At 37.3% G+C, this 57,671-nt stretch carries 48 protein-coding genes and 2 tRNA genes (2 of these 50 cut by a window edge); 19 read left to right on the top strand and 31 right to left on the bottom strand.

All coding sequences use genetic code 11. The features are described from left to right. Positions 1–574, top strand: the 3' portion of a protein-coding gene (locus AC13EX_RS08055) for a hypothetical protein (RefSeq protein WP_048640212.1). Its footprint begins 236 nt before the window's first position; only the last 574 of its 810 coding nucleotides appear in the window; its start codon lies beyond the left edge, outside the window; the stop codon is at positions 572–574. Positions 575–665: 91 nt separating this feature from the next. On the opposite strand, the gene AC13EX_RS08060 is transcribed toward AC13EX_RS08055, so the two are convergent. Then, the gene (locus tag AC13EX_RS08060; protein ID WP_048640213.1) at positions 666–1,616 is read right to left on the bottom strand and encodes a succinylglutamate desuccinylase/aspartoacylase family protein; all 951 of its coding nucleotides are present in this window, start codon (positions 1,614–1,616) and stop codon (positions 666–668) included. A 157-nt stretch (positions 1,617–1,773) separates the two neighbouring features. Here AC13EX_RS08060 and murB point away from each other — a divergent pair, with 157 nt between their 5' ends. Continuing rightward, positions 1,774–2,811 (top strand): UDP-N-acetylmuramate dehydrogenase, encoded by a 1,038-nt coding sequence (gene murB, locus AC13EX_RS08065; RefSeq protein WP_482892264.1) that lies wholly within the window; start codon positions 1,774–1,776, stop codon positions 2,809–2,811. On the opposite strand, the gene AC13EX_RS08070 is transcribed toward murB, so the two are convergent. Then, entirely contained in the window at positions 2,808–3,290 is a 483-nt protein-coding gene (locus AC13EX_RS08070) for a deoxycytidylate deaminase (protein ID WP_048640215.1), read from the bottom strand. The two genes, murB and AC13EX_RS08070, sit on opposite strands and share 4 nt — an antisense overlap. A gap of 670 nt (positions 3,291–3,960) precedes the next feature. On the opposite strand from AC13EX_RS08070, the gene AC13EX_RS08075 reads away from it, so the two are divergent. The 3 genes from AC13EX_RS08075 (at position 3,961) to AC13EX_RS08085 (ending at position 5,338) form a co-directional block, all read left to right on the top strand. Continuing rightward, positions 3,961–4,347 carry a response regulator gene (locus AC13EX_RS08075; RefSeq protein WP_339717301.1) on the top strand — a complete coding sequence of 129 codons (387 nt, stop codon included), beginning with the start codon at positions 3,961–3,963 and terminating at the stop codon, positions 4,345–4,347. A gap of 346 nt (positions 4,348–4,693) precedes the next feature. Next, a complete protein-coding gene (locus tag AC13EX_RS08080) occupies positions 4,694–4,879 on the top strand; it encodes a hypothetical protein (RefSeq protein WP_048640217.1) in 186 nt (61 codons plus the stop codon). A 312-nt stretch (positions 4,880–5,191) separates the two neighbouring features. Then, a complete protein-coding gene (locus AC13EX_RS08085; RefSeq protein ID WP_169786454.1) occupies positions 5,192–5,338 on the top strand; it encodes a hypothetical protein in 147 nt (48 codons plus the stop codon). A 160-nt stretch (positions 5,339–5,498) separates the two neighbouring features. Here the strand turns inward: AC13EX_RS08085 and AC13EX_RS08090 are convergent, their stop codons facing one another. After that, positions 5,499–7,094 (bottom strand): peptide MFS transporter, encoded by a 1,596-nt coding sequence (locus tag AC13EX_RS08090; RefSeq protein WP_482892265.1) that lies wholly within the window; start codon positions 7,092–7,094, stop codon positions 5,499–5,501. A 116-nt stretch (positions 7,095–7,210) separates the two neighbouring features. Here AC13EX_RS08090 and AC13EX_RS08095 point away from each other — a divergent pair, with 116 nt between their 5' ends. After that, positions 7,211–7,645 (top strand): peptidylprolyl isomerase, encoded by a 435-nt coding sequence (locus AC13EX_RS08095; protein ID WP_048640219.1) that lies wholly within the window; start codon positions 7,211–7,213, stop codon positions 7,643–7,645. A 39-nt stretch (positions 7,646–7,684) separates the two neighbouring features. Here the strand turns inward: AC13EX_RS08095 and AC13EX_RS08100 are convergent, their stop codons facing one another. From AC13EX_RS08100 to AC13EX_RS08115, 4 genes are all read right to left on the bottom strand, one after another. Continuing rightward, positions 7,685–8,968, bottom strand: a complete 1,284-nt coding sequence (locus AC13EX_RS08100) for a NupC/NupG family nucleoside CNT transporter (protein ID WP_482892266.1) — start codon at positions 8,966–8,968, stop codon at positions 7,685–7,687. Between the two features lie 204 nt (positions 8,969–9,172). Continuing rightward, complete coding sequence (locus AC13EX_RS08105) at positions 9,173–9,787, bottom strand: bifunctional nuclease family protein (RefSeq protein ID WP_048640221.1); 615 nt, start codon at positions 9,785–9,787, stop codon at positions 9,173–9,175. Between the two features lie 6 nt (positions 9,788–9,793). After that, the gene (locus AC13EX_RS08110; RefSeq protein WP_482892268.1) at positions 9,794–10,759 is read right to left on the bottom strand and encodes an electron transfer flavoprotein subunit alpha/FixB family protein; all 966 of its coding nucleotides are present in this window, start codon (positions 10,757–10,759) and stop codon (positions 9,794–9,796) included. Positions 10,760–10,770: 11 nt separating this feature from the next. Continuing rightward, the gene (locus tag AC13EX_RS08115; protein ID WP_048640223.1) at positions 10,771–11,502 is read right to left on the bottom strand and encodes an electron transfer flavoprotein subunit beta/FixA family protein; all 732 of its coding nucleotides are present in this window, start codon (positions 11,500–11,502) and stop codon (positions 10,771–10,773) included. A 59-nt stretch (positions 11,503–11,561) separates the two neighbouring features. Here AC13EX_RS08115 and AC13EX_RS08120 point away from each other — a divergent pair, with 59 nt between their 5' ends. Beyond that, positions 11,562–11,888 carry a hypothetical protein gene (locus AC13EX_RS08120; RefSeq protein ID WP_048640224.1) on the top strand — a complete coding sequence of 109 codons (327 nt, stop codon included), beginning with the start codon at positions 11,562–11,564 and terminating at the stop codon, positions 11,886–11,888. A gap of 60 nt (positions 11,889–11,948) precedes the next feature. On the opposite strand, the gene dnaB is transcribed toward AC13EX_RS08120, so the two are convergent. Next, positions 11,949–13,532, bottom strand: coding sequence for a replicative DNA helicase (dnaB, locus tag AC13EX_RS08125; protein ID WP_048640225.1), 1,584 nt, complete (start codon positions 13,530–13,532; stop codon positions 11,949–11,951). Between the two features lie 779 nt (positions 13,533–14,311). Between dnaB and AC13EX_RS08130 the strand changes: the two genes are divergently transcribed. After that, the gene (locus AC13EX_RS08130) at positions 14,312–15,115 is read left to right on the top strand and encodes a 3'-5' exonuclease (RefSeq protein ID WP_048640226.1); all 804 of its coding nucleotides are present in this window, start codon (positions 14,312–14,314) and stop codon (positions 15,113–15,115) included. A gap of 254 nt (positions 15,116–15,369) precedes the next feature. Continuing rightward, complete coding sequence (locus AC13EX_RS08135) at positions 15,370–15,882, top strand: GNAT family N-acetyltransferase (protein WP_482892269.1); 513 nt, start codon at positions 15,370–15,372, stop codon at positions 15,880–15,882. Between the two features lie 210 nt (positions 15,883–16,092). Here AC13EX_RS08135 and AC13EX_RS08140 read toward each other — a convergent pair whose 3' ends face one another. Both AC13EX_RS08140 and AC13EX_RS08145 read right to left on the bottom strand, forming a co-directional pair. Further along, complete coding sequence (locus AC13EX_RS08140; RefSeq protein ID WP_048640228.1) at positions 16,093–16,524, bottom strand: response regulator; 432 nt, start codon at positions 16,522–16,524, stop codon at positions 16,093–16,095. A gap of 331 nt (positions 16,525–16,855) precedes the next feature. Further along, positions 16,856–17,815, bottom strand: a complete 960-nt coding sequence (locus AC13EX_RS08145) for a sensor histidine kinase (RefSeq protein ID WP_048640229.1) — start codon at positions 17,813–17,815, stop codon at positions 16,856–16,858. Between the two features lie 355 nt (positions 17,816–18,170). Between AC13EX_RS08145 and AC13EX_RS08150 the strand changes: the two genes are divergently transcribed. Next, on the top strand, positions 18,171–19,067 hold the full coding sequence (locus tag AC13EX_RS08150) for an endonuclease/exonuclease/phosphatase family protein (RefSeq protein ID WP_482892270.1): 897 nt from the start codon (positions 18,171–18,173) through the stop codon (positions 19,065–19,067). Between the two features lie 414 nt (positions 19,068–19,481). Here AC13EX_RS08150 and AC13EX_RS08155 read toward each other — a convergent pair whose 3' ends face one another. Together AC13EX_RS08155 and AC13EX_RS08160 are read right to left on the bottom strand one after the other, a co-directional pair. Continuing rightward, entirely contained in the window at positions 19,482–20,813 is a 1,332-nt protein-coding gene (locus tag AC13EX_RS08155) for an MATE family efflux transporter (RefSeq protein WP_482892271.1), read from the bottom strand. A 202-nt stretch (positions 20,814–21,015) separates the two neighbouring features. Next, positions 21,016–22,488: a DUF294 nucleotidyltransferase-like domain-containing protein gene (locus tag AC13EX_RS08160; RefSeq protein WP_482892272.1), complete on the bottom strand. Its 1,473-nt coding sequence runs from the start codon at positions 22,486–22,488 to the stop codon at positions 21,016–21,018. Positions 22,489–22,629: 141 nt separating this feature from the next. Between AC13EX_RS08160 and AC13EX_RS08165 the strand changes: the two genes are divergently transcribed. After that, a tRNA-Arg gene (locus AC13EX_RS08165) sits at positions 22,630–22,703 on the top strand. A 56-nt stretch (positions 22,704–22,759) separates the two neighbouring features. Then, a tRNA-Lys gene (locus tag AC13EX_RS08170) sits at positions 22,760–22,835 on the top strand. A gap of 46 nt (positions 22,836–22,881) precedes the next feature. Here AC13EX_RS08170 and acnA read toward each other — a convergent pair. From acnA to AC13EX_RS08205, 7 genes are all read right to left on the bottom strand, one after another. Beyond that, complete coding sequence (acnA, locus tag AC13EX_RS08175; RefSeq protein WP_482892273.1) at positions 22,882–25,662, bottom strand: aconitate hydratase AcnA; 2,781 nt, start codon at positions 25,660–25,662, stop codon at positions 22,882–22,884. A 139-nt stretch (positions 25,663–25,801) separates the two neighbouring features. Continuing rightward, the gene (locus AC13EX_RS08180) at positions 25,802–26,776 is read right to left on the bottom strand and encodes an MlaD family protein (protein ID WP_048640234.1); all 975 of its coding nucleotides are present in this window, start codon (positions 26,774–26,776) and stop codon (positions 25,802–25,804) included. After that, a complete protein-coding gene (locus AC13EX_RS08185; RefSeq protein WP_482892274.1) occupies positions 26,773–27,525 on the bottom strand; it encodes an ABC transporter ATP-binding protein in 753 nt (250 codons plus the stop codon). The genes AC13EX_RS08180 and AC13EX_RS08185 overlap by 4 nt, the downstream gene beginning before the upstream one ends. A gap of 1 nt (position 27,526) precedes the next feature. Further along, positions 27,527–28,324, bottom strand: a complete 798-nt coding sequence (locus AC13EX_RS08190; protein WP_048640236.1) for an MlaE family ABC transporter permease — start codon at positions 28,322–28,324, stop codon at positions 27,527–27,529. A gap of 58 nt (positions 28,325–28,382) precedes the next feature. Next, positions 28,383–28,751 carry a response regulator gene (locus AC13EX_RS08195; protein ID WP_084011589.1) on the bottom strand — a complete coding sequence of 123 codons (369 nt, stop codon included), beginning with the start codon at positions 28,749–28,751 and terminating at the stop codon, positions 28,383–28,385. A gap of 444 nt (positions 28,752–29,195) precedes the next feature. After that, positions 29,196–32,072: a PD-(D/E)XK nuclease family protein gene (locus AC13EX_RS08200; RefSeq protein ID WP_482892276.1), complete on the bottom strand. Its 2,877-nt coding sequence runs from the start codon at positions 32,070–32,072 to the stop codon at positions 29,196–29,198. Then, on the bottom strand, positions 32,073–35,285 hold the full coding sequence (locus tag AC13EX_RS08205; RefSeq protein ID WP_482892277.1) for a UvrD-helicase domain-containing protein: 3,213 nt from the start codon (positions 35,283–35,285) through the stop codon (positions 32,073–32,075). Positions 35,286–35,487: 202 nt separating this feature from the next. Between AC13EX_RS08205 and AC13EX_RS08210 the strand changes: the two genes are divergently transcribed. Beyond that, a complete protein-coding gene (locus AC13EX_RS08210; protein WP_482892278.1) occupies positions 35,488–36,225 on the top strand; it encodes a YdcF family protein in 738 nt (245 codons plus the stop codon). Positions 36,226–36,257: 32 nt separating this feature from the next. On the opposite strand, the gene AC13EX_RS08215 is transcribed toward AC13EX_RS08210, so the two are convergent. From AC13EX_RS08215 to AC13EX_RS08225, 3 genes are all read right to left on the bottom strand, one after another. After that, positions 36,258–36,716 (bottom strand): CBS domain-containing protein, encoded by a 459-nt coding sequence (locus tag AC13EX_RS08215; RefSeq protein ID WP_482892279.1) that lies wholly within the window; start codon positions 36,714–36,716, stop codon positions 36,258–36,260. A 251-nt stretch (positions 36,717–36,967) separates the two neighbouring features. Beyond that, positions 36,968–37,714 carry a copper homeostasis protein CutC gene (locus tag AC13EX_RS08220; protein WP_482892280.1) on the bottom strand — a complete coding sequence of 249 codons (747 nt, stop codon included), beginning with the start codon at positions 37,712–37,714 and terminating at the stop codon, positions 36,968–36,970. An 11-nt stretch (positions 37,715–37,725) separates the two neighbouring features. After that, the gene (locus AC13EX_RS08225; RefSeq protein ID WP_482892281.1) at positions 37,726–38,718 is read right to left on the bottom strand and encodes an isoaspartyl peptidase/L-asparaginase family protein; all 993 of its coding nucleotides are present in this window, start codon (positions 38,716–38,718) and stop codon (positions 37,726–37,728) included. A 279-nt stretch (positions 38,719–38,997) separates the two neighbouring features. Between AC13EX_RS08225 and AC13EX_RS08230 the strand changes: the two genes are divergently transcribed. From AC13EX_RS08230 to AC13EX_RS08245, 4 genes are all read left to right on the top strand, one after another. Then, entirely contained in the window at positions 38,998–40,242 is a 1,245-nt protein-coding gene (locus AC13EX_RS08230; RefSeq protein WP_048640243.1) for an ROK family protein, read from the top strand. A 24-nt stretch (positions 40,243–40,266) separates the two neighbouring features. Further along, complete coding sequence (locus tag AC13EX_RS08235; protein WP_482892282.1) at positions 40,267–42,594, top strand: glucosamine-6-phosphate isomerase; 2,328 nt, start codon at positions 40,267–40,269, stop codon at positions 42,592–42,594. Positions 42,595–42,749: 155 nt separating this feature from the next. Further along, positions 42,750–43,649: an ROK family protein gene (locus AC13EX_RS08240; RefSeq protein ID WP_482892283.1), complete on the top strand. Its 900-nt coding sequence runs from the start codon at positions 42,750–42,752 to the stop codon at positions 43,647–43,649. Positions 43,650–43,938: 289 nt separating this feature from the next. Beyond that, positions 43,939–45,327: a vanadium-dependent haloperoxidase gene (locus AC13EX_RS08245; RefSeq protein ID WP_482892284.1), complete on the top strand. Its 1,389-nt coding sequence runs from the start codon at positions 43,939–43,941 to the stop codon at positions 45,325–45,327. Position 45,328: 1 nt separating this feature from the next. Here AC13EX_RS08245 and AC13EX_RS08250 read toward each other — a convergent pair whose 3' ends face one another. Beyond that, on the bottom strand, positions 45,329–45,898 hold the full coding sequence (locus tag AC13EX_RS08250) for a DUF1349 domain-containing protein (RefSeq protein ID WP_482892285.1): 570 nt from the start codon (positions 45,896–45,898) through the stop codon (positions 45,329–45,331). A gap of 237 nt (positions 45,899–46,135) precedes the next feature. Here AC13EX_RS08250 and AC13EX_RS08255 point away from each other — a divergent pair, with 237 nt between their 5' ends. Further along, entirely contained in the window at positions 46,136–46,333 is a 198-nt protein-coding gene (locus tag AC13EX_RS08255) for a hypothetical protein (protein ID WP_482892286.1), read from the top strand. Between the two features lie 80 nt (positions 46,334–46,413). Here the strand turns inward: AC13EX_RS08255 and AC13EX_RS08260 are convergent, their stop codons facing one another. The 4 genes from AC13EX_RS08260 to AC13EX_RS08275 form a co-directional block, all read right to left on the bottom strand. After that, a complete protein-coding gene (locus AC13EX_RS08260) occupies positions 46,414–47,460 on the bottom strand; it encodes a hypothetical protein (protein ID WP_482892287.1) in 1,047 nt (348 codons plus the stop codon). Between the two features lie 444 nt (positions 47,461–47,904). Then, positions 47,905–48,633 (bottom strand): sulfotransferase-like domain-containing protein, encoded by a 729-nt coding sequence (locus AC13EX_RS08265; RefSeq protein WP_482892288.1) that lies wholly within the window; start codon positions 48,631–48,633, stop codon positions 47,905–47,907. A gap of 2 nt (positions 48,634–48,635) precedes the next feature. Continuing rightward, positions 48,636–49,547 (bottom strand): aminotransferase class IV, encoded by a 912-nt coding sequence (locus AC13EX_RS08270; RefSeq protein WP_482892289.1) that lies wholly within the window; start codon positions 49,545–49,547, stop codon positions 48,636–48,638. Positions 49,548–49,604: 57 nt separating this feature from the next. Then, positions 49,605–50,570, bottom strand: coding sequence for a Kelch repeat-containing protein (locus tag AC13EX_RS08275; RefSeq protein WP_482892290.1), 966 nt, complete (start codon positions 50,568–50,570; stop codon positions 49,605–49,607). A 276-nt stretch (positions 50,571–50,846) separates the two neighbouring features. Here AC13EX_RS08275 and AC13EX_RS08280 point away from each other — a divergent pair, with 276 nt between their 5' ends. Then, on the top strand, positions 50,847–51,521 hold the full coding sequence (locus AC13EX_RS08280) for a carboxypeptidase-like regulatory domain-containing protein (RefSeq protein WP_482892291.1): 675 nt from the start codon (positions 50,847–50,849) through the stop codon (positions 51,519–51,521). A 22-nt stretch (positions 51,522–51,543) separates the two neighbouring features. Here the strand turns inward: AC13EX_RS08280 and thrC are convergent, their stop codons facing one another. From thrC to AC13EX_RS08300, 4 genes are all read right to left on the bottom strand, one after another. Beyond that, entirely contained in the window at positions 51,544–52,836 is a 1,293-nt protein-coding gene (gene thrC / locus AC13EX_RS08285) for a threonine synthase (RefSeq protein WP_482892292.1), read from the bottom strand. Positions 52,837–52,862: 26 nt separating this feature from the next. Continuing rightward, the gene (locus AC13EX_RS08290) at positions 52,863–53,807 is read right to left on the bottom strand and encodes a homoserine kinase (protein ID WP_339718109.1); all 945 of its coding nucleotides are present in this window, start codon (positions 53,805–53,807) and stop codon (positions 52,863–52,865) included. Position 53,808: 1 nt separating this feature from the next. Next, positions 53,809–56,256, bottom strand: coding sequence for a bifunctional aspartate kinase/homoserine dehydrogenase I (gene thrA / locus AC13EX_RS08295; protein WP_339718110.1), 2,448 nt, complete (start codon positions 56,254–56,256; stop codon positions 53,809–53,811). 874 nt (positions 56,257–57,130) lie between these two features. After that, a protein-coding gene (locus AC13EX_RS08300; RefSeq protein ID WP_482892293.1) for a GIN domain-containing protein crosses the window boundary here: on the bottom strand, positions 57,131–57,671 show its 3' portion. It continues 140 nt past the right edge of the window; 541 of the gene's 681 nt are visible here — the last part of the coding sequence; its start codon lies off the right edge, out of view — the gene reads right to left on this strand; the stop codon is at positions 57,131–57,133.

Here is a 57,671-nt window from a genome sequence, read left to right on the forward strand (position 1 = left end):
AGTAACTTTAGATTATGACAATCCTATATGTGAAGAGGCATCAGGAGACCATAAGGGGAAACTAATATTAAAATACAGTAGCCGTTTTAGTAACACCAATGATTCCATAAAAATAATTTATGACGGCTACCAATACGATAAAAGTAAACTTGAAGGATATCGGCTTTTTAAAGTACTGCAAAAGCAAAATACCAAAGTGATGCTTGCTGAGACTTCAGATACCCTACTCCTAAAAGATGAGCATGAATCGAGTACGAGGCTTATACTTGACCTTGAACACGAAGCCAAGTTTCAGTCCCAAAAAATAATAGAAATAAAAAGCAATGGTACGATGACAGGTAGAAACTGGGGAGGCAACCAATTGGAAGCAGTGATTTCGGCACCTAAAATAATAAGCACTTCCTGTCTTTCCTCTTTAAAATTCAGGCCTGTTTCAGGTGAAGAAAACTGGACAATTCAAAGAAGCGGTGAATCACCTGTAACTCATAAGTTGACCTACTCAACTGCTGAAGGCTGCGACACGAAAACCACCATAAAACTGGCCGAAGGTGTAATAATGATAAAGCAACCTTAACCTTTAGAACACATAATGGTCTTCCCTTGTATTATTAATTAAAAGGGAAGACCATAAAGTCCTAAAGAAAAAACAAAGTATTTTTTTCTTTTTAACCTTCACTTTGAGACTTGCCTATATGTACAAGTGCATCACCTGCATTGACTACGGGGAGGTTATTTACACCTATTATGTATCCAGAAGCAGAGGCTTTAACCGGCACCTTCACCTGTCCGTAAGGATCGGAAATTTTGGCCAGCATCTGACCTTTTTTCACTTCTTCACCCAAGGAAACAGAAGAATTAAAAATACCTGAAACCCTTGCACGCACCCAACTGCTTTCTTCTATTTTCTTTGTCTTAGTCGATGGGTAATCCCCATCTATCATCTCCAAATGTTTAAGTAACCTACCCGTACCATCGATCCCCTCCTGAATCACCTTATCATCCAAGCGCATGGATTCACCCCCTTCAAAAACCAAAATGTGCTTGTCATTTTTAAAGGCTTCTTTCCTAAAAGATTTGTCGATATGAGCAGAATTTACCGTAAAGTTAGCCCCAAATACCTCCGCCAGTTTCAGTCCTTTTGTATCTTTGAAATCAACTCTGATCTGAGGATGATTGGATAACATTCTACCTCCAGTATGAAAATCTATACCATAATCTATTTGAGGTATAATTTCCCGAGTAAGGATTTGAGCTATTTGCGATGCCAATGAACCTTTATTATTGCCTGGAAAACTTCGATTCAGGTCTCTCCCATCTGGAAATGTCCGGGAATTACTCAAAAAGCCATATACATTTACCAGAGGGATAAAAATCAAGGTTCCCTTTTTAGGTTCAAAGATATTTTCCTCCAACATCCTTTTGACAGTGACTATCCCATTAATTTCATCCCCATGAACACCACCACTAATAAGCACCGTAGGACCGGGGATACTAGAACTCCTGATAAATACTGGCAAATCAATCAATGTATGCGTGGGAAGCCTGGCAATAGCAATTTCTATATTCAGGGACTGCCCGGGCCTAACCCTGATCCCGTTGATGACCATTTCTTTCATGACAACCTATTTTTAGTCAATTTCAACTCATTATCAATGGCTTCAATCATTTGATTTACCTATCTACTTTTGAAGCTAATGATTTATAAAGCGCAAATTTGATATAATCTTTCGAAATTGGTTAAATAATCTTTTAATTCGTGATTTAAATATGACAATGAAGATACAGGAAAATATTTCTTTAAAGGCCTATAACACTTTTGGAATTGATGTGATGGCAAGTTTCTTTGCCGAGGTAGAAAGTAAGGAAGACATTCTTGAGGCCTTAAATTTCGCCAAAAGCAAAATGAAACCCATACTTATTTTGGGAGGAGGAAGCAATGTGCTTTTTACAGAAAACCTGGATGCCTTGGTTTTAAAGGTGAATATTCTTGGCATTAAAGAAATAAAAACAAATGACAAAACTGTACTAATTGAGGCTGGATCTGGAGTAATATGGCATGAACTTGTTTTATATAGCCTTGATAAAGGGCTAAGTGGCATTGAAAACCTCTCCTTAATACCAGGAACAGTAGGCGCAGCGCCTATGCAAAACATTGGTGCCTATGGTGTTGAAATAAAAGCCGTTTTCCATAGCCTTGAAGCTATTGAAATCAGTACAGGACTTATTAAAACTTTCCTTCCCTCCGAAGTGAGATTTGGCTATAGGGAGAGCGTATTTAAAACTTCCCTGAAAGGAAAATACATCATTTGTAAAGTATCTTTCAATCTGTCTAAAATCCATACACCTAATATAAGCTATGGAGACATACAAACAGTCTTGGATCAAATGGGACATACCACAGCTACAGCCCAAAACATCAGTAAGGCTATAATCAGTATTCGTCAATCCAAACTCCCTGACCCCAAAGAAATAGGGAATGCCGGAAGTTTTTTCAAAAACCCAGTAATCCCTGCCAGTGACTTTGATAATTTAAAACTCAAGTTCCCTGCTTTACCTGGCTACCCTAATGCTAGTCAAGTGAAGGTTCCCGCAGCATGGTTAATCGAAAATACTGGCTGGAAAGGCAAACAAATAGGAGAAGTAGGGGTGCATAAAAAACAGCCCCTAGTTTTAGTGAATTATGGGAATGGAAAAGGTGAAGAAATCCTGGACTTAAGCCATCAAATCCAAATGGATGTGCTAAGTAAATTTGGCATTTCACTTGAGAGGGAAGTGAATGTAGTTAATTCTGAAAATCTAATCAACGTTTAAATTAAATCGTCTCCACTTTTTATCGGTTTGGTGTATTTTGAAACTTTTACGCCAAATTTTTTCAAAAACTCAAGCCCTTCATCCATTCCAATCCCCTTATATTCGGCATAAGAATTTAGAAAAATCACTTTTGTTATGCCCATGGAGTAAATAATCCTTGCACATGGAAGACAAGGCGCCAAGGTCACAAACAAGGTAGACCCATCAACCGTTGCTTTATTTTTTACGGCGTATAAAATGGCATTTTGCTCTGCATGCAATGCCAAAGAACAACTTCCCTTACTGTCTCTTCTACAACCCTCCACCGGAAACTCCTCATCACAATTATGGGTACCTGGAGGAGGCCCATTATAACCTATTGAAATTATTCGGGTGTCCTTGGTTAGTACAGCACCCACATGTTTTTTGATACAATGGGAACGTTGGGCCAAGTTTACGGCCAACTCCATGAAAATATCATCAAAATCTGGTTTGTTCATTTTAAGTCAATTAGGCTTCTTTTAATACAATCTTATAACAAAAAACAGGCATTTACAACTCTATTCAATTATGGGGTCAATCCTGTATCAACCTATCATTCTTCTCCATAGCGGGGACAACAATTCGATCTGTCAGCGGAATCACTTAAAAATCAATGCCTTATTGTAATTTTTAGCTTGATCCTGAGTGTTTCATTGAGAAACTCAAAAAAAATCTGATTTTCATTCACTTACAACATTTCTTAACCACCTCATAAACCCCATCTGTATAATTTCAATTAACAATTGAATAATAGATAAATAGGAATTAATTAAAAATGATTAAGGACTGTATATAAAACTTATTAGAAAACGCTCTCAAAAATAAAAGGAATTGCATTAGTATAAATTACTATCTCAAAACATGCTTGAAAAATCCTATAGAAAAACTTCTGCAAAGCACAAACAACATGATAAAACCTTATAAAACAGAATACATTATGGACACAATTAGACCAAACAGAATATTATTTCAACTTACAAAAATTAAAAAGAATTACAAAAGAAGTCTAAAAAGTTAATTTATTGAAAACAAACACATTAAAAACACGATTTTATTCTATTAATGAAATAATTTTTACTATTTTTATAATATAATAAATGCGTTTTACCATCTGTTTTTTGTAATTAAATGATAAAGATAGTTTTAATAGATGATGACCCAGTAAGCATTTTCGTTACCGAAAAACTGATTTCAAAAAATATTTTGGAACCATTCAAGGTTTTTTCATTCAATAATGCTACTGATGCGCTAAAGGACATTAATAATATCAGGCCTGATTATTTATTTCTAGACATCAATATGCCTGAGATAAATGGATGGGACTTTTTAGAAATGTTTAAGCCTGTCAAGAAAAATCCAGAAATATACATTCTAAGTAGCTCCATTGATGAAACAGACATTTCAAAGGCCAAACAATACGATAAGGTAAAAAACTATCTTACTAAACCTTTAATAAAACAATATATCAAGCTTATCTTCGGTGGTGGAAAATTTGATCGTAAAATCCAACATTAAGAGTATTAAAGAGAAGCACTTTACATCAATTACACATTATTTTTAGTAAAATCAAGCCCTACTTCACCAATAGATCTTACAGAGCCAGTTATATTTAAAAGTAATTCAAATGCTTACAAAACCAAATATCACTTAATTTAGCTGCTCAGCGGAGCCACAGATCACGATTTGGACCTTTACCCCACATATATTCAACTGACCAAGATCAAAATAAATAATATTGTTCAATGAGTTAAAACCAAGCCAATTTAAAATCTAAAATTTATTTTTTTAAGTGTATTGAGAATTGGTTATTTTTTCATTATTTAGCATCGTTTTTATTGTTTTATTTCAATCACATACACCTATGAATGAGGATTTTGAAGACGAATTTGAAAATGAGTTTTCGGACGATTACGATGATGAAAAATACAACAGAGAAGATGATGTATTTTTAGACGAAGACGAGGAAGATTTTGCAATGGATTTAAAAGACTTCGACGAGGACGAAAGTTTCGACGATGTCTTTGATGAAGATGACGATTTTGATTAATTCACTTGCCCTATTTTACCTAACCAAGCATGTAAAGAGAAATGCTTTAACGCAAACTAGAAAATCTATCAACTAATGAAATGGCTTCGCAGCAAGCCACTTCATTACTTCGAAAAAAGAAATCACAATAGTACCTAACTAAAACCTACTGTCAGCCTGAATTTATTGGTATTTCCGCCCTTTCTCCTAAAGTCAAGAAAGGCTATAATGTAATCCATATTTAAGATATTGGTGCTTTTTAAAAATATGCTTTGTATTCCCCCTTATGAATGCTAAATTGCAAGCAAATTTGACATTTAAAACCACTTTATCATGTTATTAGATATATTTAGCGCTCCTATAGCATCAGGGGCTCAGACTTTCTGGTTGATCGTTGCCATTTTGGTTGGTTTAGGAGCAGGTATTACTGCTGTTGACTTCAGAAGTACTGTATTTAAAAAAGACAGCAAAAAAGACTAATAAAAAATGCCGGTAAAAATTTACCGGCATTTTTTATTTTCTCTTTTGTCATTATATTTTTTTTATTTCGCTAGCGCTAAATCCCTTATTCATTAACTTTCGCTCTTGTCTTTTTTGCGAAACAAGAACTCCAAATGGTACTAAGGTGTATTCATATAGGTCAATGTACATTCCCCATTAATCTTCGTATTGGTTTAGCCACTAGCATCAATACTATGCCTGCACCTACTGCAGTATAAACTATAAGCATATATTGGCTCGGCATTTGGGCCAAAGCCTCCTCTGTACCCCCACTGGCTCCTCCAGCAATCCTCCCCGCAATAAGACTACCCATAGCTATAGACAAAAACCACATTCCCATCATTTGACCTACAAACTTCTTTGGTGCCAACTTGGTAGTCAAACTTAAGCCCACAGGACTAAGGCTAAGCTCTCCAAAAGTATGAAACAAATAAGTAATCACCAGCCAAGAAGGAGCAGCCATATCCCCTGAAGCAGCAATCTTTGCAGCAAAATACATAACTAAAAACCCTATACCCAAAAGGACCAAACCAAAAGCAAATTTAAGTGGTGAACTAGGCTCCAAATTTCTCTTAGCAAGTGCTACCCACATGGCACCAAAAAAAGGCGCAAACATTATAATAAAAATACTATTTATAGATTGAAAGTAACCTGCTGGCACTTCCCATCCTAAAATGACTCTATCCGTAAATCTTTCAGCAAATAGGTTCAATGAGGATCCTGCTTGTTCAAATCCTGACCAGAAAATGGATGAAAATACAAATAAAATCATCACTACCAATACTTTTTTCTTTTCGTCTCTGTTTAACCCACCAAGGAACAGAACATACAAGAAGAACAATAAAGCCACTATTGCTATCACCGTATTTGATACAGCTGCAATCGCAACTGGATCAATCGATAAAATCTCTAGAAAAAATAACGCAAGGACTATGGCTATAAGCAGCATTGCAACCCATACCCCTTTAACCAAATTATTCCTCTCGCCTTTTTCCTTTTTATTTGTTGGCACTATTGGATTTCCTACCCCTGATAAGTATTTCCCAGTTAACTTGTATTGGATTAAGCCCATCAGCATCCCAAATCCAGCCAATCCAAAACCCAAATGCCAATCATATATAGCCAATGTACTGCAGGCAATTGGAGCAATAAAAGCACCTACATTAATTCCCATATAAAAGATAGAAAAGCCAGCATCTCTCTTTGAACTGTTTTCTGGATACAATTGCCCTACAATAGAACTAATATTTGGCTTTAATAAGCCGGTACCTATCACTATTAGGATCAATCCCATAAAAAAAGAATACAGATCTACCCCTGTCAGCGCCCCTTTAGCACCATGATCTCCTGTTATTAAGGCCAACAAGCCTGGTAGGGCCATAGTAAAATGACCTAGGGTAATGATAATCCCACCATACCAGACAGATTTTTTAAGCCCTATAATCCGATCTGCGATCCATCCACCTGGAAGTGCAAGAAGGTAAACCGCCATTGAGTACAAACCATAAATTGCTCCTGAAGTTTGGTCATTAAAACCAAGCCCTCCGGTGGCTATAGGGGCAGTCATAAATAAAATAAGCAAAGCCCGCATCCCGTAGTAGCTAAATCTTTCCCACATCTCGGTAAAGAAAAGGGTCATTAAACCTTTAGGGTGCCCAAACAACTGTGACCCTTCATTTTCCAAAATCTTATTAGGGGCATTGTGCTTACCTAAAAATTGATCATCTTTTTCCAAAAGCGAATTATTTAAAAACGTTTTAAAATTTTGTTCCTTTAATGCTAAAGGCCTTAAATATTGCTTGATACTACCATAATTTCTGTATTATTGCAAAAAAAACAAACTATAGCTTCATGAAAACAGGAGAAATTCATACCGACAAGGGCATAATGAAAGTTGATTTTTACGATCAAGATGCACCAAAGGCAGTGGCAAATTTTATTGATTTAGCTAATAAGGGATTTTACGATGGCCTTAGCTTTCACCGTGTTATACCTAATTTTATGATACAAGGTGGTTGTCCAAAAGGAAATGGAACTGGTGGACCTGGATATACAATTGACTGTGAACTAGATGGTGAGCTACAATACCATGACAAAGGTGTTCTTTCCATGGCACATGCTGGTAGAAATACTGGTGGTTCCCAATTTTTCATCTGCCACAACAGAGACAATACCCAACACTTGGATAGAAATCATACATGTTTTGGAAAAGTGACTGAAGGATTAGAAATTATTGACCAAATCAAACAAGGAGATAAAATCCTTAAAATTGTAATCGCCGAATAGGCTTTTCAATTGACTTATTAATTGAGTTTGGTCGCAAGACTAAAAAAGTGCCCCGGCAATGGTGGCGGTCATTAAACAAGCTATGGTAGCGGCCAACAAGGCCCGCATCCCTAATCTTGATAGATTCCCCTGTTGCCCGGGTGCTATACTCCCTATTCCTCCCACTTGAATCGCTATGGAACTGAAGTTAGAAAACCCACAAAGGGCATAAGTAGCGATAACAATTGATTTTGGAGAAAGTGTGCCTGCCTCTTTCATATCTGCCAAGCCTAAATAAGCTACAAATTCATTGATTACAGTTTTTTGACCTAACAAAGATCCTACCGCAAGGGTATCTTTCCACTCGACACCTATTATCCAGGCAAAAAGCCTAAAAACCTGCCCTAACAAATACTCCAATGAAAAACCCGAAAAGGTACCATTGGTACTATTAACAACAAGTGTGTTTAAGCCAAGAAACTCGCCAATTATTCCTGATAACAAATAATTCAAAGCTGCGATTACAGCTATAAAAGCAAGCAGCATTGCACCTACATTAAGGGCTAGCCTTAGACCTTCAGAAGCCCCTCTAGACATGGCGTCTATTAGGTTTACGTCAGGAACCTCACTGCTTATATCCAAATGTTCATCTAATTTCCTGTTTTTCTCTTCTGGAATTATAATCTTTGAAATGACAATTGCTGCAGGAGCATTCATTATACTCGCTCCCAACAAGTAGGTAGCAAAGCGAGTTTTTTCAACAGGATCATCTCCTCCAAGGAAAGCCACATACCCTGCCAATACCCCTCCAGCTATAGTAGCCATGCCTCCTGTCATCAGACACATCAATTCTGACCTAGACATGGTGGGAATAAAAGGTTTAACAAGCAAGGGTGCTTCTGTCTGACCAAGAAAGATATTGCCAGCTGCTGACAAACTTTCAGGGCCTGAAAGCCTCATGGTTCGGGACATTATCCAAGCAATACCAAAAACAACTTTTTGCAAAACCCCTAGGTAATACAAGCCTGCGGAAACTGTTGAGAAGAAGATGATGGTTGGTAAAACTTGAAAAGCAAAAATAAAGCCGAAGGAGTTGGTTGCAAGTTCCCCAAATATAAACTGTGCCCCTTCTTCAGAGAAACTTAAAAACTTAACAAAACCTGCACTAACATTAGAGAAAATAGTAGCTACAAATCCGACTTTAGTAATCAACACACCGAAAACTACCTGTAACAATATCCCTATACTGACCAATCTCCAGTCAATAAGTTTTCTGTTTGAAGAAAAAATACTGGCAAAAATAACCAGAACTAAAATCCCTAAAAATCCTCTTATATAGTCCATTCAAGCATGTGTTTTTTATATCCTGGATTTCGTTATAGGATTCAAAATGGCTCTTATAAGCATACGATCAAAATAGCTTTAGAAAATTTGATGTTTTATGCACCTTTTATGAATGGATATCTCTCTAATTTAATACTAAGACCTTCAAAAGCTGGTAGGCCTAAAATTAAATATTACAAAGTTGTCTAAAATATAGTGATGAGATCAATTCCTTCGATTGATCTCATCTCTTAACCTGGCAGCTTTTTCATAATCTTCATTTCCAATAGCTTTTTCAAGCATTTGGTTAAGTTTGTCTAAACTAAAATCCTTAAGTGAGGCTTCCTGAGATTTACCACGTTCACCAGGTTTACCTTTACCTGATTTGGTAACCCCTGAAGCTTCCTGTTCTCTTTTTTCATCCTCCTCAGTAAACTCAATGGCGGCTTCAGACATAACTGAATTGGCACAATAAATAGGTGCATCAAACCTTACCGCTATTGCGATAGCATCAGATGGTCTGGCGTCAATTTCTACTTTCTTGAATGAATTTTGGCACATGATCTTGGCATAAAATACGCCTTCTCTCATATCCGAAATCAGAATATGATCTATTGAAAATTGAAAATTGGAAGAAAATGACTTGAACAGATCATGGGTCATTGGTCTGTTGGGTATTATTTTCTCTATTTCAATAGCAATGGCCTGGGCTTCAAACATTCCAATAACGATAGGCAACTTACGTTTACCTTCTGATTCCCCCAGAACCAAGGTAAAGGAACCAGATTGTGTGCTATTGGAAGATAGCCCCAGGATTTCTAACTCAACTGTATTGTCCACGATTAATTATTTTAATGCTTTAATTGCTTGTGTCAATTTTGGAACCACATCAAAAGCATCACCTACAATTCCATAATCAGCAGCCTTAAAGAAAGGTGCTTCCGGATCATTATTTATGACTACAATATACTTTGAAGCATTTACTCCTGCAAGGTGTTGAATTGCTCCTGATATCCCAATGGCAATATACAAGGTAGGAGCCACTTTTACACCGGTTTGGCCAACATGTTCATGATGTGGTCGCCATCCTAAGTCAGAGACTGGCTTGGAACAGCCTTTTGCAGCATGCAAACTATCTGCAAGTTCCTCTATCATGCCCCAATTTTCAGGTCCTTTCAGTCCTCTTCCACCAGATACTACTATGTCTGCTTCCGGTAATAAGATTTCTCCTTCTGCCTTTTCTGCGCCAGTAATTTTGGCCGAAAAATTCTCATCTCCAATGGTTAAATCCAATGGCTCTACTTTCACCTCTGCTCCATCTGTCTTTATGGTGTAGCTATTCTTTTTGATGGCAAGAATCTTCTTTTCCGCACTTATAGCAGTTTCAGCAAAAGCCTTACCAGTAAAAATGCTCCTCTTAACAACAAATCCATTGGTCAAGTTGGGCAATTCAACCACATTGGTAACGAGGCCAGCTTCTAGCTTAACCGCCAATCTTGCAGCTACAGCATCTCCCAATGAAGATTTAGCCAATACCAATGTAGCAGCGCCAACCTTATTAAAAACTTGGGCAATTGCATCTGCCTGAGCTAAAATCACACCTTGATTCAAACGTTCGTCTTGCAAATGAAAAATCTCATTAGCTCCGGCGGAACAAACCTGATTCCATTCTTCGCTATCAATCGTTCCTACGCCTAAAACGCTAACTTTTGCTCCTTGCATTTCGGCAAGACCAGCAGCATAAGAAACCGCTTCCAAAGAAGAACTTTTTATTTTGCCCTGATCTTGTTCTATATATACTAATATTGACATGCTAATTTTGTTTAAAGAATTTTGGCATCATTTTTCAATAGATCAACCAATTGATCCACGTTATCAACGAGTTTAACAGCTCCTTTGGCCGGTGGCATTTCATAAGAATTTACTGCTGTTCGGGATTCATCGCCAACGGGTTCACTTACTGTAAGTGGCTTAGTTCTCGCAGACATGATTCCACGCATATTAGGTATTTTCCACTCAGCAATAGGCTCCTGGCATCCAGCAATAAAAGGCAAGTCTACCTCAATAAATTCTTTACCACCTTCTATTTCTCTTGACAATTTACCTTTACCGCCTTCAACTTCCAATTTCATTACTGGAGAAAGGGAAGGCATGCCTAGTAATTCGCCAACCATTCCATGAACCATTCCTCCATTAAAATCAATGGATTCTCTACCCATAAGAATTAAATCAAAACCTTTGTCCTTTGAGAAATTTGCAATCTGTTTGGCTACAAAGAAGGCATCTTTAGGAAATGCATTAATCCTTACAGCCTCATCCGCACCTATTGCCAAGGCCTTGCGAAGAGTAGGCTCGGTCTCTGCTTCTCCAACATTGAGAACTGTAATGCTCCCATTGCTTTCAGCTTTTAACTCCACTGCCCGCGCCAATGCGTAGTCATCATAAGGACCTATAATAAATTGTACTCCACTTTTGTCCAATTGGGTATTGTTGTCTGTAAATTGAATCTTTGAAGTGGTATCAGGTACATGCGTGATACAAACCAATATTTTCATGAATTTTTATTTAAATTTGTCATTAAAATAAAACGATTAAGCAACTTAATTCCATTAGCATGAAACATCTTGACAGGGTAACAGAACTCCTGAATTACATAGAAAAAGAACCCAAAAACCCTTTTAACCTTTATGCTTTGGCTTTGGAATACCAAAATCAAGACAAAGAAAAGGCTTCTTTTTATTTTAACAAACTATTAATAGAACATAAAGACTATCTACCTACTTATTATCACGCTGCTTTGTTTTTTGCAAACGAGGAAGATTTGCAAAAAGCGGATAAAATCTTTTCTGAAGGTATAGAATTAGCTAAAACTCAAAACAATTTACATGCTAAAAAGGAATTAGAAAATGCTTATTTAAATTTTCAATTTGAAAATGATTAAAAGCATTGTATTACCTCAAACCCAATTTAAGCACTATCATCTCCTACTAAGGCCTAATGCTTAAAATGGAGCCGGTTCATTCCCACCTGGGAATGGATTTTCTCCACTTTGATCACCGTTAGCCTTGCTCCCCATCCTTACCATTCCTTCCTCATCAAAACCTTTTCCACCAGCACCGCTAGGAAAACGGCTACCATAAAGCGCTTCCTGAGGCTGTTGGTATGGTACATTGATTTCCAAATCTGTAAATTTCGTGTATTTACCGATAAACCTTAGCTTGACATTTTCGAGCGACCCATTTCTATGTTTGGCAATAATCACCTCTCCTACACCTGCGGTATTATTACCATCTTCGTCTTCGGTAATGCCATAATACTCGGGACGATACAAGAACATTACAATATCAGCATCTTGTTCTATGGCTCCAGACTCTCTTAAATCCGACAATTGAGGTCTTTTATCTCCCCCACGTGTTTCCACTGCCCTTGACAACTGCGAAAGTGCAATTACTGGCACACTCAATTCTTTGGCGATTTTTTTCAAAGCCCTGGAGATACTTGATATTTCTTGCTCACGGTTACCTCCATTGCCGCCCTTACTATCACCGGACATCAATTGAAGGTAATCAATAACTATCATTTGGATATCATTCTGAGCTTTTAGCCTTCGACATTTGGCTCTCAATTCCAATATAGATAAGGCCGGAGTATCATCTACGAAAAAAGGTGCAGAAGTTAACTTTCCTGTTTTATGAATTAATTGCTGCCATTCGTAATCAGCTAGATTCCCCTTCTTTATTTTCTCAGAATCCAATTCAGCCTCTGAACTAATCAATCGATTGACCAGCTGAATTGAAGACATTTCAAGGGAGAAGATAGCAACCGGTCTATCATGATCTACGGCAGCATTACGAAGCACAGAAAGAACGAAGGCCGTTTTACCCATGGCAGGTCTTGCCGCAATAATTACAAGGTCAGACTTTTGCCACCCGGAAGTCACCCTATCGAGGGCCGTAAACCCAGAAGGAACACCTGTAAGCCCATCCTTCTGACCTTTTTTCCCTTCAAGTTCAGTGATGGCTTCCCGCATAATTGAACGCATGTCCACGTAATTTTTCTTGATATTGTTTTCAGAAATTTCAAATAAGGACTGTTCCATTTTGTCCAATAATTCGAAAACATCTGTAGTATCTTCAAATGCCTCCCTTTGAATTTCTGAAGAGATCTTAATCATATCACGTTTCATCGCCTGCTCGGTGATAATCCTAGCATGGTATTCAATATTAGAAGCGGAGGAAACCTTAGAAGTAAGCTCTGTAATAAAAATCACTCCTCCTGCCAATTCCAGACTTCCATTTTTCCTAAGTTGATTAACAACCGTAAGTAAGTCTATAGGTTCACCTGCATTAAAAAGATCAAGAATCGCCTCATATATCAAGCTATGGGCATCTTTATAAAAACTTTGTGGTGACAAAATGTCTACAACAGCTGTCAAAGCGTCCTTTTCAAGCATTAAAGCACCTAAAACCGCTTCCTCAATTTCAATGGCTTGAGGAGGCAATTTCCCCAAGGCAGAAATGGATTCATTAGGCCGCCTCCTGATATTTACCTTGCGTTCTGATCTATTGCTATTGTTGTCTGACATATTAACAAAAGTACCCTATTAAAATCAAAGGTTTTAAACATTTTATGCACTATCTTATCCACAATTTTATAACAGCTACTTAAACAACCAATTAAGTATTATAACAATTCTTAATGTGTTAATTTCTCCATAAAAACCTGTCCCACTTTTATCACCAGGAGTGCTACTAGTTACCTTTTTATACGCATGGGCTCATCCTAAAATCAAATAATCTTCAAAGCTGTAATAAACTTATCCACATTCGCAGGTTTTTAGTTCCATCCCAACTTGAGAAAGTAACGGTTAAGGATTTATCAATCTCATAAATCGTACCATTCTAAAATCACAACTTAAATAGCAAATTATTGCTGATTCAAGTTTCACAATAAAAAAGATAGCATCTGTACAAGGGATAAATAATGAACACCACTTATAAAAACACCAAAACTGATAATATGGCTTAGCGCACTGAATTAATGGTTAAAAACGGGCAAGCATCGGATGATTTTTTTTCAACCAAGAAACCTCCAATAAAACCCTGGAGAATTTGTAGATCAAAGCTTTAGACAAATTATAATTTCCCATCCTTACTCATTATCAAAGAAATAAATAGAAGTTAAAGCCAAACGCAATCAAAAAAGAACGAAACTTTTTTCTTAAGAAAATCACTATATTTGTATCAAATTACCCAGAAAAGTATCACCTATCAAAATCATTTGATTCACTGTATTGTGCAGTGGCTTTCCATTAACGTTTTTAATATTATTAATTTTTCACTTTACTTAAATTTTACGAATAAAATGGATTTGAATATCAAAACTCCCATTGCATTTTTTGATCTTGAAGCAACAGGAATCAACATCTCTTCTGATCGGATTGTTGAAATTTCAATATTGAAAATTTTCCCTGATTCAACTCAGGAATTAAAGACATTAAAAATCAACCCAACCGTTCCAATCCCTCTAGAGACCTCATTAATTCATGGGATCTATGACAAGGACGTCGTTGATGCCCCAACTTTCAAAGATGTTGCAAAAGAATTGCATCGCTTTTTTGAGGGCGCCGATTTGGCTGGATTCAATGTATTGAAATATGACATTCCCTTACTCGTAGAGGAATTCTTGAGAGCAGGTATTGATTTTGACATTGAAAAAAGGAACCTTTTGGATGCCCAAAAGATCTTTTTTATGATGGAAAAAAGAAACCTATCTTCTGCCTACAAATTTTATTGTGGCAAGACTTTAGAAAATGCACACAGTGCAGAGGCAGACACCATCGCTACCTACGAAGTCTTCAAATCCCAAGTTGAAAGATACCTGGGAGAAGAGCTTGAAGACCTTCAGGGCAATAAGATCGGGATCATGGAAAATGACATGAAGAAGATCCATAACCTGATCAATGAAAAAATGGTTGATCTGGCTGGCCGTTTTGTGTTTAATGACAAAGGAGAAGAATGTTTCAATTTTGGAAAACAAAAAGGTAAGCCAATAGCTCAAGTGCTAAAAGAGGAACCTGGTTATTATGACTGGATGATGAAAGGAGACTTTCCTCTAGATACTAAAAGAAAGTTAACCCAAGTAAAATTAAGAGGCTTCAATTTATAGAAGAATTGTAAGCCTACTGATTTTAACACAAAGCCTCCTATATTTTTTAGGGGGCTTTGTCTTTTTTCTTTAAAAAATAATTTCATCACTTATTCAAAATCAAATACCTTTGCCATTATTTCGGCTAAATTTCTTCTATGGAATAAAGGCAGTATCAATTCTTTCATGGTTTTTCCATACATTCCTTGCACTCAAAGAGTTTATAATAATAAAAGTTAAGTTTAAACAAGATTTTTATTCAAGCTAAACCTATCATGTCTAAAATATACAAAGCGGAAGTCAAAGACATACCAAAGATCCAAAACTTAGCAAAAATCACCTGGCCCATAACTTTTAAGGACATATTAAGCCCTCCACAGCTGGAATACATGGTAAATAAAATGTATAGCACCAAGGAACTATGGCATCAAATAGAAGGTGGTAAAATATTTTTTTGGATTGTTGAAATAGAGAAGGCTTTTTCAGGATTCATGTCTTATGAACTACATTCTCCAAATCAATCACATATTAAAATTCATAAACTATACATCCATCCCACGGCCCAAGGCAAAGGACTTGGGAAAGAATTACTTAAAAAACTGGAAGAATTCGGAAAAGCTCAAGGTTTTGAAAACCTTACATTAAATGTAAACAAATACAATCTCCCAGCCATAAACTTCTACAAAAAGCAAGGTTTTATTAAGGTAAAAGAGGAAATCATACCAATAGGCAATGGTTATATCATGGACGATTATGTGTATTCGAAAAAAATATCGGCCAAAGATTAATAATCAATATCTCTAGTCTTATTGTTGATGTTTAAAATCACATTATCCAACTCTAAAGTAGATTTGTTTATATATGCTAAAATCTCGCTTTGATCGTCCGGAAAAGCCCCAATCATCAACTCAAGAAGGTGAAAAAAAAATAAGTCTAGGGAGTAGTTCTATAACTACTTGATATTGTATACAATAAATTATTTTTAATCTATCATTCAGTTATATTTTGGAAGGCAATTCAACAAGTGACAACCAAAATAATTGAACCTTTCGTAAAATTTCTTGGTATCCCCCAGCTCCAAATGGCTTAACAATATAGCTATTGGCATGGTTGGTATAGGATTCGTTAATGTCTTTTTGATTTGAAGAAGTGGTAAGCATGATCACAGGTAAGCGCCTTAATTCATCCGAATTTTTAATGAATTTCAAGACTTCCTGACCATTTTTGAAAGGAAGGTTTATATCCAACAGCACCAAATCTGGAGTAGGATTAACTCCATGTTTCTTACAAGAGTTTAAAAATTCAACCGCCTCTCTTCCGTCTTTTGCAAAACTAATTTGTAAAGGTAAGTTTAAATCCTCCAGTGCTTCTGAAATTAAGAAGACATCGCCTTCATTGTCCTCGACTAAAAGTATGTTCAACTTATCCATAGAAAATCATTAATGGTATACCTAGAAAAATAATAAGACCATTTCAAGCCTGACTTGAATATATAGAAATCACCATTACTCGTTAGCAAAAATACACTATTTTTATTTCATTACACAGAACAATCAAATATTTATAGATATTATTACTTTCTTTATATCAACAAAATACAGGCTTTTTCTTAACCTAAAAACCCCGCGCACACCGAAGGTCATGTTTAAAATGTATAAAGGATTTCAGTCAATTGTATCAATAGGGCCATGAATCAGTTGCGCCAGCGGCAAAAAGAAAAAGGCTTAACCAAATAATTAATCTTCCTTGAGCTAAAATAGACTAAAAAGAATCTGAGCCGCTTTTCAGCTTAACACAAAACACGCTTCCTTTCCCAAAAGTTGATTTAGCCCAAATCTCACCCCCAAAACTTTCTGCTATTCTTTTACATATAGCCAAACCCATTCCTGAACCTCGCTTGATAAATCCATAATCGTATCTTTTTAGGATATAAAATACGCTCTCAAGATTTTCTTCTAGAATCCCTCTACCATTGTCCCTAACTTCTACAGTACAAAAGTCATCGGATACTGAGGAAGCAATTTCAATACTTAGAGGTCTTGAAACATCCTTGAACTTAATGGCGTTAGCAATCAGCTGATCAAAGAGTTGAATAAGTTGCTTGTAATCTCCAATCACATTAGGCAATGGTTCGATTTTCAATTCAATATTGCCATCCTTCAGTTTTTTGGAATTTAAGTTAATAACCTTAACAAATACTTCATCCAAACTTACTATTTCTGGTTTTCTCTTATTTTGGGAGAGTTGAGAAAATGTAACCAGATCGGATATCACCTCCTTAATTTTTAAAAAATTATCTAATGTGAGCTGTAAAAAATCTATTGAATTTTGCGGCAATTTCCCTTTATTTTTGCGGATAAACAATTCTAAAAATCCATGACTTTGCCTGACAGGGTCGGAAAGGTCATACGAAGCAACGATTATAAAATGGTCCAATTGTTTTATGGCATGTTCAGATTTTAAGCGCTCTTCTTCCAGCTTTCGATTTACCTTTTCAAGCTCTTTAACCTTATCCCCCAGATGCTTGTATTGCCTTTGAATCAAGATGTACAGTAAAATTCCAGTTAGAATCACATACACAACCCCATCAACAGACTTTATATAATCAATCGAATCCTTACCATAATCGGAAAAAATATAATCAGCGACTTTATTACTCCAGATTATCCAGGTAATTCCTCCTAACACATATATCAAGGTAATTTTTAAACTTGCCTTCATACGCATGTAATAAATAAAAATCCATTACTTGCCATTATCCTTTTTCTACTTGTAAATGATAAAACAATAACCACTACTTTTAGTACCTACATTAAAAATATTTCTCAATTAAAAATTGATAACTTTTAATACCATACCTACAGTAGTAAGGCTAATTACTGATAGCGTTTCATTAATTAAACAATTGGATTTCAAAATTCCTAAGTATTAAAACAATAATTCTTCCATTTTTGACAAAAGGTAAAATGTATCATTTGACATTGAAAGTTTAAAAATTATCAAATCATTTTGATCAAATCTCCAATTCCAGTTATCTTACAAAAACAAGGCCATCTTCAAATATAAAACACATAAAATGCGCTACCTTAAAATAAAGTTAATCCTTTTCAGTCTTACCTTTTGCTTTTCTTCTCATTTGCTCAACGCACAAAATGACACCATTAAAGTGTTAAGTTACAACATTCTTAACGGCTTTGATTGGGGCAAGGATTTAGAAAGAAAGAAAAACATGACTACATGGCTAAAAGAAATTGATGCTGATGTAATTGGCTTTCAAGAACTTAATGATTTCACGGATGAAGACCTAGAAATTTGGGCAAAGGAATTGGGCCATGACTATTCAGTTTTGCTAAAAGAAAATGGATATCCAATAGGCATAATTTCAAAGAACCCCATTCAATTGGAAACGAAAATGATGGGAGGCTTATGGCATGGAATGCTTCATGTAGAAACCTATGGTATTGATTTTATAGTTGTCCACCTAAGTCCCCACGACTGGAAATTCAGACGCAGAGAGGCAGAGATAATCTGTGATTATACCGAAAAAAGCATCTTCAATAATCCTGACAAGAAATTAATGATCCTTGGAGATTTCAATGCCCATTCTCCATATGATGCGAATTTTGATACCAAGAATCCTATCGCTTTAAAAAGAAGTCAAATTTCTGACAGTTTAAGAATGGTTAAAAATGGCCCTCAAGCTTATCAAACATTACGAGATGGCACTATAGACTACAGCGTAATTTCAAGATTCCTTTCACTCCCATTGATCGATGTTGTGCAAAAACATACAAGTGATGAGGAGAGAAACTCATTCCCAACGCATGTTGTGGGAAAAGAACTTTCAAGATCAGATTTTGAAAAATACAAACGACGGATTGACTATATCCTAGTAAGCCCCAACCTGTCCAATTCTTTAATTGGAGCAAAAGTATTGAATCAGGGAGCGGCGGACACATTATCTGACCACTAGCCACTACTCGCTTCTTTTTTACAAAGCAAAACAGAATAAAATCTAATATTCTTAAACCGGATTATGTAATAGAATTTCTCCGTCCTGACAATACTCAGGGGTGAAGCCTGTCCCGTGTTTACGGGAAGTGTTGCAATCGCAAGACAATCGGTCGGTTTGGAGGTTTTAGCATAGCACCGCTATGGTGAAATTGAAAACAGCAACGAAGTGGCTGATTTTAAAGCGATTTCAGCACGTAATAGAATATCTATTGCATATTTCGGGTTAAAGTAATTCCATCCCTCAACAGGAAAAAGAGCACATACCAAACTCTATAAAGTAAAAAAGAGCCAAAGCTATTATGAGGTTAAAATAGTAATAAGGTAACATGATAAGACCCTTTCAGTGCAGGGTAGACAATCTATTGTTCAGTCCCTATATCGCATTGGTTTCTTTTTTCAGGAAGAAATAAGAAATAATAGCAGCACCTGTATCGGCCAATGGAAAGGAATACCAAATACCTTCCAATCCAAAAAGTGCAGGCATTATAATTACAAGTGGTATTAAAAATATCCCTTGTTTACTAAGGGCAAGTAATAAAGCAGGTTTGGCCTTTCCTACGGATTGAAAATAGGCGCTACCTATTAAGCTGAATGCCAATAGTGGGGTAGCTAAAAATGATTTCCTCATGGCTGGGATACTTTCCCTAATTAAGTCTTGGTCCGCGGTAAATATGGCCACCAAGGGCTCTGTGAAAATCAAAATCAAGACAAAAATCAAAAACGCTACAATTGTAGCAGACCTGAGGGCTAATTTAATGGTTGCATGAACACGTTTCTGCAGTTTTGCTCCATGGTTGTAACCTGCAATAGGAACAAAGCCTTGGGTAATCCCTAAAACCGGAAAATTGGCAAACATCATCACCCTACTTATAACCCCATACATGGATAAGCCCAATTCACCCCCATATTTAAAAAGCTCATTGTTTAAAACAATTGCTAATACACTAACCGTCCCCTGCCGGGCAAAGGTGACAGCTCCGAGAGAAGTTATCTCAGATGAAATTTTATAGTTGGGCTTGATTCTCTGCAGGCTCATCTTCATATTAGACTTTCCAAATACAAAGAACCACAAGGAATAACCCGCACTTGCTACATAGGAGATCGTCGTAGCCCAAGCAGCCCCCTTTAAGCCCATATCAAACCAAACGATGAAAATGGGGTCCAAAACAATATTAAATACAGCAGGGACGATTAGGGTATACATGGCTACTTTTGGGTAACCTTCGGCGCGGATCACATTGTTGCACATCATGGCCCAAGCTAAAAATGGAATCCCTATAAGTATGATTGTAAAATAATCCTGGGCAGGCGCCAGTACATCTCCCTTCCCTCCAAATAACTTTAGAATCTCCTCAGAAAAAATAAAGCCTATGGCAACAAACAGTAAGGCCAATGTCAGGGTCATTCCAATTTGATTACCAAAAGTTTGAAAAGCCTTCTCTTCATCAGCATCTCCATAAGCCCGGGAAATAATAGAGGCTCCTCCTACCCCTATGGACATACCTATACTAGAAATCAAAAATGATATTGGCAAAACCACCGTTATTGTTGCGATTCCTAAAGACCCCACAAATCTCCCCACAAAGATGGTATCAACGATTCCGTAGATAGACAATACCAAAATACCTACAGCTGCTGGGAGCGCTTGTTGAAGTAATAATTTACCAATTGGGTCTTGACCGAATGAGTGGTTTTTGTTTTCCATAAAAATGTGGTACCCCTAGGAACGGACTGAAAGGTAAAATGTTCAAAATTAACAAGCTTTATTCAACCGGATTTTCTTGACCAAAAATCATTTAAAGGTCATTTTTAGAAAATTCACCCTTAGAAAAAAAGCAAATAAGTATTGAATATTTATGTGGGCTTACCTATTGGTTAACCACTATATAATTCCAAAATTGTTTAATTTAAAATGATTTAGTGAACTTGATTTTAAGCTTCAATTGGAGATCCCTGATTACCTTAAAAATTTCTTTGATAGTAACCAATTGAACCTGGGTAAGTTGGCTAATTTTTATATAATTCAACGGTGGTTTTCCTTCATTAATAATGGCTCCTGCCTGTTTTTCAAGACGTAATCCCATTAGATAATAATACCCTTGGTACAGTTCCTTTGATTCCCTAGCACTAAAAACCTTAAGCTCAGTCAAAATTTCTAATCTTTTCCCTGTATTGGTTTCAAAAACCCTGTTGGCTAAGGCATATAGACGCATGGCATTCACCATAGGAGTCATTGCCCGTTTAATGTCAAAAACCTCCTCCTCGTCAACCTTGAAAGTTTTTATATTTTTTAGCCATGTCAATTGGGTATCATATTGAAGTGCATTTTGGGCCATATTGAAGAAAAATCTTTCCAACGGAAAATGCAACTGCTCATCCATAAATGATTTTAAATTTTCCAATAATGAAAAATCACCATAAATGGGTCTGCAATCAAAAAATGTACCATAGCTCAATACGGTCTCCATGGAAGACTCCTGAAACCATTCCTCATAATTTTTCTTCCAGTGGGACAAGGAATGGGTCCATTTTGAATTGCTGGCCATAAATCCTCCTTTACAATAATCAAAACCAATTTCGTTGAGATGATCAGATACGGTTTTAGCAAAATCAAGAAAATAATCCCGAACCAATTCTCGATGTTCATTTGCTTTGTCCTCATAAATGATTGCATTGTCCTGATCGGTTTTAAGGGTTTGCTCCTTACGACCTTCACTACCCAATACAAAAAAAACAAACTTAGCAGGTGGCGGACCCTTTTTCTTTATCACCTGTTCTATCACCCTTAAAGCAATTATATCAGCAATCGCTGATATAATTTGATTTATTATCTCAGACCTAACTCCTCTTTGAATTAACTGATCCACCATTCCCGGCACTTGCTTCCATTTTTCTTTTAGCTCTTCTTCATCTAATGCTTGTTTTACGGATTGTATAAACACAAAGGGAGAAAGCGATTGAACAGTCAATATCTTATTACGACTGGTCACGCCTACAAAGTGTCCCTCCTCTTCCACCAATAAATATCGCGTTTTGGTTCTAAACATGAGCAATAAGGCTTCATACACCAATGACTCTTTAGAAATAGACACCAGCTTGGTATCCATTATTTCTTTAACCGCATCTTTTGAGGATCTTTCTATTGCCATCACATTGTCCCGTAAGGTAATGTCAGTAACCACCCCTTGTATTGTGTCAATATTGTCCCCCACAAACAAACAACTGGATTTCTCATCCCTCATGATTTGAGCCGCCTTGAAAATAGGCGTATCGGGGGCGCAGAAAAGCACCTCCTTAAGTGAAATCTCACTTAAGGTTTTAATATAAAAATCGTCAATCGGGGGCAAATGCTCCGGTATCATAGGCGCTTTTTTTTTCAAAGATCACCAATCATTTTGAAGAAATGAAAAGTATTTTCCATTATCTGTTTGCAATTAAAAAAAACTACCTTACATTTGCACAAGCTTTTGAAAAAGCACAGAGAAACAGGTCGAAAGGCTTGTTTCTTTTTAACAAAAAAAGGTCCTGTAGCTCAACTGGATAGAGCAACTGCCTTCTAAGCAGTAGGTTTCAGGTTCGAGTCCTGACAGGATCACATTGTTAAATTTTCAATGGCAGCAAAGGTAAAATGTTACTTTTGATTTATTATCCGATTCTGTAGCTCAGCTGGTAGAGCATAACACTTTTAATGTTAGGGTCCTGGGTTCGAACCCCAGCGGGATCACCAAAAAAAAGCCTGTTTTAAAAAACAGGCTTTTTTTATTTTATCAAATTTAGGCTTTTAGAAATTGCCTTAGCACATAATGAAGAATTCCTCCATTTTTATAATATTCGATTTCTATCAAAGAATCAAGGCGAGCGACAACTTCAAAGTTTATTTCACTACCATCATCACTTATAGCCTTAGCTTTTAAAACTTTCAAAGGCTTTAATCCATCTTTTATTCCTTCAATGGAAATTTGCTCTTTACCAGTAAGACCTAGAGAAGCGGCGGTTTGGCCTGCTGCATACTGCATTGGGAGTACTCCCATACCAACCAGGTTAGATCTATGGATTCTTTCATAACTTTCTGCAATCACTCCTTTAATACCCAAAAGCGTAGTGCCTTTTGCAGCCCAATCCCTCGAGGAGCCACTACCATATTCCTTACCTGCCAAAACCAATAGCGGTACATTGTCTTCTATATATTTACGGGAAGCGTCAAACACAGTCATTTCTTCTCCTGATGGCATATGCGTAGTATACCCACCCTCTTGATTGGCCAATTGATTTTTTATCCTGACATTGGCAAATGTGCCTCTTACCATCACCTCATCATTACCTCTTCGGGAGCCATAGGAATTGAACATCACCTGCTCCACACCTTTATCTAGCAAATATTTACCGGCCGGTGATTTGGGAGAGAAAGAACCTGCAGGAGAGATATGGTCAGTTGTAATTGAATCACCAAGCTTTAATAAGACCCTTGCATTAGAAATTTCATTAGCCTCATGGACCTGTTCTGAAATTCCATTAAAAAATGGAGCTTCTTTAATATAGGTAGATTTATCTGACCATTGATAAACCTTGTCTTCCGGGGCTTTTAATTGGCTCCACTGTTCGTTTCCTTTAAATATTTCCCCATAACTTTTTTTATAATCACCTGGAGAAAGCACACGCTTAGCCACTTCAAAAATTTCATCATTGGTAGGCCAAAGATCTTTAAGATAAACCGGCTCAAGGTTCGGATCATATCCCAAAGGTTCGTTATTAAGATCTACATCCACTCTTCCTGCAAGCGCAAAAGCTACCACTAGCATAGGTGACATCAGGTAATTCATTTTCACTTGAGGGTGCACCCTTGCTTCAAAGTTCCTATTACCTGATAAAACAGATGCCACTATCAAATCATTTTCTTCCACTGCCTTGGCGATATGCGAAGGTAAAGGCCCTGAATTACCAATACAGCTAGTACAACCATAACCGACTACGTGAAAGCGCAAAGCTTCTAAGTCTTCTAGTAGCCCAGCATTATGGAGATAGTCCGTTACAACCTTAGATCCGGGCGCTAGAGAGGTTTTCACCCATGGCTTCACATCTATCCCTCGTTCTCTTGCTTTACGGGCAATCAAACCAGCCCCTATCATCACACTAGGGTTGGATGTGTTGGTACACGAAGTAATGGCTGCAATAACAATAGACCCATCATAGAGCGCAAATTCTTCATTGTTCAATTTGACACCTACGGTTTTCAATCCATTTTTTACTTTGGTCTCTATTTCAAGATCACGATCTAGCTGTTGTTTCCCACTTTCCACTGGTTGATTTCCTCCACCTTCATCTAACCATCTACCCACTTCTCTTTTTTCAATAGGGATATATTCTCTTCCGTGCACTTCCTTAAGTAGAGATCCAAATTTTTCTTTAAATTCCTTTAATAGGATCTTGTCTTGTGGTCTTTTTGGTCCTGAAACTGTTGGCTCCACAGTGCCCAAATCCAACTCAACTACTGATGAATAATTGATATCATCTTCATTTTCTCTCCATAGCATGTTCGCTTGGGCATAGTCCTCTACAAGCTTGATTTGTTCTGGGGCTCTATTCGTTCTACCCATATAGTCCAATGTCCGATCATCTATGGGGAAATAAGTAACCGTACAGCCAAACTCTGGAGACATATTGGAAATAGTAGCTCTATCCGGCACTGATAGACCATCCAGACCAGGGCCAAATACTTCAACAAATTTACCTACTACACTCTGTCGCCTCAAAAGCTCTGTAATGGTCAGTACCATATCTGTAGCGGTTGTCCCCATTGGTAAAGTACCGGTAAGCCTAAGCCCTACCACCTCTGGCATAATAAAGTAGATAGGTTGCCCTAAAATGGCTGCCTCAGCCTCAATTCCACCTACACCCCAACCAACAACACCAATCCCATTCACCATGGGTGTATGGGAATCTGTACCTACTAAGGTATCAGGGAAAGCATTCCCATCTCTGGCAATAACCCCTTGAGCAAGGTATTCAAGATTCACCTGATGGCAAATCCCCATACCCGGAGGAACTACTGAAAAATTATTAAAGGATTTTTGGGCCCACTTTAAAAATTCATAACGTTCACCATTCCTTTTATATTCAACATCTACATTTTTTTTGTAGGAGTAATTGGTGCCAAAATAATCAACCTGAACAGAATGGTCCACTACCAAATCTACAGGTATCAAAGGATTAATTTTTTCAGGGTTCTTGCCTTTTCGTACTGCCTCTGATCGAAGGGATGCGATATCTACCACTGCAGGCACTCCTGTAAAATCCTGCATAAGCACCCTTGCAGGTTTGTAGGGAATATCCTTTTCTGAAGGTTCCGGTTTCCAATTAAGCAGGGTTTCAATGTTTTCCTTGGTAATGGCAAAATCATCAAAATTTCTTAATGTATTTTCCAAAAGTACCCTAATTGAAAAGGGAAGCTTATTTATATTATGCCCTTGCTTTTGCAATTCTTTCAAACTCCAGTAATTAAGATCACCTTGAGCTGAGGGAAGTTTTTTTATGATTTTATATGGATCTTTTGTCATAAAATAAGTAGGTTTATTAATAAAAAGGATATTTATTCCGAATTTAAATATTATCTAATATACTAATATACCGAATTACAATCAATTATAGGGCCATAAAAAAAGCGGAAACAAATTCCGCTTTTTTATCCTATCTATATTATTGTGATTCAGCATCTGCCTTATCTCTTTTCCTAAATGACTTTCGGAAAAACCAATGATAACGCAAGGCTTCCAATGTTTCATTCATCCTTATGCTGCCTGTGTCCAAACTACTCATGGTACTTTTCAAGTAAGCTGCAAACTCCTCATCGTTCAGTAGCATTCCCATTGCATTGTCCGTTTGGTTGAGGTTTTCACTGACTTTACTGAAGTTTTTAGCTGCATTACTCGCTTCTGCAGAAGTAGTTTCAAGACTTTCAGCAGTGGTCTTTAAGCTTACGAATAGCGTAGTATCATTCAACATTTTATCAACAAGACCTCCCTTTTGGTTTAATTCGTTAGAGAATTTTGCCAGTTCAGCAGTCATTCTATTGCTATTAAGGGCCGTTTTTTCTAGGTTTTCCATAACAGTCCTGAAGTTTTTCACTAGCATACTATCGGTTAAAACAGCGCCAACTATCCCCTCTCCACTAGAAATTTTATGGGTAAGCACTTTTAAGTCTTCAGTAATGGACACTAGGTTATTGTTATTTACCTGTAATGTCTCCATCATCTTGTCTGTATCCAATGGCATTTCTGCGGTCAGCTTATCTCCATCTTCGATAGAAGGCCCCTGTCCTGATCCGCCATAGATCACAATGATTTTGTTCCCTATAAGTCCATCCGAACTAATGGTCGCTTTAGAATTCTTTTTTATATAATCTTTAGAGGAAGATTCAATGTTCATTTCAATTTCCACCTGAGAATCTCCATAAAAATTGATTTTCTTCACTGTCCCTATTTTCACCCCAGAAAACCAGACATTATTTCCAGTTTGTAAGCCTCCAACATCGTCAAAGACTGCAGTAACCCTTACACTTTTCACAAAGGCTTTTTGTTGGGCCCCAAGGGTAAGGATGCCTACAACCAATATTGCGATCCCTATCAACACAAAAATGCCAACTGTAACGGATCTTTTATTTTCATTTCTCATTGTTCGATGAAATTATAGTCATAAAATGATTTTACTCTGCCGTCTACGGCATGTTCAAATACCTCTTCAAATTTTCCAGTATTCCCAAAGTGTCCATCAAGAAGCACGGCCATTCTGTCTCCCGTCACCTTAGCACATGTCAAATCGTGCGTAATAATAATAGAGGTGGTTTTATACTCTTCATTCACTTGGTTGATCAGATTATTTATATCCATGCATGTAATGGGGTCCAATCCTGCGGTAGGCTCGTCATAGAGCATAATGGCTGGTTTTAAGATAAGTGTTCGGGCTATACCTATTCTTTTCCTTTGTCCTCCTGACAATTCCGAAGGCATCTGATTTATTGCTTGAATCAGCCCTACACCTTCCAATACCTCCTCTACCAATCTGTCTTTTTCACCTTTACTCAGATTTTTCACATTTCTTACCAAGGGAAATTCAAGGTTTTCTCTAACAGTCATACTGTCATAAAGGGCACTAGCTTGAAAGGAAAACCCAATTTTCAGCCTTAACTCATTGAGGCTTCTCTGATTCAATTGACTAACTTCCTTACCCAGTACAATGGCTGAACCACTATCCTGAGTGAGCAAACCAACCATAATTTTGATCAATACGGATTTACCACTTCCTGATTTACCTAGTACTACTAAATTCTCCCCCCTAAAGAGGTCCAAATTTACGTTCTTAAGAACATCCATATCCCCAAAGGATTTGGAAAGGTCTTTTATTTGAATAACAGTATCTTTCATATTATAATTGCCTAAAGAAATTAGTGATCTGTAAAGACAATAATTCTTCAATAAATATTAAAAACATGGCCATAACAACAGCGGAGTTAGCTGCCTTACCTACTCCTTCTGTTCCTTTAGTGGAATTATACCCTTTGTAACACCCAACTATTCCAATTGTAAATCCAAAAACCAAGGATTTTAACATTGAAGAGGTGATATCGAGAAATGAAATGGAATCGAAAACCTGAACAAAAAAGGTATTTATACTTACCATCTCATTGACATGGACATTTAAGAAAGCCCCCATAAGCGCAACAAAATCCGTGTACAACACCAATACAGGTATCATAAATGTACTGGCCAACACTCTTGTTACGACAAGAAACTTAAAAGGATTAGTAGCAGAAACTTCCATCGCATCAATTTGCTCGGTCACCTTCATTGAACCAATCTCAGCTCCAATACTCGAGCCAACTTTACCTGCCGCAATGAGTGCGGTAACCAAAGGCCCCATGGCCCTAACAACTGCAATCGAAATTAATGCGGGCAACCATGATGTGGCTCCAAACTCCGAAAGGGAAGGTCTTGACTGATTGGTAAAAACGATCCCTACAATAAAACCCGTTAGAGAAATTAATGGTAGTGAGTTATACCCTATCCGGTAACATTGCCGAATTACCTCCTTAAATTCATAAGGAGGAATCCACACTTCAATAAAAAATTTCTTAAGAAATAAGAATGCCCTTTCAAGCCCAATGAAAAACTTGTCTATTCTTTTACCAAACACTTTATCATTTCCTTTGAGGTTTTCAGCCATATTTTTGATATATTAAAATTCAAATGCTACAATGGTTTTCAAAAATCAACCAACACTATTAATCGGCCAAAAGTTCTATGTAATTCTCTTCCTTTAAAGGCTTAACCAAAAAACCACTTATCTGTTTAAACTCTTCACTTTTTATCACATCTCCTGGATCCAAAGATGCAGTAAGCATCTTAACGTTTCCATTGATGCCTTCGGCCTCCATCCGCTTTAAAAATTCCCACCCATCAATTTCCGGCATATTAATGTCCAATAAAATAACATCTGCATTATTCGTGCCTAACCATTCTAGTGCTTCAAAAGGTTTTACGAAGAAAACCATATTCACACCTAGATTCATTTTTTGTAAAACACGCTTGTTGATCATATGTTGGACCTTGTCATCATCAACAAATACAATTGTATGCTTTTTCTGCTTCACCTATTAATCAGTTTTCTAATCTTATGTGCTTTACCTTTCGTTTTTCCCTTATAACTTCATTAGCCCAACACCTCAAAAACACCCAATTTGGGCAATTTATACTATTCAAAAACCTAACGATGGTTTAAAAAATTTTGACCAATTAAAAACTACTATAGTCTTGTCATGATTTCTAATTTTCAAAGGTCGAAATAATTACTGTTTTAATCCAATTTATAATTCATTACCTTTTAACCGTCATTAAGATTTTGTTGTTCCCTTAATTTCCAGAAAGATAAGGCAAGATTGTTTTTAATAAGGTTGATCTTAATAAAAAAACAATCAAATCGTTGATATTTTGCTTTTTCACCGAGAAAACCCTGCCAAATTAATTGAAAAATATTTTTTTTCACCTATTTACTGAATTCATATTGACGCTATAAATTGCATTCTTAACTCTATTAATCATCTTGAACAGATATTGGTATAGGGACAATATTCGCATTTCCCAGTATCGGTAGTTTGGTCGAAATCTTGGTCCTTATCAAATATTTCTTCAAGGGTACCCTGAAGCCCCAAAAGGTACTCATCTCTATAATTCGCGTAGTCAGTAACTTCTATTTTCTTCTGATGGCCTATGGTTTCTTGTAGGTAAGGATTAAAATCTTCTTTGAAAATCTCTCTTAAATTGAATATGGCAGGTTTAAGAAAGAATTGATTGTCTGGAAAATTGGCCTCATACAATAGACCATAAAAGAAAGTTTGCATCGCCGCCTTATTTCTATCTTTCCTGTCTCTGTCAAACAAACTATCAATCCCTTTAAAGCTTTTTTTGTCCTGACCGGACTTATAGTCAATCAAACGAACAGTTTCACCTATTCGGTCCACCCTGTCTATAATACCCCCCAAAGCCACATTAACTACCCCATCCTCAATATTAATCGGCACAAATGCCCTGTATTTTTTCCCTGCTTCCAAGGAAATAATTTCAAATGGAGCCGATTCTTTGTCTTTAACAAGCACACCTTGCAAATACTTCTGAAGGACATCCCTTGCGATCACCAATTGCCCTGTGAGTTTTTGGCTTTCTTCATTCTCCAGAAAATATTGCTTTTTTATAGCTTTCATTACCGCTGGGTATACAAAATCTTTTAACCCGTCTATATCTGACTCCTCCAATACCTTCAGCTTTTTCCTTTCAATAAATCCCATGTATAGGTTTTCAAGCGACATGTGTACAAGATTTCCAAAAATAGCTGGATCTACTTCCTCTTGCACTTCCTCAGGCACTTCAATTCCTGCTATATAAGTAAGGTAAAACTTTAGCCTGCAATCCAACCATACATTCAATGCCGAAGGTGAAAAAGAAACTGGTTCCCACTCGCCGTTTGAAGGTTTGGTATACCTCTTTAAAAGATTTATAATGGACACATCTTTTTTTATTGAAATCGGCTTTGCTGCTGATAAATTAACTGGAATATGGGTAACGGAATCCTTTTTTTGGATGCCTTTTTGATTCATCTCTATCTGGAGCTGATGAATATACCGACTTTTTTCACCTACCTGGCCTTGAGAACCTGCAGTGGTATATAGTAAATGAACATCTTTGGCCTGATGCAAAAGTCTATAAAAGGTATAGGCATATATGGCATCATTTTGCTCTTGGATAGGCATACCAAAGGCTTTACGAAGATTAAATGGGATCATTGAATTCATGGAATTTGAAGGAGGAAAACTTCCTTCGTTCATATTACAAATAATGACCCTTTTGAAATCTAAGTTTCTAGACTCTAGAACCCCCATTATCTGCAGACCCTCCAATGGTTCCCCTTTAAATGGAAGTTTAATTTCTCCAAACACCTGACGAAAAATCCTTAATAGAAAAGCTATACTCACTTCTTCTCTAATCTCTTTCTCAACAATGGCCTTGAGACGGTTCATCTGCTTGAAACACTGGTAAAGGTAAGTTCGCTCCATACTGTTTTCTTCCAATGGTTCGGCCAACATCTGAATTAACTCTATCAGCTTATCCATCAGGTTGTCAGTGGTCATTTGCTGAAAGATTTTCGCAAACAAAGGCCCTCCAGTACTTAAAACTGAGGTGGAAACATATAACGTATTATTTCTCGTAAAACTATCAATCAAATTTTGTGAAAATTCGGGTGCAGTATCATACAGATAAACTGTAGACAATAATTCTTTGACAGGCTTATGGTATAACAATACATCTTCATTCTCTACCCGGATATATCTTTGCAGATCCACAACGGCCTCGAGAAAGGTGAAAACAGGAGTATGTTTGACTGGATACCCCATAGTGACATTAATCTTATTGACCTTGTCTGGGAGTAAATTGAGCACTGGGAAAAGAAGCTGTTCATCAGGTAAAATAACCACTGTCTCCTCCCAATTATTTTCTAAATCAGGAACAGCCTCCAAAATGGCTCCCACCATATTTGCCTGATTGATTTTCAAGGGGACCGCGTAAGTATGTACCTTCCTTTCGCTCTCTTCAATACGTGCAGGAGTAGTCTGAGGAAATGTTGGCCCTAGTACCTTGTCCTTTTTGTAATCTCTAAAAAACATACCAGCTTCCTGGTTTAGGGCATTTAAATAATACCGATCAATGTCCCAAAAAACCTCAGCTCCAAAGTTTTCAACAAAATATTTCACAAGTTTTTCTTCAGCCCCAGTAAATGCATTAAAACCAACGAATACAATACTTTTATCAGGAGACTTCATTTTACCCAGGCCTTCAGCGACTTCTCGATAAATTGCCCCTCCATAAGCCAAACCTAGTGTTTTGAGTGAAGTATTAAACTGTTTGTACAAGGGAAATAAGACATCCCAAAATCGTAAAAACTTCTCTTGATGGAACCGATCCCTACTTTCAAATGAAGCCCAAAACGCTTGAATTAATTCGATCTGTGTAGTGGAAAGAAAACTCCAATCGCTTTCAAGGATTTTTTGCTCTTTTAGGTTGATGAATAATTTTTCAGGATTTACCAAAAATTGGTCAAGGTCATTAAAGTCCCTGAGAATCATTTCTCCCCAAAAATAAAATCTATCAAAGCTTTCTTCACTACCAGAAAGGGGTTTGAACACCTTATAAAGTTCGTAAATCAGACTTAGCTTATCTGCTGGTCGTTTACTGGCAATGTCACAGAAAAAATCTTCAATTGTAATTACTTTCGGCATATAGGCCGGTTTGGTTACTAATTGACCTAGGTATTTGGTAAAGAACAAGCCTGCTCTTCTATTAGGTAGTATTACTTGAAAATCTTTTAGATCAACCCCTCTCTGCAATAAATCTGCGGCAGTACGCTTTAAAAAACCATCCATTTAAATAACCTTTACAATTGAACCACTTTCTAAATAACAGATGAACCCCTGAACGCCCCTCTCCTTCTCTATACTTTTCACCAGTGCAACATAATCGGTTACCTGTTTTTTATGTGCTTCTCTTTCTTCTCCTGTCTTAAAATCTATTACTTCTATTCTATCAGCATAATAAATAATCCTATCGGGTCTTTTAAACTCTCCCCCCGGGAGAAATATCCCTTGTTCGGTTAGCACCTGCCCCGAGCCATCAAACCATGAGTTAAAAGAACTTTGTTGGCAAAGTTTCTCAAATTGCACTTCTAAAGATTTCCTTTCCTCCTCTGTCACGGCACCATCAAAAAACATGGATTGGAGTTCAAGTAGAAAATCCATTTTGGTTTGAGATTTCTCTATTATGCGATGGACCAAGACTCCAAATTCCCTCTTAGAAGCAATTTCTGAGGTCTCGAACTCTCCAAATACTTGCTTGACTTGTAATGAAGTTTCCCATGGTCTGTATTTCCACACCATGGATTGGGTGGCCTGAGGCTCCGTTTTTTTAGTCTCATTTTTATGCCAATCCCCGAAATCAAATTCTAGTTTTTCATGGTTATAATAAGTTTGAAAGTTCAATAACTCATCTCCATGAGCATTAAACCCCATGATCTCGCGCATCAAATCTGCCACTGTAGTCAATTTATTATCTTTCCTTGGCTTATTGTAAGGTACCATTCCTAGAAGAACCTCTTCTGCACGTGTAAATGCTACATAAAGCATATTTAACGAATCTAGGTGATGCAAAAGGTTTTCCTCAAGGTAAACTGCTGAAAAAGAAGATTCGAGAAGCTGTGGCCTTAAGGTTAAAGGAATAATTGCCGGAGGTAAATTATCATCCCAATCGTATTTTGCCCAAATAATATTTTCCTTACCTGTATCAAACAACTTCCAGTCCAGATAAGGCAAAAGCACTACCTTGTACTGCAAACCTTTAGATTTATGGATGGTTTGAATCCTAATGGCGTCAAATTCTTCTGGAATTTTAACTGTTCTTTTATAACCTTGTTGCTCCCACCAGTTGAGGAATCCCCCAAGATCAGCTCTATTTTTGGCTATAAAGTCAAACACCGCCTCCTTAAACCCAGACAAATAAGCCAATTCTCCAATTCCCTCATTTAAACCTATAAGATCAATCATTGCTTCAAGTAGATCCATTAAAGGTAATTTCCTGAAAGTCGGAAGCTGTTTATAAAGTTTCTCTTTAAGCCCAATTAATTCCTCAGGAAGGCTACCTGCCTTAAATAAAACATGGTCAAAGGAAATATTTCTAATCCTTGCCAATTGAATCCAAAATGTTTTTTCCGCAAGGGTATCTTCCACATCATTAACAATTTGCAATGCGGCCAAAAGGCATTTGACGACTGTGGATTTGGTTAAATACAATGCCTCGTCTGATAATACATCGTACCTATAATTATTTCCTTTGTTGTCTTCCGCATAAGCCATAAAAGCTTCTGCAATTTTTGCCGCTTGCCCATTCTTTCGAACTAGGATAGCTATGTCTTTCAATTGGTATCCTTGATCCAACAATCCTTCTACCTGTTGAGGTAAAAGCCTCAGTACTTCATCATCATATTTAGTTTCTTTGTCAGTTTCAATAAAAGACAACTTTACTTTTCCGTTGACGCCCTTGGCTTTTTGCCTAGCAGCCACTTTTTGTAGGATATCAGCATAGGCTATTTCTATCATCTCCATGCTTGGATCACCTAAAGTTGACTTTAAGTGATCACTTAAATATTGAGACAATTTTGAAAACAAGGTATTGTTGAAGGCTACAATATTGGGTAAACTCCTGAAATTAGTATCCAGCTTTTTTACATTTAGACCAAAATGTCCAAGGTCAACTTCCACCTGCTCCATTAGTAAACGCATTTCTCCCCCTCTCCATCGGTAGATAGACTGCTTGACATCTCCTACTACCAAATTTGACTTCCCCATAGAAAGGGTATTTAGCAAAAGAGGCCTAAAACTTGCCCACTGAAACCCTGAAGTATCCTGAAATTCGTCCAATAAATAATGCTGAAACCGATTCCCTACTTTTTCATATATAAACGGGGCATCATTGTCACTTGTAATTGATTTAAGAAAGTCGTTGGTTTCAGAAATCAGGAGCATATTCTCCTCTTCCTTCAACTCTTTTAACTCTCTAAGTAGGTAACCAAATAAGCCAAAAGTATATAGATTTTTAGATATGGAGTCGAGTGTATTCCACTGTTTTGTCAAAGGACCAAATTCCCTAAGAATATCCCCCAAGCCATCATGATAAGCCATTTCTATTGCCGTTTTCACTTTACTGGTTTTGGTATACCATCCTTCTGGACCTAGCAATAATTTTTCTTGTAGACTGGTAAGAGTAGGTATGGGACTGTTCCTATCTCCCAATTGATCAAACTTTTTACTAAATGACCTTGATCCTCCACTAAAATCTTCCCAGGCCAATCCATGATTACTCCTAATGGATTGAGCTGAAGATTTTAATTCTAATGCTTTGTTAATAATTAGCTGTTTCTGTTCAAAAATGAAATCTTTGAAGACTTGAAATGTTTCAGGATTCTCTAAGAAATCATTGACTTCTTTTTGGACCATTTTAAAATCCTCAAGAAAGATTTTCTTCCCCAGGTCTTCTACCGACTTTCTAATATCCCAAGATTTCCCCTCTGTAATCTTGCTTATCGAAAACTCAACCATCCACTTGTGCAACCCTGGATCATCCGCCACTCGAAGCATAAGCCTGTCTACTGTTCTGGCCATTACACTATCAAGATCCAATTCTACATCAAATTTGGCCTGTAAATCAATCTCTCTGGCAAATGCCCTAATTACTTTTTGAAAAAAACTATCGATGGTGCTCACCGAAAAAGAGCCAAAATCATGAAGGATCGCTGACAAAACCTCCCCAGCCCTTGCGGACAATTCCTCGGGGCTTAACTGCCATTTCTCCAATAACTCCTTGTCCATTGTTCCAGAGACATCCACCCTTTGTTTTAGCCTTTTCAACTCATCGATGATTCGATCTTTCATCTCTTGGGTAGCCTTATTGGTAAAGGTTACAGCCAAAATACGCCTAAATGCCATGGGCGATTCAAGGGCTAGCTTAAGATAAGCTGTGGTAAGGGTATAAGTTTTACCAGACCCAGCAGACGATTTATAGATTTGTAAGGGAGTTTCTGTGACCATTTAAATCAATCGGTTTAGACATTCCTTTCACAAAATTGACATTATTTCATTTCGTGAAAAGTGAAGTTATGAAGAAAAGTTTCAGACGATAGCTAAATATTGAATAAATTTGAAATTGAATTCAAAGTAAAGTTTATAAGGATATTCCAAAATACCAGGTACAATGTTTTTTTATATTTCTCAGTTGTTCAGTTTTTTAATAATGCCATTTAGTATCTGCCTAATGCTTCTTCTTCTAGGCTATATTTTCAATAAAAAATCATGGGGTAAAAAACTCTTGCTAGCAGGCATTGTACTCCTATTGTTTTTTTCAAATCCCTATTTATCCAACCTTCTGATTTACAATTGGGAACCTCCAACGAAAGACCTATCCACTTTGCCTGTCTATGAATTAGGCATTGTATTGACGGGAGTTACGCATATAGACAAATTACCTAAGGACCGTACCTACTTTGCTCGTGGAGCAGATAGGGCCACACATACGGTACAGTTATATAAAATGGGTAAAATTAAAAAGATCTTAATTTCTGGAGGATTGGGTTTTAATCCAGTCCATCCTTTATCTGAAGCCGAATCATTAAGAGATTTTATGGTATGGGCTGGGGTTGATAAATCGGATATAATAGTAGAAACAAAAGCAAGCAATACTCGAGAAAACGCCGTTTTTAGTGAAAAAATAATTACCTCCAAAGAAGTCGGTCTAATTCAATCCAACCAGTTGTTATTAATAACCTCTGCCTTTCATATGAAACGTGCCACGGCTTGTTTTGCAAAAGTTGGCCTACACCCCGATACTTTTCCAGTAGATTTTTACGGAAAAATACCGAGAGCCAATTTAAGATCAATTATTCAACCGAGCATTGACTCAATTTTGATATGGCATAAATTAACCAAAGAATGGATAGGAATAGCTGTATATTCCCTAGTTGGATATATATAGTCTAAAAGTTATTTTCAGATTGGCTGTTGGTCCTACCAAGTAGAAGCCTTAAGCTTCGGCATTGCTCTGACAATATCACTAACACTTATTTGACCTATTAGTTTTTCATCTTTAACAACGGGAAATCTTCTGATTTTCATTGTTAAAAACCTATCTGCAGCATCAAATATGGAAATTTCAGGCGGCAAGGTAAAAACTTGAGTTGTCATGTGTTCAGCCACTGAAGCTGGGAATTTAGGGGTATTTGTATACTGCCCTTTTATTATTTCTTTTAGGCAATCTCCTTCCGAGATCATTCCTACTAGTTTTCCACTCGCATCTATTACGGGTGCACCAGAAATCCTTTTTCTCGTAAGCACTGTGATCACATGATCGATTGTATCTTCAGGCTTAAACGTAATCAAATTTGTGGTCATGTAATCCTGAACAAGAATCGGCTGATCACTTATTTTAGATGGGGCCATTCTAACCCCCTGAAAACTTTTCACCATTATTTTATAGGGTTTATTGAAGGAATAATATACTTTTTTATTCCCTAAAAAACAAATAAAACACCTATTAAATTAAATACAACTAAACATTATTAAGAAACTCACCCTTTTATAACACAGGATAATTGGAACTTAAAAGACAATTGCTAATAACACCTACAGTACAAGCCGGCACCTCACTTCGATATGACAAGTGAAAACTCTAATAAAAGCATCGACCCCAATAATCAGAAAACTTAGACCATTAAAAATTAAATCTTTTTAAGGCCCTCGGCAAATTCCTTCATTAAATCCGGATCAACCGTAAGCACCATACCTTCAGTTTCTTCCATTAAAGAAAGTTTTAAATGCTCATTTGAAGCAAGCATAGAAGAAGGTCTGAACTTTTTACAAGAAGCATGAATTTCCCTAAGTCCCCGAGCCTTGTCTAAGGTCACAATATCTTCAAGCTTTAATCCCCCTCCTGGAAGGATGATGATTTTATCCTTTGCATGCTGAATTAAGTCAAGCAATAAAGGCAATCCTTCTTTCACCTGATTTTCACCACCAGAAGTCAGTATCCTTTTAAAACCCAGCCCAACAATCTCCTTCATTGCTGCTTTTTTATCCAATGCAACATCAAATGCTCTATGGAAAGTACATGGTTTATCTCCGGCAATTTGAATTAACTCCTCGCAATGCGTTTTATTTACTTCTCCCATATTGTTCAGGATTCCAAAAACAAATCCATCAGCACCATTATCCAAAAAAGAATGAATATCCTCTTTCATGACTTCAATTTCTGAACTGCTATAAACAAAATCTCCTCCTCTTGGCCTAATCATCACGAAAACTGGTACATTAACCTTTCTTTTGATGACTTTAAATAAGCCCAGACTTGGGGTGGTCCCTCCCTCTCCAAAGTCAGCGCAAAGTTCCAGTCTATCTACACCATTCTCTACTGCAAGCAATGCTGCTTCAAGGGTGTAAACGGGGGCTTCAAACAAAATCTTTTTCATAACCGTTATTCTTATTTAAACCAGCTATTTGCATCAACAAGCTTTTGATATTGCTGATTATGTTGGGCAAAGTTAAACCCTGGCCTGATGGAATAAGCGCCAAACTCTCCATCCCTATTTAACGCCAAAAAGCCTATCTGCGTGTTTTCCAAATCTTTACTTTTGGCGACAGCACGTTTCACGGCTTCTTCACAGGCTTCCTGAGGTGTCCTTCCTTGCCGCATTAGCTCTACAATAAGGAAAGCACCACAAATCCGGATAACCTCTTCTCCCAAGCCTGTTGCCGTAGCAGCTCCAACTTCACCATCCACAAATAGACCAGCACCAATTATGGGACTATCACCTACTCTCCCATGCATTTTATAGGCAACACCACTAGTAGTACATGACCCCGCCAACTCCCCTGATGCGTCAATTCCTATCATTCCTATTGTATCATGGTTTTCTATATTTATTATAGGCTTATAATTGGAGGTCTTTTTCCATTTATTGTAGGCATTACTTGCATGTGGGCTTAAAATTTCTTTTTCAAGTGGCATTCCTTCTTGAATAGCAAATTGTCTTGCTCCCTCTCCAACTAAAAATACATGTGGTGTTTTTTCCATCACCTTCCTAGCAAGGGTTATTGGATGCTTTATTTGCCTTACAAAAGCCACGGACCCACAGGAACCATCACCTTTCATTATAGAAGCATCAAGAGTCACCAGGCCCTCCCTATCAGGCAAACCATAAATCCCTACTGAATACATATTTTTATCAGACTCAGTGACTTTCACTCCCTCCTCAACAGCGTCCAACACATTTCCATTTGCTGATAAAATACTCCAAGCCTTGGTATTCGCCGCCATGCCATGGTTCCAGGTCGACAATACTTGGGGTTTAAAAAACTTCTTGTTTTGAAAGGTCGTACTTTTTAAATCAATACCAGCAACTTGGCCCGAAATAGGAACAAGAGCAAAAGAAGATATTAATGATTTTTGAATAAATTTCCTTCTACTTTCCATACAAATATTATTTTCTGCTAAAATTTGAAAAATATGATAAACAAACATGATTAATTTTTTTCAAATAATGGCTTGGGTTTAGTTATTTTTATAAATAATTTGAATTTTCAAAAAACATGCAATTAAGAGATATTATCCTATTAATTGTAAAGGATTAAGGAATATAGAAATTAAAGCCATTTCTTAATTGTAAGGAACCTATTTGAAAAATAAAATTTTTTTTAAATAAGTTACCCTAATTAATTAAAATTTTTATTATTTTGCATCAAAATTTATCTCATGAATTTAATCGACCCAAAAATAGTACTTGACAAAAAGGAAGGTGTAGTTGAAATCAAGAACTATATTAACAAGCTTAAAATTGTAAAAGAGTTATACACTCTTGGAAACAATACTGCCAGTAATATTTGCAATCTGGTTGGTATTAGTTTACCTACAGTTAACCTCTTGTTGACAGACTTATTGGAGGAGCAGATTATAATAAAAGAAGGCAGGGGACAATCTCAGGGAGGTCGAAAACCAGACCTGTACGGACTAGCCCCGGGCTCCTTCTATATTTTGGGAATTGATTTGAATAGATTTGGGGCAAAGGCCGCCATTTACAACACAAAGAATGAAAAGGTTAGTAAGATTGAATCAATTAAATTATCCTTAAATAATGAATTGGAAACACTGGATGCTATCTATGATTTCTCTATGAAAATCATTCATTCTTCTGGGATTCCTGAGGAAAAAGTCATTGCAGTTGGCATAAGTATGCCTGGGCTGGTGGATAGTGTTTCAGGTGTAAACCACACCTATCTAAAATCTGGCAAAAAGACGCTCAAGGATCAATTGGAGGATAAATTTGGCAGAAAAGTTTTTATAGAAAATGATGCTAGAGCTAAAACACTGGCAGAGTTTAAATTTGCCAATAAAGGCACAAACAAAAATGTGATGGGCATTTTTGTTGATTGGGGAATAGGCTTAGGCATAATTATAGACGAAAAACTCTATAGAGGCTATTCAGGGTTTGCTGGAGAATTTAGCCATTCCCCTTTATTTGATGCAAAAGAGATTAGCTGCACTTGTGGCAAAAGAGGATGTTTGGAGGCGGTGGCTTCAGGCGGAGCAGTAGTCCGCTTGGCTAAGGATGCTATATTATTGGATAAAGACTCAATTCTAGCCAAACTTGCAGACGGTAAAGAGGAAAACCTTGAGCCTTCCACAGTAGTAGAGGCAGCAATTGCAGGAGACCAGAGAGCCATAAGTATATTGTCGGATGTAGGTTTAGATTTGGGTAGAGGTATTGCCATTTTGATACAATTATTAAACCCTGAATTAATTATTTTAGGAGGGGCAATAGCTGAAGCCAAACAGTACATAACTACGCCAATTCAACAGGCATTGAATATATACAGTATGGCGAAATTAAGAGAGAAAACCTCGATAGAACTTTCTCAATTAGGAATGGAAGTAGGCCTTAAAGGGGCTATTGCCATCGTTAATGAGCATATTTTTGAGGACACAATAAATTCACAATAGATTAAACAAATTAGATACAAGCATATGTTAGCGAATTACCCACTTTCGAAGACTGAAGAAGCTTTCTTTAGAGATTCTGATATTGAAAAAATCACAACAAAAATTCCTTATCTAGCAGTTGATAATTTTCCTAAGTTAGGTTTGCTTACAGCTTGCCGATTCTTGGAATGGGTTTCAACAAACCCTGAAGGGGTAATCAGCTTACCTACTGGTAAAACTCCAGAATATTTCATCAAGTGGACAAAATTTCTTCTTGAGAATTGGGAGGGTAAAAAAGGCCTTGAAATTAGAGAAAAATATGGTTTAATCGACTGTGCCAAGCCAGTATTAAATGGCCTTCATTTTGTACAGATAGATGAGTTTTATCCTATTTCATCAACGCAAAAAAACAGCTTCTACCATTATGTAAACAAGTTTTACATTGAAGGTCTAGGCTTGGATCCTAAAAAAGCGTTGCTTATAAACTCTGATGATATAATCCTCGCAGAAGGCAAAAGCTATAAAGAGATCTTTCCTGATTCAAAAGTAGATTTATCCCTAAGGTTTAGAGAGTATAAAACACCTCAAGAAAAATTGCAACAGGAATCCATCTACTTGATCGATCAATGGTGTGGCAATTACGAAGCAAAAATCCGTGAAAAAGGTGGAATAGGTTTCTTCCTAGGAGGAATCGGCCCTGATGGTCATATTGCTTTCAACACAAGAGGATCAGATATTTTTTCTACAACCAGACTTACAGAAACAAACTTTGAAACCCAAGCTGTTGCAGCAGGTGACCTAGGAGGTATTGAAATCTCTGCCAATCGCCTCGTTATTACAATTGGCTTGGACACTATCGTTCATAACCCTGATGCTGTCGCTATTATTATAGCTGCTGGTGAAGCCAAAGCAGGTATAGTAAAACAATCATTGGAACATTCAATGACCAATGTTTATCCAGCCACAGTACTACAAAAATTAAAGAACGGTAGATTTTATATCACCAAAGGTGCTGGCTCCAAATTAACTGACAGTGCAGATCAGTATTACTTCACAGGTGAATGGAACGACACAAAGACCGAACGTTCTGTATTGGATCTTTGTAAGAAGTTGCAGAAATATGGCCATCGTATCACACTGGAAGACCTTAGGAATGACAAGTACACCAGTCAAATCCCTGATTTGAATGAACATACTGTAAAGAATGTCATCAAAAGTATCAGTGCGAAGATCGACAAGGGTATGGAAGAGGAGAAAAATGAAGTCTTCCTTCATACCGGACCTCACCATGATGATATCTCTTTAGGGATATTGCCACAAATCACTAAGCAATTACATGAGAACAGCAATGATGCTCACTTTGCGGTACTTACCTCTGGATTTACAGCTGTAACCAACACCTTTGTAATTGATACGCTTAGAAGTACCAAGAGATTCTTGGACAATGGAAGAATTCAAATGGTTAAATTTGAAGATTTCTATGCCTCAGGTTACAAGTTGAAAATGGACAAAGATGTGTACCATTACTTGACAAATGTAGCCTCTGACAATGCTGAAGAAAGACTTAGAGGACTATGTCACCGATTGGTGAGAGCCATTGTCTTCACCTTCGGTATCAAGTCTACAATGCAGTTAAGAGAGCAAATTAATGAAATCATCACTGTTCTTAAAAACTCCTATGATGGAGAAAAGAATCCAAAAAATATCCAGACCCTAAAAGGGATGATCAGGGAATTTGAGGAAGAACTTGTATGGGCTCACTTTGGTGTTCAAGTTAAAAATGTTCACCACCTAAGACTAGGATTCTATACAGGCGATATTTTCACAGAGCAACCAGACAAGAAAAGAGACGTAGAACCTATCCTCAATATGCTAAGGGAAATCAAACCTACGAAACTTAGTTTGACATTAGACCCTGAAGGCAGTGGCCCTGATACGCATTATAAAGTATTACAAGCAACTGCTGAAGCGGTAAGACAATGGAGCTTAGAAGAAGACCTCAGTAATTTTAAAATTATAGGCTATAGGAACGTATGGTTTAAGTTCGATGCTGCTGAATCTAACGTTATTGTACCAGTTTCTTTGGGAGACATGTCAGTAATGGAAGATTCCTTCTCAAACTGTTATATGAGCCAGGTAAATGCTTCCTTCCCTAGCTACGCACACAATGGTAAGTTCAGTACCCTAGCCAAAAAGACTTGGGTAGACCAACTTAGTGATGTGCAGCTTCTTCTTGGTAAAAATTATTTCTACCAACATCAGTCAGCGAAAGTCCGCTCAAGCCATGGTCTGATATTTTTCAGAGAAATGGAAGTGGAGGACTTCCTTGTTGAAGCCAGGGAGTTAGAAAAATCTACAGAAGGTATGCTCTAACCCAAAAAGATTACTTATCAGATTCGCCTGTAGAAAATAATATAGGCGAATCTGGTATTTCATTAGGCTTTAGTTTGGCCAAGGGTCTAAATTACAAGACACCTTGATTGGATACATTATAATTAATCGGGTATATCCTGAAATTTGGGAGTAAAATGAAAATTAACAATATGGTTCTTGGATTAGATATTGGAGGTACAAAAATTAGTTCAGGATTATTTAGAGATTGTGAATTGACCGATAGCATGGAGATAAAAACTCCAGCAAATTCTCCAAAAGAAGAGATACTTGAGACCATTTCTAAACAAATAGAAGCTTATAAACACTATAATTTAAAAGCTATAGGAATAGGTATTCCTGGACTAGTAGATCCCATACACGGGATAATTTATAATTTGGCCAATATACCATCGTTCCATAATGTTAATCTAAAAAAATATTTGGAAGAAAGATTCGGCATCCCAGTAGCCGTCAATAACGATGCGAATTGCTTTGCCTTAGGAGAATATAAATTTGGGGCAGCTAGAATACACAAGCATGTGGTCGGCATTACACTTGGTACAGGCATTGGTACAGGTATTATAGCCAATGGTCATCTATACACTGGAAGACTCTGTGGTGCTGGAGAATGGGGAGCAATCCCTTACCTAGATGGTACTTTTGAAGACTATTGCGGAAGTAAATTTTTCAAGGAAAGATACAAAACAAGTGCAAAAAAGCTTTCTGTTAGAGCCAGTGAAGGTGATCAGGAGGCAATTGAAATTTTTTACGAATTCGGAAAACACATAGGAGAACTGATTTACCGACTATTGCTCACATTTGCTCCAGAGGCGATTGTGATTGGTGGTTCAATTAGAAAAGCATTCCCCTACTTTGAAAAGGGAGTTCAAGAAGTTATTGATGCATTCCCTTACCTACCGATTTCCGGAAACTTAAAACTCTACGTTTCTTCATCAAATGATTCAGCCATTTTAGGAGCCATTTCTTTAGTCGAAGAAAACGAATATTTGGTAAATAATGAAGCAACCATAAAAATCTCCAACCCTTTGGTCTAATCATTGGCTTTGATATCCCTTCATAATAAAAACTTGTTAGTAGTTTTGACAAAGTTTTTTTGTTTATCTTTTCACAAAGTGAATTGAAACAAATGGCAAGCGTGATTATTTAAGTAATGCCTTTCCTACACGCCTTTTCTCATTATAAACTACCAAATTACCATAAGCCCCAACAACAGCTCTATTTATACTTTGGGTTAGGGTATTTCAAGTCATTGTAGATTATTTATTACATATTTCGGGTTTATAGTATTTTTGAATACATTTATAGACCCAATTATTTCCCAGTATGTCTATAGGTAAATTTTATTTAATCACTACTTTCCTATTCGCAACAATTACGAATAATCTTTTTGCTCAAGTCAATACTTCTAAAGTCGACATCTCTGAAGTGGAAGTTTTTGCAAGAGACAAGATGATTGAACACCTGTTTTCCATAACAGATATAATGGTTACAGATGTCACTAGCCCTCCTGGAGCCGCTAGATTTTATGCTTATTCCCTTTTAGGAGCTTACCTCGTTTATGGAGTTAATGAATCGCCCCTTCTACAACAGCTTCAGCATCCAATACCTAAACCAGATCCAACTCTACTCCCAGATAGAAAAGGAATAAATTTAGCTTTTACAAGTACCTACGCCATGTTGGAAGTTGGGAAAAACATAATGCCTTCTGGTAAAAAACTAACAGCTGCACAGGAAACCTTGGTGCGTGAGTATAGCAAAAAGAAACTCATCAAGAAAAAGGCTTTAAAACAAAGTATTGACTATGCAAAAAAAGTTGCAGCAGTTGTATTGAATTACGCCAAGGAGGATGGTTACAGCCGCCTTAGCACCCTCAAACGATATAGCCCAAGTAAAGGCCCTGGTAAATGGTACCCCACTCCTCCTGCCTATTTGGCAGCCATAGACCCGGAGTGGCGAACAATCCGACCCTTCTTTTTGGAAAACTTAGCAACTTATAGACCCTCTGCTCCTGCTGAATATTCTGAAGACAAAAGCAGTTCATTTTTTAGACAATTATTGGAGATTTATGAAGTCACTACACAATTGACCGAAGAGCAAACGCTAATAGCCAATTTCTGGGACTGTAATCCTTTTAATGTCTCTTATAGTGGGCATATGGCTATAGGGCTCAAGAAAATCTCACCAGGCGGCCATTGGATGGGGATTACTGGCATTGCAAGTCAGAAGGCTAGGTTGGATTTTAAAGAAAGCCTTTATATCCATACCCTTGTAGCAATGGGTCTTCATGATGCCTTTATTAGTTGTTGGGATGAAAAGTACAGAAGTGATCGCATAAGACCCCTTACAGCCATCAATGAACTTATTGATGAGACATGGCGCCCCATTTTACAAACCCCACCCTTTCCTGAATACACAAGTGGGCATAGCGTGATTTCTAAAACCTCCGCTGTGTTATTGACTTCTTATTTTGGTGAAAATTTTAATTTTATCGACAACTCAGAAGTATTCTTTGGTCTACCTGAGCGAGAATTCGATTCCTTTCTCAAAGCATCGGATGAAGCAGCCATATCAAGACTATATGGAGGAATTCATTTCAGAGATGCCATAGAGGTAGGCATGCAACAGGGAGAAAAAATTGCCAAATATATCCTAAAAAGAACCCAATCTCATCCAAACCTATTGGGTGGTAAATCCACCGGTCGTTCTAAGTAACCTATTCAGCATTAGCTACTTTAATTTCAAAATGATCAAAAGTGACTTCAAACCCACCCCCCTTTGGAGAAGCAGCCATAAAGCCTATTTTTAATGAAGGTGAAGGAGGAAAATAGGCTTGCCGCAGTAGTTGATAGGTCGAACCATCTAAGCTATAACTTACCTCTACATAATCGTTACCTCTTTTAGCTTTAATAAAGAAAGTCTCCGGCATTCCCTTTATAGGGGCAACTGACCAATCTGAGCATTCTCTGGTAACAACTGCACTGGCTTTTTGAATATCATCTACATATTCTATTCCTGCCTTTATCCAATTTTCCCAATCATGAAAAATCATCAGGCCCGCTTGATCGTATAAATCAGTGTATTTTCCGGAAAATTGAAGCAAAAATTCAAAATTACCCGATTGTTCTGTAAACAAAAAATGACCATTTTCACTTATAAACCCATAATGAGTTTTTCTCCAAAAGTCGGTTTCAGCATCAGTCTTCAAATGCAAAGTCCCATTTTTTTCTGACCATGAATGAGGCGGATTCATCCAATTAAATTCTCTTCCTTCAATATTTATCATAAATGATATGACTTCTAATTTTACATTCAATTTATTCAACAAATACCAATGCTGCTATCAATTTACAAATCGACACCATACCACATCAAAGATCAAAGCTCCTCATCTTCAGAAGTCAAGTTATCCTTAATTGACCTGTCCATTATTAAATCATTTAGGACAGGATTCCACCGAATCGCTAGCCACTAAATATGGCATGGTTTTAGCCATTTTTCTAATACATCAAACAGCAAAGCCATGAATTTAAGCCAATCCTCCGTAAGAAGCTTAGAAAATCCTTATTTTATTTCTGAAAAAGGAGATGAAGTAGATAAGGGCAGCAATCGATCGACTCCAGGAACATCTGGTGATGGTCCTCGCCCACCCAGAGAGGAAGAATATCCAGATGACAACGAAAACAAAGATGAAAAAGTCAAAAAAAAGCACAAGAACTGAGAAAATTCTCAATTCTTGTGCTTTTAATCTTTATTCATGAAACCAAATCCCGTAATTAAATGGGATTAATTTAAATTAATTTAGTTTACATCAATCACCATTTTCCCTAATGAAACCACGATTTTTAATAGCCTGTCATTAATGCCTTTTCTAGCTGAGGCAAATGAATCTTTATTGTAGCAATCTGTGTAATCACTCAGGTGCAAGAAGAGTTTACTTCCTCCATCGGTAAGTTCTACACTTATCTTCAAGCCACTACTATAATCTAGTTGAACCATGTCCATTTGTCTCAATTCCGGTTCGCTTTTTCTTCCTGTAAGTTTGTTGAAAAACAACTGCTTCTTATAATCAGAAATACTTACCAATTCTTCATGCATTGCATCGGAAGGTGGCTTGGTTCTAAACCTATCGAATATTTTCTTGTTTTCACCTTCTGAGGTAATATTGAAAGTTTTCTCTCCGTATAGCTTATACCTAATCTGCAAATCAACATGAAAATCATAAAGGCTTTTCTCTTTTCCTTTTAGATCTTTCACCAAATCTTCAATCAATGAAATCTGTAACTCAATATTTTTGTCCTTATCCAGATCTAAAATAACATGATTTCTTTCATCAAAGGCCAAATAGGCTTCAAATCCCTCTTCAATTTCAAGAATCCTTTCTTTTAGGTCTTCGTATCCTGCATGAGACTCTTTATAGGCCCCATTGTTCTTTGTAACGATTTTGTCAATCTGTTGAGATAGAACTACACCTTTAATCACTATTTTGGTTTTTTCTTCATCCATAGATGGAAAAGAATTTCCGGCTAAAAAAGTATGGGTAAAAATAGCTGCTTGCTGGTGTGCGTTAAACACCAAAAATCTTCCTTCAGCATTTGGGTAGCCAATTATTGTTCGGCTAAGTTCAGAATCAAACCCAAGGACATAATCATAATCTTGTCCCTTGATTTCTTCCAAGGCCGGTAATAAAAACTTATAGTTAAGATTTTCATCAGAGTTTTGCCCAGGAGTATAGAACAAGGTTTCCATTTTACTTTCTGAGACAGATTTTAACCCTTTTGCAGTCTCTGGCAAATAGATTAACCCTTTCGGTGTAATATTTACTTCTACAGGCTGGTCGTTTTCCATTGGTATACGTATTTCAATTTTATAGGATGTACCTAATTTGTGTAAACTATTGATATGCTAACCCAGACGATTCCTTTTTTATCTTTTGAAATCCCAGGCGGAAGGAATAAGTATCAAAATTATGTTTTAATAAACGACAAAGCAAGAAAGCAACCGAACCTTTCTAAAATATTCTTATTTTCACCAATCGCTTCTTCTCTTATTTAATGAATCCTTTAAATAAATCTCCAAATTCTCCATTATCTATACCTCTATGTAGATTGCTTATTATAGTTGAGAGATCAATACCCTCTCCCCAATTATTAAAAAATTCAAAAAAAGTGAAATTTATAACTTTGAATGAGCAGGAATAAAACATGAGAAAACCTAATATTAATTCCTAAAGTAATTTCAGTCCCTCATTTGGCCCGCCCAATTCCTTATCTACTATTTAACTGAAGCCGACTAAAGAGCATGCTTCACAAGATTTTCGTAAATGGGTTGACATTCTTTAAGCAATGGAACCAAATGGTTAGGAAATTCAACCTTCTTTTTCTGGTATGGCTGAAAACCTGTGGATAAATGCACATTTCGGTACCAATACTTTGCCCAAATACCATCTTCTGGAATAGGTCCCTGCTTCCATTTGAGCATCTCTTGCATAAATGGAATTCCTACAACAGTAGATAATTTTCGCAACTGTCCCTCAGGGTCTTGCAAAACCATTTTTGCATCAAGAACGACAAATGGTAATTTTTTAGTTTTAAAATAATCTAACAACTCAATTTGCATGGCGTAACCAATATCTGCCATGCTAGGCTGATCTATCACCTTGGAAAAAGACAAAAGCATTTCTTCCGGACTCCTTGTCAAAATAATATTGGCCCCAGCCTGCATAAATTGCCAATCAAGTTTGATTAAATGATGGCTCATGTTTTTATAAAAGGCTACAGGTTTGGATTGGTCCCCCAACATCCACTCAATTACCTTCCTTCCATCTGTTTCCATATTTGACAAAATCTCATCGGCACCTGGGTGAAAGGGTTTGGCAGATGAGTGGCTTAGATAATGTGCATACAAAGGTTCGTCGGCTACAATGGTATCGTTTCGCTGGGCAAAACTGTACATTAAGGCTGTTGAAATATTCCGTGGGCCAGACCAAAGGAATATCTTTTTATTGTTTTTATCTGCCATGTTTATCTCAATTGTTTGGCTACAAGTCCTTCATAAAACTGGCGTAAATGAGCTGTGGTTGGACCACAAGCTCCAGGTCCAATAGATTTTCCATCAATTTTCACCACAGGAGTTAACCCTCCAAAGGTGCCTGTAACAAACGCCTCATCAGCACCATATACATCAAATAAGGAAAAGTTTTTCTGAAGGCAAACAATACCGTTTTGAGCACAGACTTTTATCACATTCCCTCTAGTGATTCCATTCATACAGTACTCCCCGGTAGAAGTCCATACTTCATTCCCTTTTACCATAAAGAAGTTGGTTGCATTACATGTTGAAACAAAACCATTGATATCTAGCATAAGTGCTTCATCAGCACCAGCTTCTATGGCTTGAATCAACGCTTGAACCTCATGAAGCTTACTATGGCAATTTAATCTGGGATCCAAGTAATCCGGAGAACCTCTGCGAATGGCACTTGTAAAAAGACTGATCCCTTTGTTCTTACTTTCATCAGCTGCTTGTTTATGCTCCGCAATAATCACAACATTTGGCCCGGAAATAGTTAACCTTGGATCCTGAGAGGGTGTTTTTTTAATGCCCCTTGTCACCATAGCCCTAACATGGATATGATCTTTCATTTCGTTTATCTCTAGGGTACTTTTAACATTCTCTATCAGCTCTTCACGGGAAAATGGAAGCGAAATCCCTATAACCTTTGCAGACTGCCAAAGTCTATCCAGGTGCTGGTCTATAAAAATCAGTTTTCCATTGTGTACCCGAAAGGCTTCCCAAACCCCATCTCCGACAAGATAACCACTGTCAAAAACGGATATTTTAGCCTCATCTCTAAGGAAAAACTCCCCATTAATGAAAATTTTGACTTTTTCATTTCTGACATCATCCAATGCCTGATGTGTTCCTTTTACCATACAGTATGAATTAAACTCTCCTCTGAAAGGCGTAAATGCCCTGAATTAAAACGATTATTATTCAACGACTAGTTTTTCTATACTATTCAACTCGGGATTACCTCCTCTATTGCCACAGCCTGCTGCCAGATAGAGGTCATCGTGTATAACCACTGCAGGAAAACCATGTCTTCCTCTATTCAAGTGATTTAGTAATTTCCAACCATTTTCAGGGTGAAAATATTCTACTTCGCTATGCGCTTTAACTTGCACATCACTTTCGCCCCCTATGACCAAAAAACCATCTTTATAAGGAACAGTGGTACTTCCAGCCCGTTCTGTTGGTAAGGGGTGATTTGACAAAGTAGTCCACTCACCTGTTATAAAATCATATACATCCACTTCGGGATAGGTTAGCTCAAAACCATGTCCTTCCTTAGCAAAAGAACGCCTGCCTCCAACGGCATACAACTTGTCGTCTACTACTACTGCTTGAAAATGATCCCTGAGCCTAGGCATTGGAGCCAAAGTTTTCCATTTCCCAGTGGCAGGATCATATTCATCCAAGTAGTCTCTGTTTTCAGCCCAATGCCCATCTTGAGCACCTCCTAATAGGTAGAATTTATCCTTATAAACCACCAATCCGGCAGCTCCTCTTCTTCTTTCTTTTGGTATTTCATGGCTCTTTACCCAAGAATCTCTTAATGGGTTATATATATAGACATTTGCAACAGGAGTCTCGTGTGGGTACCCTCCTGTGAATGCACCGATCACATATATATTATTCTTATATGTCACCGCTTGAAAATGGTGCATTTCAAAAGGCGCATTTCCTAATTTTCTCCAGTCCGCACTGACCGGGTCAAAAACTTCTACAGGCTTTTCTCCCCTACCACCAATTAAATAGAATTTTCCATCGACAGCCGCACCAGAACATTCATGACGTTCTGTACAAGTATTTTGGGGAGTAAGGGTTTCCCAGCTTTGGGCTTGAATGGCCGTTCCAATTATGGCAAGTGCAAGTGTTAAAATAGACTTTAACATAATTTTTATTATGGTTTAAAGGTTGACTTTCCGTTTAATAATTGACTCTTAAAATTACAAATTTAAATCACCCAATGGTAATTCTATAAAAATTAATCCTTAGGTAATAAACGAAATCACCTCAACAACACCTACCAAACAATAAATTTTATCAACCCCACAAAGTGCAACCATCTTATATTTTGTTAAAAATGAGGTTAACGAATGTTAATACCTCACTAAACCTATTTCACCAGCCTATATTTATGACAATTCATTGTCAAACCAATTGTCATTATGCCTATAATTTACCTTGTTTTATTTCTACTCGCAACCTATACGCCCATTCCCGAAAAAGACCCTAAAGAATTTTTCGAACTTCAAGGAAAGCTAATTGATGCTAGTTCAATGCAGCCAATAGCGAATGCAAACATTTTCTGGTCAACACACAAAACCATAAGTAATGAAAAGGGAGATTTTTCAATTCGCGTAAAAGCAGGTATCTCTCTTCAGATTTCACATATAGGCTATGAAAAGACAAGCTACATTGTGGACAGTGTTACAAGTTCTCCAGTTACAATAATTCTTCTTCCTTCAGCTGTAGAATTGGATGAGGTAGTGGTTAGAACCTTACCGAGTGAGCAATCATTTAAGCAACAAGTAATAACTGCGAATCCGGCTTTCCATCTGCAAGAAGAACGCCTGAAAAGTAATGTGAATTTTATAAAAAACATTCACCATTTAAGCTACCATAATGACATGAACAGCTATGACAAACTTTTGTCGGGTCTGAGCGATAAAGGCAGTACCGTTTTATTTTCAAGCAATCCTTCAATGGGAATTCTTGGATTAATCAGAAGATTAAAACAAAAACGTAATCTACCTTCAAAAACAAGGGTGTCAAACCCAAGCCCTAGGCTCCTGTATCCATATATGCGCAAAAAGGAAGGTTATCAAAAATATTTTGAATAAGCCTATACACTCCTGAACAGAATTAGGCCAATAAATAGTTTTTGAATTGGAGGTAATCGTTTTCCATTGTCTCCACCTTCTTGTTTCCTTCCATAAAAGCAGCCAATCTTTCAGGCAACACCACTTTTTCTCCAAGTGCTTCCTCCACAGTACTACTGAATTTACCAGGATGAGCTGTTTCCAAAAATACACCTTGAAAGGCAGAAGGATGGCCTTTCATAAAAGCTTTCAAGCCAAGATAAGCAACAGCTCCATGTGGATCCATGGTATATCCTGTTTCCTTTTTAACTTCCACCATGGCTTCTTTGGTGCTTTCATCAGAATAAAAACATCCCTGTACTTTCTCCTTTAATTTTTCTTCATCTCCTCCAAATAAAGCCAGCAATCGGAAAAAATTACTTGGGTTCCCTACATCCATGCTATTGCTAATGGTTTGAACGGAAGGTTTTGGTAGGAATGCAGCACCATTCAAATAATCCGGCACCACTTTATTGACATTGGTGGCGGCTATAAACTTATCAACAGGTAAACCCATTCGCTCTGCTAGAATGCCTGCTGCTAAATTACCGAAATTACCACTTGGTACAGAAAACACAAGTTTCTTGCCTTCTTTTGGCAATCTGGAATAAGCATAAAAATAATACAAGCACTGAGGTATCCAGCGGGCAATATTAATAGAGTTGGCAGAGGTAAGTAGTAGCTTACTGTTCAAGTCAGCGTCTAGAAATGCTTCTTTTACCAATTTTTGACAATCATCAAAAACACCATTGACCTCTATGGCTTTAATATTTTTACCGAGGGTTGTAAATTGTTTCTCTTGAAGTTCACTAACTTTTCCAGATGGATAAAGAATAACTACTTCAACTCCATCAACATCCAAAAAGCCATTGGCCACGGCACTCCCTGTATCCCCAGAGGTAGCAACCAACACCTTGATCCCATGCTTTTCCTGAAGCATGCTCATCACCTTGGAACAAAATCTGGCACCAAAATCCTTAAAAGCCAATGTAGGCCCATGAAATAGTTCAAGGGTATAGACATCCTTTTCCACCTCAACCACAGGTGCATCAAAATCCAAAGTATGGTCTACGAGTGATTTAATTTGTTCTTTGGTTAAATCTTCTGAAAACAAAGCTTCAATCACCTTATAACCAATTTCTTTGAATGACAGCTCATGCATAGTAGAGAAAAACTCCTCAGGCAATACAGGAATTCTTTCAGGCATGTAGAGTCCTTGATCAGGTGCCAGCCCTTTGATAACGGCTTCTTTTAGATCTACCTTATGATTCGGATTGTTGGTACTGTAATATTTCATTAGAGAGTGACAGATTTGTCAAAACATTAAATTTCTTCTTCGATGATATAGGCTCCGCGGGTATTAATCGCTGACACGTATAAATCAATCGGTAACTGAATTTTATCAAACACTTGTTGAGACAGTCGACTTACTTCCCAGGCAATCTCCTCATTTGGTGACAATACAAACATGGTCGGGCCGGAACCGGAAATACCACAGCCTAAAGCTCCTGCTGGTATTATACCTACTTTCACCTCATCATAGCCTGGAATAAGAATTGACCTTGAAGGTTCTGCAATCACATCATTAAGTGAGCGACTTATCAGTCCCATGTCTTCTTGGAACAGGCCTGCAACCAAACCCGCTATATTTCCGGATTGGGTAGTAGCATCCTGCAATGTTACATTTCTTCTTAACACACTTCTGGAATCCGAAGTATTCAGTTCCAAATGAGGATGTATCAAGGTACAATATAAACCTCTTGGCACATGCAAAGGAATTACATCCAAGGGTTTATATTCACGGATCAGTACAAAGCCTCCGAGTAATGAAGGTGAGATATTGTCAGCATGTCCCGCTCCACATGCAATTCTCTCGGATTCAATTCCGAAAGGTAATAGGTCTTTTTTTTCATAGGGGTTACCTAACAAAGCATTGGTTGCCATCAAGGCAGCCACTGCACTTGCAGCACTTGAACCCATTCCACTCCCCAAAGGCAAGCCTTTGTAAAGTTCTATTTCTAACCCTCCTTTAAAGCCTAGATTATCCACCATCGCTTTAACAGCAACGCTGCAGGTGTTTTTCTCGGACTCATAGGGCAATTTCCCATTGTCTCCGGTTATTTTCACCACCCTAACTCCTGGTGTCTCAGATAGTGACACACTCACTTTGTCTCCTAAGTCTTCTATCGCAAAACCTAAAATATCAAAGCCGCATGAAACATTTGCCACAGTAGCTGGTGCAAATGCAGTAACTTTTTGCTTGTCCATATTACCTTGAATAATTTCCTAACCTGATAATGTCTGCAAATACACCTGCAGCGGTAACATCCGCTCCAGCTCCCGGACCTCTAATGATCATAGGAAACTCATGGTATCTTTCAGTGGTAAACAAAATCATATTGTCACTCCCTTCCAGGGAATAAAAAGGATGCTTTTTGTCCACAGATTTTAACCCTACAGTAGCTTTACCATTTTCTAAAACGGCCATAAACCTAAGGGTTTCCTCTTTTTCGTTGGCTTCGTCTACTAAGGCTTTGAAATGAGGATCATGTTCTTTTAATTTTTCCAGAAATGCGTCTACAGATGCTATGTCTTTACAGTCATCAGGCACCATACTTTGAATAGAAACGTCTGAAAAATGCAAGTCCTGCTCTGCTTCTCTACCTAATATAAGGATCTTTCTCGCTACATCCATCCCACTTAGATCATCTCTAGGGTCTGGCTCCGTGAATCCCTTTTCCTTGGCCTGCTCTACGACCTTACTAAACGGGGTGCCTTTGCTTAATTCACTGAATATAAAATTCATAGAACCACTAAGTACGCCTTCAATTTTAAGTACTTTATCACCACTTAAAATCAAATCCTGCAAAGTGCTAATAACTGGCAATCCAGCAGCCACATTGGTTTCGTAGAGGAACTTAATATTTCTTTGTCCTGAAAGTTTTTTCAGAGATTTATAATTCTCTAAAGAACTAGAATTGGCTTTCTTATTGGGGGTAACGATGGCCACTTTGGAGGAGAGAACTCTTTCGTAAGTATCTGCCACTTCTTGACTAGCGGTACAATCTACCAATACAGAATTTGAGAAATTCATGCTATTCATCGTATTTAAAAATACGCTAAGGTTCATCGGTAAATCAGCACTCGATGGAACTGGAATAGAACTAAGGTCAAACCCGTCTTCATCAAAAGCCATGAATCGGGAATTGGCCAAACCATGAATTTTGATATCCAACATATAATCCTCCTGTAACTTGTTCAATTGATTTTGAATCATCGATATCAATGTTTTGCCAATCAACCCAACGCCAATAAGGAAAATATGTAGCACCTTGTTGTCTGAGAGGAAAAAAGCTTCATGCAAAGCATTCAAGCCCTTCTGCAGGTCAGACTGTTTAATAACAGCAGATATATTTAGTTCAGAACTGCCTTGAGCTACTGCTGATACATTTATATTATTTCTTCCAAGCGCTTGGAACAGCCTTCCACTTGCCCCTGGATGGTGCTTCATGTTCTCGCCAACAACGGCTATTACGGCCATATTTGGCATAATCTGAACCTTGTCCATTTCTCCGGCGAGAATCTCATAATGGAATTCATTTTCCAAAACTTCTTGAGCCACACTAGCGTTTTCACTTTTAATAGCGATACAAATACTGTGTTCTGAAGAAGCCTGACTAATCAATACTACATTGACATCCGCCTTAGCAAGGGCACCAAAAACTCTACTACTTACTCCTATCACCTCTACCAGTCCAGAACCTTGGACATTCAATAGCGAAATGTGGCTTAATGAAGAAATACCTTTAATCAATTTAGAGTTCTCCGGCTTTTCGCAAATAAGTGTTCCTTCCTCTTCTGGCTTAAAAGTGTTTTTAATGTAGATAGGCACTTTACGCTTCATCGCTGGTTGCATGGTAGCTGGAAATACAACCTTAGCACCAAAATGAGAAAGCTCCATCGCTTCATTATAACTCAATTGTGGAATGGTAATCGCAGAATAAACCAATCGAGGATCTGCTGTCATTACTCCAGTCACATCGGTCCAAATCTCCAAGCTGTCAGCTTTTAATGCCGCGGCAAAAATAGCTGCAGTATAATCAGAGCCACTTCTTCCAAGTGTGGTTGTTTCTCCCTTTTCTGTTGAAGCCACAAAACCAGTAATGACAAGTACTCCTTGGTGTTTGGAATAATAGTCGTAAATCAATTGATTTGTTGTAGGGAAAATTACTCTAGCATTCCCAAAACGATCGTTGGTTCTGATGAGCTCTCTGGCATCAACATAATGCGTGTCCATTTCATTTTCTCGCATCCCTTCCGTCATAATGTAGGTGGAGATACGTTCTCCAAAACTTACTACATAATCAGAAGTTCTCGCAGAAAATTCTTTTATTAAAAAAATACCATGATAAAGATCCTCAAGTTCATTGAACCTTACCTTGACATAGGTCAAAACAGAAGATTGCTTTCTTACAGGAATTAATTGTTTTACGAGTTGGAGATGACGCTTCTCCAGAGAAAGTAAAAGTGCCTTGTATTCCATGTCGTTTTCCTTTGCGAGATGGGCACATTTTAGTAAATCCTCGGTAACTCCCCCAAATGCTGAAAAGACAACAGCTATGCGATCGTCTAGGGATGCGTTCTTGACAATGGAAAGAACATTTTTAATTCTTTCCAAATCAGCTATGGATGAACCTCCAAATTTTAATATTTTCATTGCTATTCTTTATCGATTAATAAGGTTAACAAAAGCCTATGAAGGGCCTCTTGTGTCAGGGCAATATGTATGTATGCACGGGATTACCCCGTAATACCTGTAATTGTGGTAGTATTGCCACTAAAAAATAGACTGCAGTTAAGTGACCGAAAAGTTTCGGTTAAAGAAATTTCTAGAATTTTATTTACTGCGAAAACCATGTTTGAATGTTTGAAGGGACAATTCTAATGACAAATTTTATATATCACAAGTTTTTTAGATTAGAAATCCCTTATTACCTTAAGATTAAAAAACTGATTGTCACTCAAACAAGTTCATTATGCCTTATAAAATGTTGTCTAAGGCTTAATTTAGCTAATCATAAAAATTGAAATTCCGCTCAATTTATAAAATGAAAACTTTGAGATAATTCTAAGCAAAACCAAACAAAAGAGCTCTATGCAAAATACATGACATCCTTCAGTAAGGTCTGTAAGCATTGAAATATTTTGATAAAATTCAGGAAGACTAAAAACCAATTCCATTTTTCCTAAATTGTTAAGTAGATTTTCTATCAAGAAACCAACATTTAATCCCAATTTTTTTAAATAAAATCCAGCATTGAAACACAGGGTTTTGAATCAAACCTGTGTTTCAACCCGGAGTATGTAATAGGATTTCTCCGCCCTGACAAGGTCAGGGGTGATGCCTGTCCCGTGTTTACGGGAAGTGTTGCAATCGCAAGACAATCAGCCTGTTTGGAGATTTTAGCATAGCACCGCTATGGTGAAATTGAAAACAGCAACGAAGTGGCTGTTTTCAAAGCGATTTCAGCACGTAATAGAATGTCTATTGCATAATTCGGGTTCAATGCCTTAAATTCAGTTTCTATTTCCTAAAATTGTTCTATTACACCACCAATGCTTTCTTTTACGTCAATTATATTGGGATCTCCCTTGTATTTCACTCTACCTCTAGTTGCAGCAGTTCCTTTTAGCGATTCCAACACTTCAAAACTTCCACTTGCATTGGTATTGGTTCGGATTTCTGCATTTTTCACAACCAACTCTTCTCCGTCAATCTCTGAATTTGTAAATGCGTTATAATCTAAATTTTCTGCAGTTCCCTTCACAAACATTCTTGCATTGGTTTCTGCCTCCAAAATCAACTGTTCAGCTTTAACTTCTGCTTCAAGGTAAGCGTTACTCGCCACTTTTAACTGAACCACTTTACTTTCAACCATGTCCTTTACAAAAACCTTAGCTCCAGAGCTAGCTTCAATTTGGTTAAGTTGAACATAGGTTAAAACCACTTTAACAGAACTGGACTTGGGATTATTACCAGAAACCTCAATTTCTAATTCCCGCTTGTTAACATCTGAAGTCACCTGACTTATATCAATCCCTGAGGCGGTAATCGTCATTTCATGTATTTCG

It is taken from the genome of Cyclobacterium sp. L-R (assembly GCF_056859355.1).

Excerpts from the sequence above, each read along its gene's own strand:
- AC13EX_RS08060 (WP_048640213.1), bottom strand. The coding sequence starts at position 1,616 with ATGAAAGAAATGGTCATCAACGGGATCAGGGTTAGGCCCGGGCAGTCC.
- murB (WP_482892264.1), top strand. The coding sequence starts at position 1,774 with ATGAAGATACAGGAAAATATTTCTTTAAAGGCCTATAACACTTTTGGA.
- AC13EX_RS08070 (WP_048640215.1), bottom strand. The coding sequence starts at position 3,290 with ATGAACAAACCAGATTTTGATGATATTTTCATGGAGTTGGCCGTAAAC.
- AC13EX_RS08075 (WP_339717301.1), top strand. The coding sequence starts at position 3,961 with ATGATAAAGATAGTTTTAATAGATGATGACCCAGTAAGCATTTTCGTT.
- AC13EX_RS08080 (WP_048640217.1), top strand. The coding sequence starts at position 4,694 with ATGAATGAGGATTTTGAAGACGAATTTGAAAATGAGTTTTCGGACGAT.
- AC13EX_RS08085 (WP_169786454.1), top strand. The coding sequence starts at position 5,192 with ATGTTATTAGATATATTTAGCGCTCCTATAGCATCAGGGGCTCAGACT.
- AC13EX_RS08095 (WP_048640219.1), top strand. The coding sequence starts at position 7,211 with ATGAAAACAGGAGAAATTCATACCGACAAGGGCATAATGAAAGTTGAT.
- AC13EX_RS08100 (WP_482892266.1), bottom strand. The coding sequence starts at position 8,968 with ATGGACTATATAAGAGGATTTTTAGGGATTTTAGTTCTGGTTATTTTT.
- AC13EX_RS08110 (WP_482892268.1), bottom strand. The coding sequence starts at position 10,759 with ATGTCAATATTAGTATATATAGAACAAGATCAGGGCAAAATAAAAAGT.
- AC13EX_RS08115 (WP_048640223.1), bottom strand. The coding sequence starts at position 11,502 with ATGAAAATATTGGTTTGTATCACGCATGTACCTGATACCACTTCAAAG.
- AC13EX_RS08120 (WP_048640224.1), top strand. The coding sequence starts at position 11,562 with ATGAAACATCTTGACAGGGTAACAGAACTCCTGAATTACATAGAAAAA.
- dnaB (WP_048640225.1), bottom strand. The coding sequence starts at position 13,532 with ATGTCAGACAACAATAGCAATAGATCAGAACGCAAGGTAAATATCAGG.
- AC13EX_RS08130 (WP_048640226.1), top strand. The coding sequence starts at position 14,312 with ATGGATTTGAATATCAAAACTCCCATTGCATTTTTTGATCTTGAAGCA.
- AC13EX_RS08135 (WP_482892269.1), top strand. The coding sequence starts at position 15,370 with ATGTCTAAAATATACAAAGCGGAAGTCAAAGACATACCAAAGATCCAA.
- AC13EX_RS08140 (WP_048640228.1), bottom strand. The coding sequence starts at position 16,524 with ATGGATAAGTTGAACATACTTTTAGTCGAGGACAATGAAGGCGATGTC.
- AC13EX_RS08145 (WP_048640229.1), bottom strand. The coding sequence starts at position 17,815 with ATGAAGGCAAGTTTAAAAATTACCTTGATATATGTGTTAGGAGGAATT.
- AC13EX_RS08150 (WP_482892270.1), top strand. The coding sequence starts at position 18,171 with ATGCGCTACCTTAAAATAAAGTTAATCCTTTTCAGTCTTACCTTTTGC.
- AC13EX_RS08155 (WP_482892271.1), bottom strand. The coding sequence starts at position 20,813 with ATGGAAAACAAAAACCACTCATTCGGTCAAGACCCAATTGGTAAATTA.
- acnA (WP_482892273.1), bottom strand. The coding sequence starts at position 25,662 with ATGACAAAAGATCCATATAAAATCATAAAAAAACTTCCCTCAGCTCAA.
- AC13EX_RS08180 (WP_048640234.1), bottom strand. The coding sequence starts at position 26,776 with ATGAGAAATGAAAATAAAAGATCCGTTACAGTTGGCATTTTTGTGTTG.
- AC13EX_RS08185 (WP_482892274.1), bottom strand. The coding sequence starts at position 27,525 with ATGAAAGATACTGTTATTCAAATAAAAGACCTTTCCAAATCCTTTGGG.
- AC13EX_RS08190 (WP_048640236.1), bottom strand. The coding sequence starts at position 28,324 with ATGGCTGAAAACCTCAAAGGAAATGATAAAGTGTTTGGTAAAAGAATA.
- AC13EX_RS08200 (WP_482892276.1), bottom strand. The coding sequence starts at position 32,072 with ATGGATGGTTTTTTAAAGCGTACTGCCGCAGATTTATTGCAGAGAGGG.
- AC13EX_RS08205 (WP_482892277.1), bottom strand. The coding sequence starts at position 35,285 with ATGGTCACAGAAACTCCCTTACAAATCTATAAATCGTCTGCTGGGTCT.
- AC13EX_RS08210 (WP_482892278.1), top strand. The coding sequence starts at position 35,488 with ATGCCATTTAGTATCTGCCTAATGCTTCTTCTTCTAGGCTATATTTTC.
- AC13EX_RS08215 (WP_482892279.1), bottom strand. The coding sequence starts at position 36,716 with ATGGTGAAAAGTTTTCAGGGGGTTAGAATGGCCCCATCTAAAATAAGT.
- AC13EX_RS08220 (WP_482892280.1), bottom strand. The coding sequence starts at position 37,714 with ATGAAAAAGATTTTGTTTGAAGCCCCCGTTTACACCCTTGAAGCAGCA.
- AC13EX_RS08225 (WP_482892281.1), bottom strand. The coding sequence starts at position 38,718 with ATGGAAAGTAGAAGGAAATTTATTCAAAAATCATTAATATCTTCTTTT.
- AC13EX_RS08230 (WP_048640243.1), top strand. The coding sequence starts at position 38,998 with ATGAATTTAATCGACCCAAAAATAGTACTTGACAAAAAGGAAGGTGTA.
- AC13EX_RS08235 (WP_482892282.1), top strand. The coding sequence starts at position 40,267 with ATGTTAGCGAATTACCCACTTTCGAAGACTGAAGAAGCTTTCTTTAGA.
- AC13EX_RS08240 (WP_482892283.1), top strand. The coding sequence starts at position 42,750 with ATGAAAATTAACAATATGGTTCTTGGATTAGATATTGGAGGTACAAAA.
- AC13EX_RS08245 (WP_482892284.1), top strand. The coding sequence starts at position 43,939 with ATGTCTATAGGTAAATTTTATTTAATCACTACTTTCCTATTCGCAACA.
- AC13EX_RS08250 (WP_482892285.1), bottom strand. The coding sequence starts at position 45,898 with ATGATAAATATTGAAGGAAGAGAATTTAATTGGATGAATCCGCCTCAT.
- AC13EX_RS08255 (WP_482892286.1), top strand. The coding sequence starts at position 46,136 with ATGAATTTAAGCCAATCCTCCGTAAGAAGCTTAGAAAATCCTTATTTT.
- AC13EX_RS08260 (WP_482892287.1), bottom strand. The coding sequence starts at position 47,460 with ATGGAAAACGACCAGCCTGTAGAAGTAAATATTACACCGAAAGGGTTA.
- AC13EX_RS08265 (WP_482892288.1), bottom strand. The coding sequence starts at position 48,633 with ATGGCAGATAAAAACAATAAAAAGATATTCCTTTGGTCTGGCCCACGG.
- AC13EX_RS08270 (WP_482892289.1), bottom strand. The coding sequence starts at position 49,547 with ATGGTAAAAGGAACACATCAGGCATTGGATGATGTCAGAAATGAAAAA.
- AC13EX_RS08275 (WP_482892290.1), bottom strand. The coding sequence starts at position 50,570 with ATGTTAAAGTCTATTTTAACACTTGCACTTGCCATAATTGGAACGGCC.
- AC13EX_RS08280 (WP_482892291.1), top strand. The coding sequence starts at position 50,847 with ATGCCTATAATTTACCTTGTTTTATTTCTACTCGCAACCTATACGCCC.
- thrC (WP_482892292.1), bottom strand. The coding sequence starts at position 52,836 with ATGAAATATTACAGTACCAACAATCCGAATCATAAGGTAGATCTAAAA.
- AC13EX_RS08290 (WP_339718109.1), bottom strand. The coding sequence starts at position 53,807 with ATGGACAAGCAAAAAGTTACTGCATTTGCACCAGCTACTGTGGCAAAT.
- thrA (WP_339718110.1), bottom strand. The coding sequence starts at position 56,256 with ATGAAAATATTAAAATTTGGAGGTTCATCCATAGCTGATTTGGAAAGA.